This is a genomic window from Paenibacillus sophorae, assembly GCF_018966525.1.
GTDB lineage: Bacteria > Bacillota > Bacilli > Paenibacillales > Paenibacillaceae > Paenibacillus_AQ > Paenibacillus_AQ sophorae.
The window spans coordinates 3,046,651-3,104,321 of the sequence record NZ_CP076607.1 but is presented as its reverse complement, the minus strand read 5'-3'; the positions used below and the strand labels follow the sequence as shown (position 1 = coordinate 3,104,321).

The following is a 57,671-nucleotide window of genomic DNA, read 5'->3' as shown; positions in this document are numbered from 1 at the left end:
TTAATATTAATAAAGTTGATATTTTGGAGCGTGTTGCGCCATGGACACATTAGGAATCGAAGCTTTTCTTTCTATTGTAAGACACGGTAGTTTAACCGATGCCGCCAGCTCCTTATTTATATCCCAGTCCACCCTAAGTCACCGGTTAGCACAACTGGAACGGGAAGTCGGGATGAACTTAATCGACCGTGGAAGAGGACTCCGAACATTATCGTTAACTTCCAGCGGGCAGGAATTTTTAGTGCTGGCCAGAAGATGGGAGGCACTTGTTCAGGAGACCAACCAGATCCGTACCCGTACAAAACATTTGACACTTTCGATCGGAGCGGCAGATAGTATTCAAACTTACGTCCTCCCTGCCATTTACAAGGAACTAAGCAAATGTTCAAAACAAATCGAGATTCGCATTCGCACTCAGCAATCAACGGAACTATACCAATTGCTGGAGCGCGGTGAGATCGATATTGCTTTTGCTAATTTAGAACAGCCTATGCCAAATATGCTTGTTAAAAAGTTCCTTGCTGAACAAATGATTGTTATAAGTAAAGGAAAATTGCCGGTTGCAAACAACACCTTAATGGATCACGAGTTAGATACGTCAAATCAGCTGTTTTTTGAGTGGAACACATCATTCCGGGCATGGTATGACAGGTGGATTGGGGAAAGAGATTACCCGACTATCCGTTTAGATGCTGCTTCACTGATCGAAACATTCATGGACCGTCCTGAAAAATGGGCAATTGTTCCGATGTCTCTGGCACGCCGGTATGAAAAAACAGGCGAATTCTTTATGTATCATCTGGAATCCCCTCCGCCTGAACGGGTTTGCTATCAGATTCAACCGCGTAACCCTAGGTCGAGCGCTGTAGAAAGTCTGCGAATATTAGATTCGTGTATTCATGCTGTCATGCATTGAACATACGAAAGAGGGCGTCCCTAGCCATTACATGGCTTATGGGACGCCCCGTTTGTGGAAAGCTGCTGTTATTCCGCTCGCTGCTGCAGCAGCCCCAGAATGATGGTTACAGCCTCCGCTCTTGTAACACTTTGATTTGGAGCAAACCGGTTCTGACCGATTCCGTTCACAAGCCCCGCATCCTTAATCGCTGCGATATAAGGAACCGCCCATTTCGGAGCATCCTTGGCGTCCGCAAAAGTCAGCGCCGCTTTAGGATTCACTTCGACCCCGCCAGCACGGACAATCATCGCCGCCATTTCGGCTCTCGTGATGACCTGATCGGGACGGAAGGTGTTATCGTTATAGCCAGCAATAATACCCGCGTCCAAAGCTTGCGCGATAAAGGATTGCGACCAAGCCGGAATTTTGCCCGCATCTTTGAAGCCCAGTGACTTCCCAGTATCCGGATGTTTCACAGCACGCATCAGGAGAGTAATAAACTCTGCCCGGTTGACCGTTTGGTTCGGACGGAAGGTCCCGTCCGCATATCCTTTGGCAAATCCAAGCTCTACGGCCTTGTTGATTGCAACTGCTGCCCAGTGCCCGTCAATATCCTTCAGTGTTACCGCTGGTTTGGTTGGCGCCGGCGTTGTTGGTGCCGTTGGTGCCGTCGGCGTAGTTGGTGTTGTTGGTGCCGTCGGTGTTGTTGGCGCGGTCGGTTTCGTTCCTCCACCTTCAGTATTGTTGGGGGTGTCAACGTTATTACCGGAATTGGAAATTTTTTGAATACCAAACTGGTCAACCAGATACGGCGCAGCTTTATCCACATTCTGGTCAATTTCATACGTAAATGCCGTCAGCTTGCCGCTATCAATCGTTATGCCGACGAAGTTCTGTACCTGACTGCGTTTTGGACGGGTGGCGTCGCTTGGGTCCGGGCCGTATTTCGCCGCATGATTTTCTTCCGCACGCTCGAACAGATCGTAATACTTATCTCCAAGCTCTGGTTTCTGGTTCTTGTAATAGACCTTCGGTCCCGCTGTCGCCGGGATCAGATAGATCGTGCCATCCGGGTTTACCGTGTATTCCACCGATTTGCCGTTCTGCGATTCGATGAATTTCGAGGTTGCGGCAGCGGTGTTATCGCTCTTAATCGGCTTGGTGCGGGCGTAAATATGGTCATGCCCCTGAAGGACAAAATCAATGTCCAGCTCTGCCATCAGCGGGGCGATCTTCGTCCGCACTCCGTTTGGTCCCATGATGTCGCTGTCGGTCGCATGGTTCGATGTCGTGTACGGTCCCTTGTGAATGTTCACAATAATCCACTGGGCGCCCGCCGCTTTGGCTGCTTTCACATCACTTTTCAGCCACTCTACCTGGGCATTGGAGAAATCCGCATACTCCTCCGAGTTCTCATTCGAGTTCAGCACCACAAAATGCGCGTTGCTGTAATCATAGGAGTAATACGCTCCGGTTTCTGTAGCCGAGCCTGCGACCGGTTTGATGTCAAAATGCTCAAAGAACGCATAGTTCTCGTCTTCATGGTTGCCCGCAGCCGGCACAATCGTTGTATTCAGCAGGCTTGGCCGGGAGTGGCCCAGCAGCCAGTTCCACTGTTCTTCCTTGATTCCGTTATCGACAATGTCGCCGTTATGGACCACAAAGTCAGCATCCGGAACCGTCGCCAACGCTTTGGACAACGTTTCGGAGGAAAGGATCGCTTCATCCTCGCTCTTCGCCTGCGTATCAGCTAGGTCGATGAACGTGAAGGCTCCGCCTGCAGGCGCCGTCTTGAACGTTCCCGCTTCACTCCACACATTCAGCGCGGCGTCCCCCACGCGGAAATAATAAGCGGTGTCTGCCTTGAGGCCGGTTGCTTCCGCTTTGTGCACATTTTCCAGAGGAGAGTTTGTAGATACCTGGGTTATTCCCTTGAACGTAAGGCCGGTGTCAAACTCCGCTCTTCCATAGGTCGCTTCAATAACCTGTACAGTGCTGTCTTGAGAAGCCTTTGGTGTATACCACGTGAACCCCTTGGAGGTCTTGGGGTCGCCATTGAACGTAACCGTCACCTTGCTGACGGATACCGCAGCATCCGAAGACTCCGCTGCCAATACAGGTCCTGCCAAATTCAAAGACCCCACCGCCAACAGAAAAGTCAGCAGCATAGCTGTTATGTACTTTACTAATCTCATCCTAATCTCCTTCTATAATCTTATTTTCGTCACTGGGGACAATAGGATAATTTTAGCAATTAAGCGTAAATAGAATGTTAGATCGGTATATTGATTGTGTAAATCTTGGAAAATGCACAAAAAAAGAGCCCACAGCATTAATTGCTGTGGGCTGGTTGTTTATGGATGGGGGAATTATGATGGATCACGAAAGCTGCCAAATGAAAGACTGAAAATCCTTATTTTTATTAGAATTATGTCTCATAAAAAATGATAAGAGAGTACGGATTTGTTCAACAGCATCCATATTGGCTCATAGAAATCGACAAATCCTCTAACAGGCAAATTGGCTTGTATACGTATTATTCACGATAATACAGTAGTATTTCCGCCAATGTATATTTTTAAGAGTATGGTTCCTTACTTACTATTGCATAAATATACAGCTGAACCGGGAACAAGGGTGCTTGTTATCCGTTGCGCTAACAAGAACCTTACTTTTCTATACGGGATTTCTTACGATTTTCTTGCGAACGGGGCAGCTCTATGGAAAAGCATATTTGATTGTCAGAGCTTGATGCCGAAATGCGGCCATGATGCAATTCAACAATTTGTTTTGCAATCGCTAGGCCGAGTCCGGCACCTCCATACTGTGTTGATCGTGAGGAATCTAATCGATAAAATTGTTCGAAAATGCGCCCAAGTTTTTCAGGCGGAATGGTATACCCGCTATTCATAAAATAAAGCTTCACCGTGGAATCCGATAAATTAGCATGAATTTGAATTTCACTATGATCAAAGCTATAGTAAACAGCATTGCGTAATAAGTTATCAAATACGCGTTGCATTTTATCTACGTCACACGTCAATTCAATTTCGCTTGGTAAATCTAAACGATACGTGAGATTTTTGCCTGAAAGCAGGGGATGGAACTCAAAAAGCATTTGTTCGAGCATTCGGTTTAAGTGAACGGTGCTATAATTTAGCGAAACATGCGCCAAATTGAATCGCGTAATATCAAAAAATTCGTTAATTAATTCATCTAAACGTTCAGCATTTTTCAATGTTACCTGGATATAGCGATCATGCATTTCATGAGAGATTTGTTTTTCATCGCGTAACAGAGTTAAGTAGCCAATGATGGAGGAAATAGGCGTCTTTAAATCATGCGCTAGATACACCACTAAATCATTTTTTCGTTGTTCAGCTTGCCGCGCAATGTTATCTTTTTCTTTTATGCTTGATTTTATTTGATTGATTTGATCTTCTGCCTCTTTTAAAACAGAGGGTAAGACGATTTTTTGTGTATCTGGATTGTCAATCGATTCTAACCTAGCGGCAAGCGAAGATAAATAAGAAATAAGTTGCTTCCATTGAATACATACGATGAGAAAGGGGCTTGCAGCGAATGCAATGAAACCCAATTTGAATAAGTTGTAATTTGAGAAAGGTAGGTATGGATAAAACCAAATGAAGAAAAGCGCGGCACCAAAAATTAATGTGAAACTGATTAATAACGATATTAGAAATCGCTGAAGCATTCGCTTTGTTATGCGTTTTTTTATCTGTTTTTCATTCAATTTTGTAACCAACTCCCCATACAGTTTTGATGAATCTTGGCTTTCGTACAGGCTCTTTTAGCTTCTCACGCAGTCTTGCAATATGTGCCATCACCGTATTATTGTTGTCTAAAAACTTTTCGCCCCAAATTTCTTCGAAAAGTTGTTCAGACGATACAACTTTTCCTTGGTACTCGCATAAATGCCACAAAATCGAGAACTCCATTGGTGTTAATGTCAATTCTTCACCATATAGGGTACAAGTATGGGTTTCTTTATTGATCACAAGCCCTCGAATATCATACTCTGCACGTTCTTTTACTGAAGCCTGGCTTTTCTCGTTATATCTTTTATACCTGCGTAATTGAGTTTTTACTCTCGCCATCACTTCCAAAGGGTTGAACGGCTTTGTAATATAATCGTCTGCACCGATTGTAAGTCCTGTTATTTTATCCGTATCTTCTACCTTGGCTGTAAGCATAATGATCGGATAAAAAAATTGTTCGCGAATTTTGCTGCATAGCTTGAATCCGTCAATATCAGGCAGCATAACATCAAGAATGGCCAAATCGAATTCCATCTGTTCAATTTTCTTCAATGCTTCTGTCCCACTATGAAATTTATAAACAACATAACCGTCATTTTTCAAATATACTTCCAATAAATCTGCGATGTCTTTTTCATCTTCTACGATTAAAATGTTTACATCCACTTGCTATTTCACATTCTTCCATCTTGTATTTGAAAATGGATATTCACTTTTGATTACCCCTTTCTTGTTTATTATATGCCAAGGGATTCGCCGTTGCACGAATGAATGAATTCCCTCTAGTAAACGAAAATGAGCTATTCCTTTAGGAGTTTGGGTGAACCATCCAGTCCGTAAACTTCATCATAGGCGTCGAAGATCTTTCGGGCCACTGGCGCAGCGCTTGAACCATAACCGCCTTCAGGTATGACGACAGCGACGGCAAGTTTCGGTTTTTCACGGGGGGCGAAAGCAATGAAAACACCATTCTCTAGCCTTTTTCTTTGACCGTCCACGTAGATATCTTGCTCCGATGTACCTGTTTTTCGTGCAAAATCAAATTTGAAATCGTCAAACGCTCGAAGTCCCTGCGTGTTCATACCGGCTATCACTTCCTCCCAATATTGCTCGGAAAATACTACTGTATTTAATACCTCGCGCTTGTATTGCTTAATGACTTGGCCATTTTGATCTTCGATCTTGCTGACAAGCTGCGGCTTGATGCGCTCACCTCGATTCGCTAGGGTGCTTGCATATTGCGCCAATTGAAGGGTTGTATATTTCCCCGACTGACCGAATGATGCATACGCCATAGCTGCCAAATAACTTCCTGCCTGTTCAATATTATTATATTCGACGGTTCCAACGTGCTCATAGGGCAACCCGGATTGAGTCGAAACGCCTAAACCGAAATCCTTCATATATTTGTCCCAAATTTCAATGGATTGGGATCCATACTTGGCATAGAGCTTTTCCCCGATCCAATCGACCATAAAAGCGTTAGAGGAATGCTCAATTGCTTGTCTGGCATTTATCTCTCCAAACGCTCTTCCCCCGGCGTTCCGAACTCTTGAATTATCCTTTCCAAAAAAAGCAGCCCCCTGGTCGTTGTAATGATCGTTAGGACCAAACAATTTCTCATTGAGCCCAATTAATACGGTTAACGGCTTGACCGTAGATCCCAGCAACACCAGTGATTCTAATCTGTTACCGGATCGGCCGGAGGAATAAGGTGATATGGTTCCGTTCCTGTAGTGATTCAATACGGTGCTCCAATCATCGGAACCGTGTTCCCATACATTAGGATCATAGTCAGGTATGCTGGCCATAGCTACGACGTTGCCTGTATCCACTTCGAGGGCTACTGCATAGCCCGTCTGGGCGCTCGGATGTAATTTTCCCGAAACGGGATGGGTACGAAGCCATTGTAATTGATCGACAATGGCCTGTTGCGCAGCTACCTGAATATCCTTATGGATAGTCGTATGAACATTGTAGCCTTTCTCGGGGGATATCATCGTCGGCACGCCGTCAACCATGTTTCGCGGATTAACCGGAATCCTCATGTAGCCGTTCTTTCCACGCAGCATTTCCTGAAACATCATCTCCAATCCGTCTACCCCAACCTTCTCCCGCTCCGTATACATAAGCCCCGGGTCCTTCAGAGTCTTGTTCTTTGCATCCAACTCTTTATATTTATTGATTTCCTTCGTTCCTCGAAACTCCTGCAAATAGCCGATCGTCTGGACTGCAACTTTATCAGGGTTGTATTGCCGCCCACTTTCTTCTACGACTTCAATGCCAGGGTATTTACTTTTATGCTCCATAAAATAAGCAACTTCTCTAGCTGTAAGATTTGCTTTTATTCGACGTGGTGCATAACCAGGCTGCATTTTATAATCAAGATCCATCGATTTCATCACGTCTTCGATCGTCAGTTTGTCTGCTGTAGTTTCAATATATTGATTTAATACTTTGACGATTTCCGTCGCTAGCTTTTCAACCTCCACCCGATTCTTCTTTCCTATATCAGATGAACTGTAGTCCTTGAGGAGCGTAATATACAATGCTTGCGTTGACGTGGAATAAGCAAGTCGTGTTCCCGAAGCATCGATAATGCTGCCCCTGACCGGCTCAAGCGGGTAATTTTTGACCTGTCCGATCGTTTCCAAATCTTTCAGGCCAGGTCCTTCTACGAGTTGAAGAATGGCCAGACGTATAATGATGGTACAAAATAAGAGGAATGTGCCAAAATAAAATACATTTACTCTCAAGTTCATGGTGTCCTTGTTTTTTATTCGAGTTCGTCTTATTCCTTTCAACCTTCGATTCATATCCTTTCAAATACTGCAAGATTCTTTCTTATTTTTTCGGTTTCGCTTATCTCTCCTGGCTCCAATTCTTGCGATAACAATCGCAACAAGGGCTGACAACAGTGTGACGGAAACAAAATGCGAGACGCTGTTCGATAGAAGCAGCCATCTTAAGTCGGTTACCTTGCCGACACCGCGCACGAGCACGATAATTAGCGGATGGACAATATACATCCACGTGCTGATCTGACGCAAATCCCTATTGCTCTTTCCGAGCAGCGATATGAGCCATTGGAACAGGTAATAGGCGGCAGGAACCAAAAAGATATACATGCTGTCATGTCTTGGCCATGCATGATGTTCTAGCAGCACCCCCTCCGCAAGCATCAAGCCCAGGAAGACCGCAAAGCAAACCGCGCTTACTCGCACCGAGTGAAGAGATCCTGGCCGAATCCCAAGACTTGCGCCTAATGCAAGGAATATCGGTGAGAAAAATAGACCATTTCTCGTATAATCAAATATCGTGAACATCTGCGAATAGATGGCATGTAGAGTAGGGCTCATTATGGTTATTCCGAAATAGCTGTCACCGAGCAGGCCGATCATATACAGCAAGCCGGTGATGGCCAGCAGAAGCGGAAACGGAACCTTCTTATATAAATAAACCGTCAAATAAATACCTAGGAACAGTGCGGGGAAATACCACAAATGATATAAGGTGCCGTCGAACAGAACATCTTTCACAAGACCGAGCCAACCGAACGCTTTAAAATACCCCGCGTACAGGTTGACTGGAAGATAAATCAAAATCGACAGAAGGTAAAGCAATCCTATCCGGTACGCATAACCATGCACCATTTTCCAACTCGGTCCGCTTGATTCAGACGACTTCCGAAAGAGGAAGAAGCCCGAGGCCATAAAAAAGAATGGCACTGCAAGTCGTGCGAGTATGCCGGTGAGAAGAAAATCACCATATACGGTGTAAGTTGATAATGGACGTGTATGGATAGCAATGACTAGAATTGCCGCAATGATTCTGAAATGATCGATTGCACCGTAGTTGTTTCTAGTTGTCATCATATCCACTGTCCGTCAAAGTCGTTGTTATGCCGGATGTTCATGTTCACCATAACTCTAGTCCTCCGCATCAGCGAGCTCTAGCAGCTTGTCAAGAATGTTCGCATAAGTCATGCCGCTAGCTTGGAGCATGTTGGGATAACGAGAGCTCGATGTGAAACCCGGTATCGTGTTGACCTCGTTGAAAACAATCCTTCCGTCAGTGGCCAGGAACATATCTACTCGCGCAAATCCTTTGCAACCAAGTATTTTATAAATAGACAGTGCGGTTTCTTTAACCTTGCTTGCCGTATCCTCATCAATGCGGGCTGGCAAGTGAATCTTCGAACTTTTCAAGGAATACTTTTCGGAATAATCAAAAAAATGTCCGTTTAGTTCAATCTCGTCAACTACACCGATCATGGGATCAGAATTGCCCAGGACGGCACATCCCACTTCGAAACCGTCGATGTTTTGTTCAATGACAACTTTGTTGTCGTGTGTAAAGGCGTGCTCTATACCTGAGGCCAACTCCTTCATGTTGTGAACCTTCGTAATACCGAGTGAAGAACCTGACCTAGCCGGCTTAACGAAGAGCGGGAACCCCAGCAATTGTGCTGCTGACAGGACCTCTTCCATTCTTTCTCTCTTATCTACCGTAAGGGAACGCGCAGTATCGATGCCTTCGGCCTTCACAAGCTTATGAGCCAGCTCTTTGTCCATGCATAACGCGGAGGACAACATATCACATCCCACAAACGGTATGCCCGAAAGTTCCAATAAACCTTGTAAAGTTCCATCCTCTCCGTATTTGCCGTGGAGCACCGGAAATACGACATCAATCGGCGTCACATGATATTCTGTATGAACAAGCTCAATGAGTCCCTTTACCTCTCTGCTCGGCGAGAAAAAGGATGGCGTACAGCCTAAATGAGTATGCCAGTAGTCATTACGAATATCCTCGATATTCCCCCTATATCTAAGCCAAGTGCCCTCCCGTGTAATTCCAATTAATACAAGATCATACTTTTCGGTATTCAAGTTTTCGATTACTGAAGCTGCTGAGCTTAAAGATACGTCATACTCACTGGAACAACCGCCAAACAATACCGCAATTGTCTTCTTGTCCATTGTATAAGCCTCCTGAAGATATTAGATTTCTAGATTTTTGGAGATAACCGTAACAATGAATCCTTCACGATTTGTTCCGGATACGCTGTAAGAATCGCATTTTATGATCGGGATATTGGTAGATGTCTCTCCATTGGCCTGAACGTAATAAATCTTGGTTGTCATGTTCTCTTCTTTTATAGTTAGCTGCTCCCCAGAATACCGGTATAGCTGAACAAAATCGATGTACTCCTCCAAACAAAGATTGTTTTCCTCCATAATCCTGGAATGAGGGTACCCTACATATCTAAAGTGCCACGGCTCATGAGAAATGCGGGTAATCGATTCTTTTTCTCGCTTATATCGGAGGATAAATCCATATTGTGCGGCATGCACCCTAAAGGACCTATAAATGCCCGTATCTGGGAAGGAAGGCGCAATAAAATCGATTTTTGATTTCAATCTACCGACGTCGATCGCGAGTCCCGTTTGATGCTCACTGTGGTCAGGCAAAGCTACATATTTAGATGTATATTCGGAGCCTCGTTCAATAAAAGAATCTTTATAGATTTGTGATTGATCTTCTTTCGTTCGATATGCGCTGACTGCGATAATTTTATCAATCCCCCCGCAAGCTTCAAGAAGAGAATGAAATCGATCAAGGCAATACTTCTCCAAAAGCATCCCTTTGCTTAATTGCTTTATTGAAGGCAAGATGTCCAAAGACGCTAATTGATTTGTATGTACTGGCCTTCTGATAGGGTTTTGGTAGTTTATTAATACTAAATGCCCTTTGAATATTTCTTCATTACTTGCACGGATTTCAAAATGCTGTTGTTCTGCTTCGGATGGCTTCATGCTGACTCTCCCCACTCTTTCTGTAAATCCTGACCACTCTGTCCGTGATGGAACTCGTTATTTCTTGCGATACGCTGCCGATATGGTTGGCCAATTTATAAGTTAAGATTTTCTGTTCTCCCGAGCAACCAATCAAAGTAACCTTTGAGCCCTCTGGAAAATACTTAGGAAGTTTCACCATCAATTGATCCATGGAGATTTTGCCTACAATTTCTGCGCGGCATCCATCCACTAGCACTTCCGTATTTTGCATTCTTTGCGTCCAGCCATCGGCGTAGCCGATTGGCACGGTTCCTATCCATTGATCCGTTTTTGTTTGATAAGCATTGTTATAGCCTACATATTCCCCTTTTTTCAGTCTTTTCGTTTGCATTAACCTACTGTGCAAACTGAATGCCGGCTTTAATTTTATGTTGGTTACTTGCATTTCAGGATAAAATCCATAGATGGCAGCTCCGATACGAACCATATCCATGGACAATTCAGGGAATCGAAGTGCTGCTACGCTTCCTGCACAGTGATAATGGTTGATGGGAATGGGCAACATGTTGCTCCATTCTTTCATTTCCTGAAAACGTTGGATTTGAAGCTCAAGATAACTGCTGTCTGCCTCACCTGCCGTGGCGAAATGCGTATAAAACCCATCTACCACGATATCCGGTGCTGCCAGCCAGGGAACGATTTCTTGCCACTCTTCCATCGTGCGTATTCCGATGCGCCCTAGTCCAGTATCCATTTTTACATGAACATATAGTTTATACAGGGCATTGACAGGCTTGTGTGCTCGCATCTCCTGAAACCACGACGCTCGAGTGACGGTAAGCATCAGATCATATTCTAGAGCCAGAGATGTGAGCTCGGGACGAATCGGAGTTAAAATAAGAATCGGTTGTTTCAAACCAGCATTCCTTAGTCGGATAGCTTCTTCAATAAAGGCAACCCCTAAATAATCTGCCCCTGCCTGAACGGCCTCTTTAGCCGTTTCGATATCTCCGTGGCCGTAAGCATTTGCTTTAACAACTGCCATCAGTTTGGTAGAACCAGGCAGAAATTGGCGGATCTCCATTACATTCTCGCGGATTTTCGTTAGATCTATCTCCGCCCAAGTGTCACGGTACATTAGAAGGATCTCCTCGCATCAACACTTATCGAGAAAACGTCATGTTCAATCGGTTTTCCGAAATATATTGTGAATAACATTCTTTTCATCGTATGCCTCCTGAGGTCGTGATTTTAGGATATTGATTCGTTTTAAGCTTTCAACGTAAAACAAAGCCACGTATCAAACGTCAATAACGCCTATATGCTCGGTAGTTTCATCTTACCGAGCACATAGGCGTTATTTATTCGTTGCTTATCACAAGATCCTAACTTTTCTATACGGAATTTCTTACGATTTTCTTACCGACGCTGCAACTTATAGTAATTCTCTATAGGTATATATAGTATCCATAAAAAGGTGAATTAATATGAACTCGATAGTGTTTCTTCTGCCAGTGAGATGAGTGGCGATCACCCAGCCTACTATTTTTTGTTTCAGTCAATCCTGAAATAACTTTATTTCACCATCTGATGGTGCCGCATCAGCGGCATGAATGTCTAAGACTTTAATTTCTAATAATACCGCATCCTTATTAACTTGAATAAGCCTGTAGCCGTTAAACGTTGCGGCTACAGGCTTATTTGTCTTATGAGTAAAGAGACTATCGATTTTTATGCATAAATATTCATAATCTTGCATATCATTACAATTCTCAATATATGACGAAATATTATCACTTAGTGCGCAAAAATTCTCACCTTTTATGAAAAATCATCTAAAAACCGTAATAAAACAAGAAATCTTGTTCCTTTATAAGTGAGAATAACAAATGCTGATCCTTGGCATCTTTGAATTTTTTCAATTTAATTGAGAAAAAGCACAATTTGAAAAGATACAATATTTTTGTATATTATACACTGCAAACTAATCCTCTAGGCATTAAAATGACTCTGATCAAGCCTAAGAGCTTTCAGCACCAAATGGGCATGGACTTCACTGTATATAACAGAGGGAGATTCCTTCAGTACGGAAACGCAGGTGAAATCACCTGTCGACGAGACAATGATGAATTCAATACAAAAATACTCTACGGGCAGACAAAGAACTTTGTCTAACCGAGGCGGTTTATACCTAAATCAGTCACAATCTAATGCCGGCCAAGCGATCAACGAAAGAGATATTGATCACATGCCTAGAGTGATATTTGTCCATTTATGGGAACACGGTCCGTGTTACATAAATTATTGGAACCTTATGTCTATACATACCGAGCTTTTGATTTCCGCTTTTAAAGCCATCATATTTATATAGTTTAACATATCAAATTATTGGAATCCTGGAGGGTTCCTTCTTTTCTTGTCGAACTATAACAAAAAATATCGTAGTTGATATTTTTTTTTGGGGAGATATATGTATCAACAATTGAAATTAAAACTACGTCCATAGCAACTCGACGCTTTAGAAGTTGTTGAGAAATATATTAGAAGTCAATCGAAAGATCAAGCACTTATTAGAATGTCTACGAGTACAGGAAAGACGGCTATTATTACGGCCACATCGTGTGGTTTGCGCCAAATAAAAACCACCTTAATTGTTACCTCTTCCGGCTAGACCCTTAAATCCGGAGTCATGCCCTACAATTAACAAGCGTTCGTAAATCAACTCTTTATTTAGAAGTATTACAATGTAGTGCGGCTTCAATAAAATTCTGAACAAATACGCCAGCACTTACAATTACAAACTTATCTTCAGCTAAATGAACTCCAACTTGCCTTAGTAAATAAAGCAAGTGATCCTTCATACTTAACAGAGAACCCATAAGACTACACTTCTCCTATCAATGAAAGACTCAATTCGTTAGACAACACGGAGTCCTCTCAAATATTTTATGCTAAATGTATTCTCTATTGAATTACTTATTCCCTTTATTTGTAACTAAACTACCCAATTACTAAGTAAAAGAAAATGGAGCAACTGCCGCGGCATGCTGCTCCACTCTTGTATCCCGTTTGCAAAACGGCATAACGGATTTTATGCAGGTCAACAAATGTGCAAGGTCTGTTACTGCATTGGGCCGTGCGCCAAATAGTCATGCCCATTTGCTCGGTCGGCATGAAGAGACCGAAAGTCTAGGCGATTTTGATCAGCAGATACGGCGTTACCACGCTATGTAAGCGCCATGACCGCAGATGCTGCGGTAGGATACCGATATTTTCATATCCTGCCGAATTTTTCATTTGATTCTTGAGACCAAATGTCGAGACTACTTTACATTCTTAAAAGTGAGGAAACCTTCCCCGACTTGGACTAAAGGATCAATTGGTGAAAAAACGCACCTTTCAAATAGCTAGGCTAAATCAAGAACATGCTGGTGTATTATCTGGAAAGAATCCTCAACGTATATGAACGTTTTCTGTTCGATTAAGCCTTTGTTTTCCCGCTGCCGGAGATCAACGGCATCCAAGAGTAATCTCTCGGCCAATACGAAACATTTCCTCGGAGCAGCTAATCCAGGTTTCAAAACTCGTTGGAAACAATGAACTTGTTGTGTCCGTATAGCTGACCGCATGCTGCATCAATGTCCGTTCCGAATTGAGTTCGCACAGTGACTTTGATTCCCTTTGACTTTAAGATACTGACAAACTTTTGAACTCGATCTTTGTCTGATTGATGAAAGCTTTCAGGCGTCACGTCGGTTGAATTGTAGGGGATCAAATTGACGTGATATAAGTGTTCCCAAGGACCTCTGTGCTTTAACAAAGCAGCGATGGCTTCCGCATGCTCATTTGAATCGTTTTCTCCTCGAAGTAATATATACGCAATATATACTTTTCTACCTGTATCACGAATATGCTGATCCAACTTGTTTAACACATCATTAAGCGGAAATCGATTGTTAATGGGCATTAGCTCGCTCCGCTGTTCGTCGAACGGAGAGTGCAGTGAAAAGGTTAGGTTAACCTGTGGAAATTCCTTTGTCAGACGATCGATACCCGGCAAAATTCCGATGGTGGAAACTGTAATTCTTCGATGCCCCAAGCTAAAGGTTCGTGGATCTGTTAGAATCATAAGCGTGTCGAAGATATTAGGATTGGCTAGCGCCTCCCCCATGCCCATAAACGAAACACTATCCAAGGCTTGACCATTTAAATGAAAGTATAACAATTGATCGGTAATTTCATCAGCGGTTAGATTTCGTTTCAGTCCGATTGTACCTGTAGCACAGAAGCGGCAACCATATCCGCATCCGCACTGGCTGGAAATGCAGTATGATTTCCAGCCGCGCTCATAGCTTAGTTGAACTGCTTCTATGTGTTCACCGCCCTCAATGGAAAGAAGCACTTTATTCACTTGTCTGGATGTCTTTTGCATGACAGGAGTTAAGTTCAAAACGTGTTCGCCAAGGTTCTTAATTAATTCGTTTCTTATACCCTTGGGTAGTATGGTCATTCTGTCATATTCACCAATTCTTTGCTTGAAGATCGCATCCGCAATTTGTTGGAACCGATACGCGGGTTGTTTCAATTCTGTCAATATGTGTTGAATCATTTCGTATTTCGAAGTTGATTTCATGTTTTTTCTCCTCTTGAGCCGGAGAAAATACCTTAAGTACCCTTCATTGGTGCTTAAAATCTACATTAACCAACTAAATTAAAACCCACGATGCTTGCAGCTCAAGTCGCTACGTGCATCTATCGATAGATGGATAATGCTCCGGCATCCGTTTAGTTTGATCGTGAACCGTACCAACGGACAATGAACGGTTCACATGAACATTTACAACTTCAAACATTTATTTCAACCTCCTAATATAAAATAAGCGTAAAGTTATATTACAGTTCGACGATTTTGGTGGCGATATTTTTACAAAATTCACTATCGTGCTCTACAAAAAGTATTGTCGGAGAATGTTCCAGCAATAGTTCTTCAATCTGCATACGGGAAATGACGTCAATAAAGTTTAACGGTTCGTCCCATATATGGAGATGTGCCTTCTCGCATAAGCTCTTTGCGATCAGTACCTTCTTCTTCTGTCCGCCGCTGAATGAAGACATGTCTTTTTCAAATTGTATGCGCGAAAAATCGAGTTTCCTTAAAATCGCTTTGAACAAGCTCTCATCGATCTCGTTCTGGCTCGCATAATCTGATAAGTTGCCCTGCAGATGTGAGGTATCTTGTGATACGTATGAAATTTTTAATTGACTACCTTTGCGAAATGTTCCCGTAAAAGGGATCTCCTCGCCAAGAATTAGCTTGAGAATACTTGATTTTCCCGAACCGTTTGAACCCGCAAGTGTAACGCGTTCTCCTTGTTCAACGGTAAAGGTTACGTCGTTGCATACTGTGTGTTCTCCGTAATGGATAGAAACATGCTCTAATTCCACCATTTGCTTTTTGTTATAAGCAAGTTGAGTGATTTTCAGACTTTCCGAGCTTTCGATATTTTTCAGGAGTTTGGAACTCTCCTCAATCGCGGATTGTTGTCTCTGTTCAATCGATTTGGAACGTTTCATCATTTTGGCGGCCTTGTGTCCGATAAATCCTTTATCGACTTTCGAACCGGAATTGCGAGTGCCGTTTTTTGTTTTCTCTACTTCGTGCGACCAGTTACTCGTTCTACTTGAGGCTTCGGATAGCCGTTTAATGTCTTTTCGCAGCTTGTCGTTCTCGGCTAGTTCATAGTTATCCTGCCTTTGTTTATTCTCCCACCAGTCCGAGAAATTACCTTTCTGGACCTCAATATGAGTTTTGTTTATCGAAAGAATGTGGTCCACGCAATTATCTAGAAATGCGCGATCGTGTGAAACCAAAATAAATCCATTCTTGGTTTTTAGATAATCGCTGACCAGCTTCCGTGCGTGAATGTCCAAATGATTAGTTGGTTCGTCGATAAGCAGGAAACTGTTTTCCTTCAAAAACAAGGTTGCAAGTAATACTTTCGTTTGCTCCCCGTTTGACATGGTTTCAAACGGCCGATACAACACATCCTCTGACACCTTCAGCAACGAAAGCTCGCGTACGATCTGCCAATGCTCATAGTCGGGATAAATTTCGTCGATAACGTCCAGGGTATTAAATTCCTTGTGTTCAACATGGAAGGGGAAGTATTCAAAGCTGACATTTGCTGAAATGGTTCCGCTGTAATCGTATTTACCAAGCAGCAGGTTCAGAAATGTTGTTTTGCCTCGACCGTTCCTTCCAGTAAAACCTAATTTCCAATCCATATTAATTTGAAAGCTAACGTTTTCGAAGATGTTGTCGTAGCTACCGTCATAAGCAAAAGTCAGGTTGGTCACATTGATTAAAGACATTGGCAAAATCCTCCATAAAAAAATAAAGAGCTACAAGAAAGTTACCTTTCTTGTAGCTCAAATAAACAAATACTAAAATCTAACCCAATTAATGGATTAGATATTGTTATTTTATTTGAGTGAAGAGAATAAGTAACTTTCTTGCTTAACAAAAAATAAAACAGTTTTTGTTTTATCATTCGTAAATAGGCAAGAAATATTACATTATTCTCATCATCTCCCCTAGATTAATTACTAGCATTGTAGCACAACCAATTTCACATTTCAACTTTGTATCAATCAAGAAATCCACTTGGTAAAGATGCTCCATGTTGTTCCGTCACTCGATACCAAAATTTGATCCCGCGTACGGTCATCCGAGCCGGTTGAACTTTTTGAAAAAATAAAGTTTTAACAGATGCTCATTTTCCTTCTAATCTCAAAAACTAGTCTCGAAGATCTTGACAACACAAGTGGATGGCGTCACACAACTTCTTTTGGAATTCTTGCCGCGATGATAAACGATGCTTCCAAGTCAATGCACATGTACATAGCATGTCGGTAATGGTCGCAGCGCGCGTCTCCGCGTCTTTTGTATTTTTCCCAGATGACTCCAGAATGACTTGTTCGAGTTTCTTTTGAAATGATGAACTGCTGTTTTCAACAGCGTCGCCGAGAACGCGCTCACATTGGGCCGCAAGATCGGACGCTTCAGGATGAAGGAATCCTACGTGACGGCCAAACCACTCGTCTAAAGATTGAAACAGTTTTTCTTCCAGCGTTAAGCGGTCATCCTCAAGTATCTGATCGGCGGCATGCAAACCGTCGTCCAACGCTTTTTGAATGGAAGCGCTAAAGATCTCATCTTTATTTTTAAAATGAAGATAAATCCCCTGACGTGTGATGCCCGCGGCTTTCGAGATATCCTCAATGGATGTTTTTTTATAGCCGTACCGAGCAAAAATATTCAGAGCTGTCTCAAGAACGTACGCCAGTCTTGCCGATTCTTTTTTATCCATATACTCAGGTTAACGAACAGGTCAACAAATGTCAAGTATGTTAAATTTCATACTTTACATTTCGGACTAAATGTGTCAATATCGTAAATGTAAGTTCGAAAATAAAATTTTGGAGGGATAAAGCATGAAATACTATACTAAGACGGACGTCACCTTCGACAGTGCCGGCGTGAAGATCGCCGGCCACCTCTACACACCCGACGGAGAGGTCAGCGGGCCGCGCCCTGCGATCGTCGTCGGCCATCCCGGCACCGGCGTCAAGGAGCAGGCTGCGGGCCTCTACGCAAAGCGCCTGGCCGAGCGGGGTTTCGTCACTCTTACCTTCGACGCCGCCTATCAGGGCGAAAGCGGAGGAGAGCCGCGCGGATTGGAGGACCCAGCCCACCGGGTCGAGGACTTCAAGGCTGCCGTCTCGTTCCTCAGTGTGCACAACGAGGTCGACCCGGACCGCATCGGTGCACTGGGCATCTGTGCCTCTGGCGGCTATGTGATCCCCGCCACTGTGACAGACCACCGCATCAAGGCCGTCGCTACCGTCAGCGCCGCCGACATCAGCCGTCAATTCCGTAACGGCAGCGATGGCAAGCAGGACCCCGCCATCATCCAGGGCATGCTCGACGCCGCAGCGGCGGCCCGCACCTCCGAAGCCCGCGGCGAAGGCGTCGGCACATTCCCAATTTTCCCGGAGACCGAGGACCAGGCCCGCGCCTTCGGCCAGCACGCCTTCGAGGGTTGGGAATATTACTGCACCGACCGCGCACAGCACCCGTGCGCGGCTAAGGTCTTTACCTGGAACAGTATAGACCGCATCGCATATTTCGACGCGTTCCGGTTCATCGACCTGATCGCGCCTCGCCCGCTGCTCATGATCGTTGGAACTCAAGCCGTCACTTCATGGATGACGACCGAAGCGTTTGCGAACGCGCAAGAGCCCAAGGAACTGTTTTGGATTGACGGTGCTACCCATGTCGCCCTTTACGACAAGGACGAGTACGTGGCTCCTGCGGTTTTGAAGCTCGCGGAGTTCTTCCTTACGAATCTGACCGCCCCTGGCTCGGCTTGAGGCGCCATCGGCTGGCCCGATTGCTAGATCTCCAGGCCTTGCTTCCGGCCGAAGCTCCATTCAATGCCGCCACCATCCTTGGCAACGCCAGTACAATCTCGCCAGCCCCGTATTAAATCAGACCGATACGGGTAACCGAAAAAAGCGGAGTCACGAAAGTTCATTCATCTGCGACCGGCTTGTAAAGGTGAAGCATTTGTGATTGGATTTAACTATTAGCGTAGCGATAAACACCAAGGACATATGTATCAAACATCTTATTTTATGAAGATCTAAAAAGGAGCTGCGCGGCTGGCAGCTCCTTAGTCGTTCATGGCACTTATTCATAAAATTGGGTGTTTTGTTCAGTTGTATCTTTCATACCTCAGGAAATCATTAGTATCTTGAGTCTTGCAAAAATCTTGTCATGTAACACAGTGTAGGATTGTGTTACATCAATAAGCTTTCTTAGAACCTTTGTCGAAGTGAACAAAAGTAAAAGGACATCGACGTTTTCCAGCGAATTGGATGGTTACCACAACAGCACCAAATCCAGGAAAAGGAGATGTACCAATTCCAATGGTAGGATCATCTTCCTGCTGGTCGACGATACGTCCTGCAAAAAGCGGGTCACGACTCGCCAGATGGAAGGGCTCGATTTTCACTTTGCTCACGACGAAGGCAAGGGAGTATGGTCTCACTGTGTTGTGACGACGCATCTGGTATGCGGTGATCAATCGTTTGCTTGGGATTTCCGCCCCTATTTTCGGGAGCAGTACTGCCAGGAACACAACTTGAATTTCAAGAGCAAGAATGATCTTGCCTTGGAAATGATCTCAGCATTTCCGGCGACTGCGAACGAAACTGTCTACGTTCTGATGGATAGCTGGTACACAAGTCAGAAGATGCTTGATGCCTGTAACTCGCGCGGCTTTCATGTCATTGCCGACGTAAAAACGAACCGAAAAATCAGCCCTGCCGGTGTCCGAATATCGATGTCCGACTTCGCTGCGCAATATATCCAAAATAGCGACCTCCGCTCCGTAACCGTGGGGAAACTGAGAATGCACGCGTGTTGCTTTCATGGGAAGAAACGTTCGACGCAAAACGAGTACCTTTTGTGTGCTTTGCACGGATCCTAGCCTGGATTTCGTGACCATCCTACGCTACTACCGTCCACGTTGGCACATCGAAACAGGCTATCGCTACTTCAAAGAGCTTCTAGGTTTTGATCAGTACCAGTTACTATCCTTCCACGGGATTCGTCGCTATTGGGCGATCCAATTTCTCACCCAGAACCTTAAGAGTTATGCCTCGATTTTCGCAACACTCAAGTGAATTATTCATAATGAATAAGGAAAGAGTCAGGCATAAAGTAAAGTTACCTGACTCTTTCCTTTTTGGATGAGAGCCAAAGATACCCTTCTGATCATTTTTCTTCAGTGTATCAACATGAAATTTATGCGCGAACTTCCCTTGCTGATGGTATCCGAGCGTGTTATATCGGCCTTGTATCAAGAATCTGTCAAACCTTGTTTTCGAGCAGGTTGGCTTGATGGAACAAAGCAGAAAAACGTCACAACAAGAGCTAATGTAATAAATATCACTGATCCCAATATGGACTCCGATACACCATGAGCAAATTGCATCTTTGAAGGTTGATCCGTACGGATAGCTACATTAAATACGGTTATGAGAACAGCCAAACCTAACGAGGAACCGCTTTGATGCGCGACATTAATTAGACCCGAAGCTGCACCCGAATCGTGAGGATCCACTTCTGAGAGCCCCAAAACGGTGAGTGGTTGGAAAACCATTCCGGCGCCAATGCCCATGATCGTCAAAAGGATGAACATTTGCGGAAAGAACTGAGCTTGCACGGAGACAATTCGGCTCATCCAAAGTGTACCAATGATTGCGAATAGCAAACCGGTCATCAGGACTTTTATATTTCCAAAACGGTGAACCAACCCATGCATCAGGTACATCATCCCGAACTGGGCGCCTGTAAATGGCAGGAAGGCTAAACCTGCTTCAAGCGAGCTGCAACCGAGGACGTTTTGCAAATATTGAGGGATAAAGAAAAAGAGTGAAAAATTCCCGCATACCATTAGGAACCTTCCAAGATAAGCCCCGGACCGCTGGCGGCTCGCAAACAATCGGAGTGGGATGATCGGCTCAGTCACCCGAGCTTCAATAAGAACGAATGCCGCTAACAAAACAATCCCGGCTGCAAGCGAAATCCATGTTTCGGGTTTCCCCCAACCTTGATCCGCAGCATGAACAAAGCCGAATACCAACGCAGTCATGCCCATTACGGAGACAATCGCACCCCAAAGGTCAAAACGTCCGGTCCTCGTACTTGTTTTCTGTATAAACCTCAGTACCAAATACAGCAAAGCAATCCCAATGGGTAGATTGATAAACATCCCGACGCGCCAAGAAATAAAATCGGTGAAGAATCCGCCAAGAATGAGACCGATACTGCCCCCTGCAGCCGAAACCGCGCTGTACATCGCGATCGCTCTAGAACGTTCCTGGGCCTCTACAAAAGTTGCTGACAGCAATGCTAGCGCAGCAGGTGTTGCCAACGCAGCCGCAAAGCCTTGGAATGCACGGGAAACAAGCAAAAATTCAGCTGTCGGCGCCATGCCGGCCAGCAGAGAGGTAAGCGAAAATAATCCAATGCCTATACCAAGAATTCTTCTGCGCCCTAGAAGATCTCCTGCCCGGGCACCAAGCAACAAGAAACCTCCAAATGCCAAAATATAGCTGTTTTGAACCCAGGTCAAGCTGGTTGTCGACATATGAAGTGAACGACCGATTTGAGGCATTGCCGTCACCATAATGGAGGCGTCAAGCACAACGATAAGCTGACATGCGATAATAATGGTTAAGATGATCCATTTTGACTGATGCATAAACATGTTCCTTTCCTTTTTAGAAGATAACGTTCTGAAAAATATTATGGATGGAATCGGCGGAAGGAAGTAGACCGTTCCTGCTTAAAAATTGCCTAAAGCTGCAAGTCGATGTTTTATTACATAGTTCCTTTGCTTTTCAATCTTTTTCAATGCCTATATAATTTAGATAAGGATGGGAGGGATGGAATAAATGCCAGAACAAAGACTGGATAACCGCACTATAAATGGAAAGAGTGTTTCTATTCATAAGAAAGCGCTGGATCAACTCATTGCCATGACGGATCGGATTCCCCTGGCAGATGGACGGACGCCAACCAGAGTTCCGTTTCTTTCCATTATCAAAAGCAGTCGCGATACACTGCGAAGCCAAGGTGTTTTGACTCCTTCCTTTTGTCTGACCCTTCAAGGGACTAAGAAGCTTTACCTTGGGCAAAATATCTTTCAATACTCCGCGGGTGATTATTTGGCATCGCTGATCGATATGCCGGCTTCCGCCCAAGTCATCGGAGCAACGGAAGAATCGCCTTATCTTGCATTGCGTATCGATTTTACGACGCAAGAAATCGCTTCTGTGGTCATGGAGGCAGAAATCGTCACAGAGCCAAATGAGAAAGATCTGGGTGCAGGAACCTTCATCGGAAAATCGGATGCCGAGCTGCTTGATATATTTTCCCGGTTACTGAAGCTAATCGATAAGCCTAAAGAAGTTCGATTTCTGTCCGAACTGATCAAAAGGGAAATGATTTTCAACTTACTGTCAGGTGATTTTGGACACTTATTTTTCCAAAAGGCGCTCTTTGATCAAAGAGCGGAAGGAGTCGGTAAGGCGATCCAATGGATCAAAGAAAATTACGCACGTTGTTTTACCGTTGAGGAACTTGCAAAATCCTGCAACATGAGCAACTCCGGACTGCACCATAAATTCAAAGCGATTACAACAATGGGGCCTTTGCAGTATCAGAAGCAGCTTCGCCTTCAGGAGGCCAGGCGCCTGATGTTGAGCGGTCCCATAGGAGCAACGACGGCCGCATTGACAGTAGGGTATGAAAGTCCGTCGCAATTCAACCGGGAATACCGAAGGCTTTTTGGTCTACCTCCTCTGCAAGATATTAAAGCAATGCGAAAATCTTCTTGCGCTTGGGGATTCGAGGATGGTTAATGATGGATGTCATTTCGAAGGAAATGGGCTCGGGGCAATATAAATTTTTCTAACGTTTAATATCTTGCTCCATATATTTTGTAATGTCAGAATAGTTTATATCTAGGAATAAGGGGTAAGCATTTGAAAAAGTTCTTTTTAAATTTTTAAATGCTTTATTGTCTGTAAGAGGAGCCTTCCCTTCCCGCAAGTCTCTAACAGCACGCTTCTTTTCGAAAAACCGGAATACTCTGCGAAACTCTGTCGGTACACCATTGTCATCTTCAATGCCCATGGTGGAGCTATCGTATATGTATAGCGAATAAAAATGCCCATTTTTCAGTTCTGCATATTTCTGGTTAATAAGTTCCGAATCCGGCCTTACTCCACCACCAGCAATGATTTCGTAAACGGAAAAAGCTCGAAAGAAGAACCACCCTCCAAAAAAACAAATAGAAATATGGCAAGTGCAATAGAACCAATTCGGAAATTGGCTTTTTTATTTGGGTGTTTTTCTCCATCAATCTTTCCCGCCCAAGTAAAAAGGATCATACTGATCGCTACTGATGAAATAGTACCAAAGATTAAGACCCAACATATTGAATCTCGCATAAAATCTAGCATACGAAGGGGTATATTTTTGGGGGACTATATTGTTGTTTATGATTGGTTCCAAGATTATTCTTACTTCCGAAAGTTTTCTTTGGAAAAATGCGTATGAGTTTGAAGGTGATATGCAAAGCAAAGTTATGAAGTGTCTTCTATTCGTTCCTGCTTGGGGTATGTCTATTCTGGCTATCCCCTTTAAGATTTTCGGTAAATTTTTCAAAAAATAAGACTCAAAAGCCCCCATTGGGGGCTTTCCTATTAATCCTGCAAAACCAAATTTTTAATGTCCCTTACTGGTGATTACTCTAGACAATAAACATTAATAATGTTCCTTACCGATAAACGCTGTTCTCCCTTTTTCGTTTCTACAAATGGAATGTCATTTAAGGGATCAAATTTAACAATATTCCCCTCGACCGTTTTCATTCGATTGTCAACGTGATAGGTAAGACTGACAGTCCACGAACCCTCCATTGCTCGGGATAATTCTTGTATATTTATTCACTTTAATGCGTAAAGATATTTTTCTCACCTATAATGAAATAAATTTCTCATTATAAATAGAATATTTCTCATTTAAAATGAAAAATCACAACAATCACATTACATGAAAGGCATTCTTCAGCTTACCCGCACCGGCTGTACCCGCAATTTCCGCATGTCTTACAGCCCTCGATGTTGATCAGCGAGGCGGTGCCGCAGGATGGGCACAGGTCGCGGGAAGCCGCTGACGAGTGGCTGTGCCCGTGTCCGCCGTGGCCGTGGTCGGCCTCAGCGGCCGGGGCTGCCGCAGCGCCCCCGGCCTGAAGCTCCGCGTTCAGCGCGCCTTCGAAATCCTCCAGCGCGAGCGTTGCCGCGATTGGCGCGGGAACGTGCTCTTCGTGTGCGCTTTGCTGCACATGAGTCTCCAGCGCCTTCGCTACCGCGTCGGCGATCGACTCGACGCGGTTCGCGCCGAACCCGATGGCGCCGGAGCCGCCGATGCCTTTGAGGTGCTTGATCAGCAGCTCAACCTTCTCGCCGTGGTCCCCGTAGCGGAGGAACAAGGAGCAGACGCGGCCGAGTGCTTCCGCCATCGCGAACACGTCGGAGCCAGCCTTGCCGACATTAAGGAAGATTTCGGCCGGGGTGCCGTCCAGATCGTTGATGGTAATGTACGCCATACCGAACGGCGTGTTAATCTTGTATGTCGCACCGCGCAGCACCTGCGGGCGTTTCTTGTACTGCTTGTCGACAACCTTGCCGTTTGAAGCCGAACCGGAATCAGCGGATGCACTGGTGACCGGAGCCGCTTGTGTAGCGGCAGCCTGGGCTGCACTAACCGGTGCGGCTTCTGCCGCTTCGGCAATTGGAGCCGCCGTCTCCTTCAGCGGAGCGTCTTTCTTGTCATCCTTCTTCTCCGTCTGCAATACCTGTACATCCCGGCTGCCGTCGCGGTAGATCGTTACGCCCTTGCAGCCGAGGTCGAAGGCCAGTTCGTACAGTTCCTTCGTTTCTTCCACCGTAAAGTCGTTCGGGCAGTTCGCCGTCTTGGAAATGGAGCTGTCCACCCAGCGCTGAATGGAAGCCTGCACACGGATGTGATCCTTCGCGGACAGGTCCATCGAGGTCACGAAATAGTCCGGCAGCTCTTCGCCCGGATGAGCCTCAAGATATTCCTCTGCAATCGGCACGAACTGCTCGTCGAAGCCGAGACGGCTTTGACGGAAATATTTGAAGGCAAAGTACGGCTCGATGCCGGTCGATGTGCCGACCATCGTGCCTGTGCTGCCTGTCGGCGCTTGGGTAATGACCGTTACATTACGCATGCCCTGCTTGGCGATGGCCTCGCAGACTTCGGGATACACCTCTCTCATATTTTTCATAAAGCCGCTCAGCAGGTATTTCTCGGCGTCGAACGCCTGAAAAGAACCTTTTTCCGACGCGATCTCGGAAGAGGCCAGGTATGCTTCGCGGGCCATAAAGCCGTACAGCTTGTCCAGGAACGCCAGCGAATCCGGGCTGCCGTAGCGAACGTTCAGCTTAATCATCAGCTCGGCCAGACCCATCGTTCCGAGGCCTACGCGGCGCTCCTTTTTCTGATTGGCTTCATTTTCCGGGAAATGATAAGGCGTCTTGTCAATGACATTGTCCAGGAAGCGCACCGAGTAACGTGTTGTTGTCGCCAGTTCGTCCCAGGCCACATCATGCTTCTCCTCGTCATAGAACTTGGAGAGGTTGATTGCCGACAGGTTGCAGACGCCCCAGCCGGGCAGACCCTGCTCACCGCAAGGATTCGTGCAAATGATCGGGTTGAAGTACCAGCTGTTGGACATCTGGTTGTAGTACTCCATGAAGACAACACCCGGCTCAGCCGATTTCCATGCGGACTCGATGATGGTATGCCAGATATCCCGCGCTTTTACAGTACGGTAATGATTGACCTTGCGGCCGGCAGCCTTCCATTTATCGAGGTCGCCGTCCCAGACTTCATTGTAATCGGGCTCCGTCGTGTCCGGGAATACGAGATCCCAGTCGAGATCTTCTTTGACCGCCTTCATAAAGCCGTTGCTGACGCATACCGACAGGTTGGCGTTCGTCACTTGACCCATCGTCTGCTTGACGGTAATGAAATCGGCCACGTCCGGATGCCAGTCGTTGATCATCAGCATCAGCGCGCCGCGGCGGCTTCCGCCCTGCTCGATCAATCCTGTGGTATAGCTGAACAGTCCGCCCCAGGATACCGCCCCGCTGGAAGAACCGTTAACGCCCTTGACGACTGCGCGGCGCGGACGCAGCGATGACAGATTGATGCCGACGCCGCCGCCGCGGGCCATAATCTCCGTCATTTCGGACAAGGTTTCCATAATGCCGCCCCGGCTGTCTTTTGGCGAAGGCACGACATAGCAGTTGAACAGCGTCAGCTCGTCGCTTGCCCCGGCTCCGGCTGCAATCCGGCCTCCCGGAACGAGCTTCCAGTCGTCCAGAATACTGCGGAATTTATCCGTCCATTCGCGCTGCAGCTCCGGCGTCTTCTCCACGGAAGCCATGGCTCCGGCCAGACGGTCCCACATCTCTTCCGGTGTTTTTTCTATATTAAGCGTCAACTTCTCCACATCGGACTTTACCAGCTCGCCGCTGCGAGTCTTGACCGTTACGATCCGGCCGCTGCGCTCTACGATTTCCCCGACTTCCTTGGTAGGAAATTTCGGGTCGTCTTTTGTCAGAACAAGCACCACGTCTCCCACCTTGGCATTATTGGTGTCGGCGTCCTTCCAGGCATAGCGGTCCAAAAAGATTTTCTCGCTAAGTCCCTCCAGCTTCTGCTTGCGCTCCACAGTACTCAATATAAACAACCTCCCGAAATTATGATTACTACTTCGATCTCTGTGTAGGCGGGTCTTCTCCGATTAAAACGGCTTTCACCGCATTTGTCACAATATATTGTGTGAATTAGCCTTTAAACTATACCATATATTGTGGAAAGAGTCTTTTGCGAAATATCGCGGCCCACGCTGAAAAATCACGGCAACAGCCCGTATTTTCTCTTTGTTTCTCCTGTTTTTAGAGACTGGCTCCAAAAATAGCAGTTATGAATTCTCTCTTTTACGCGCATACTACTTATACATTTCACTATGTAAACGCAAACTTTAGGCCCGCAGGAGGAGACAGCTCTCATGACTCACGCACCCCGCAACAACCTGGAGCAAGAACAAGGTCAGGATATCGTTCTTCCCGTGCCTATCTCCTTCGAACGTGAATGGCTGAAAGACCTGGAATCCCGATTGGACAAAGGCGGTCCCTGGGGCGACTGGAGGCTGTCACGGCTGGCGATGGAAGGCGAGGCTTCCGGCCTGGTGGAAAGCTTCGAGGAGCTGCAGTGCATGAAGCACCTGGCAACGCTGTCTCCTCTGCCCCATCAGCTCGATACGGCGCGCAAGGTGCTGTTCGAAATGTCGGGACGCGCGATTCTGGCGGACGAGGTCGGCCTAGGCAAGACGATCGAAGCGGGCCTCGTGCTGAAAGAATATCTTGTGCGCGGACTTGTCTCCAAAGTGCTGATTCTCGTCCCGGCTTCGCTCGTGCTCCAGTGGGTCCGGGAGCTGAATACGAAGTTCGGCATTTCGGCCGTGGCGCAAAAGAAGGCGTACTCCTGGGACAACGATATCGTCGTCGCATCCATGGATACGGCCAAGCGAGATCCCCACAAGGAGCTCCTAATCTCCAGAGAATACGACATGCTCATTATCGATGAAGCCCATAAGCTGAAGAACAAGAAGACGACCAACTACCAATTCGTTCAGGAGCTCCGTAAAAAATACTGCCTGCTTCTCACCGCGACCCCGGTGCAGAACGACCTCGGCGAGCTGTTCAATCTCATAACGCTGCTGAAGCCGGGCCAGCTCGGGAACCAGGGCGATTTTGCGGCGAATTTCGTCGTCGACAAGCGCGTGGCCAAGAACGAAGACCAACTCCGGGGCGAGCTGTCCAAAGTGATGATCCGCAACCGGAGAGGCGAAGGACCGGTCACTTTTACGAAGCGGAAGGTCAGCAATGTACCCCTCACACTTTCACCCGAAGAACAAACATTATATGACGGGGTCACCGCTTTTGTCAAAGATCAGTATCAGGAATCGGGCGGGAATTTAAACAGCATGCTGTCACTCGTCACCTTGCAGCGGGAGGTGTGCAGCAGCCGGGACGCGGTGTTCGTGACGCTTGTCAATCTGACGAAAAAGCTGCCCGAGGACTCGCCCCGCCGGGAAAGGATGATCGAGCTCCTCCAGCAGATCCGGACGGTAAAAGCGAACACGAAGGCGGAGAAAACCATTTCCCTCATTAAAGAAATGAACGAAAAAGTAATCGTATTCACCGAATACCGGGCGACCCAGGAGTACTTGCTTCAGTACTTTCGCGATCACGGCATCCATTCCGTTCCTTATTCCGGCGGCATGAACCGCGGCAAAAAAGACTGGATGATGGACCTGTTCCGCGGACGCGCCCAGGTGATGATTGCCACCGAAGCCGGAGGCGAGGGCATTAATCTGCAGTTCTGCCACCACATGATCAATTTCGATCTTCCCTGGAACCCGATGCGGGTCGAGCAGCGGATCGGCCGGGTGCACCGTCTGGGCCAGCAGAACGATGTCATCATCCACAACCTCTCCACCACCGGTACGATCGAGGAGCATATCCTGCATCTGCTGCATGAAAAAATCAATCTGTTCGAGACCGTAATCGGCGGGCTGGACACGATTTTGGAAAAGTTCGAGAAAAAGGAGTCGCTGGAAAAAAGTCTGTATAAAATCATGCTGGAGGCCGAAAGCGATGAAGAAATCCGCAGCAAAGTAGGGCAGCTTGGCCAGACCCTGGCCGATCTGAAGGATGGAGTCCTCAGTGAAAGCGAGGCCGCGCCATGACAATGACCGCCCAGCAGGTGCAACAGCATGTAATGGACTATCTGGAAGCGACGGAGTGCCAGATCATTGAAAAATCGCCGGTTCATGTCACCGTAAAGCTCTCCCCCCGCGCCGATCAAATGTTAACTGACAGGCCCTACTACTGGGGGTTCGTCGAGCGAACCGGCGCGGAGCCGCAAACGCTGTCCTTTACCTTCGTGTTTGACCCGGAAAAATATGACGCGGCGACCGCCCCGGCGCCAAGAGGCCCCTCCGGGTTAATTGCAGCGGGGGGGAACAGCGCGGCAGGCGGCTCCGGCGCGCCGGTAAGTCCGCCGTCTTGGAGCGGAGGATCGCCAGTAGGCCAGGGACCGAACAGCGCGAGAAGCCCTGGCGCCGGCCCGCCCGGAGGAAATCCCGGACCGGGCGCCGGGAGCAATCCGGGGGCGAACGCCGGAGGCGCCGCTAGCGCACCAATCGGCAGTGCCGGGAACGCGGCTGCGAACAACGGGCCGAACGATGGCATCCTTGCCCGCTACTTCGGGGTAACGCCGGTGCTCCCGCGTCTAGGACCCGGACTGATCCGCCGCGAGGACATTACTTTCGGCAGCAGACGGCTGCGCCAGATTTGGTCCGCGGCGCAGACCGAGGGGAAATGTCTGCATCTGTTTGAAGCTCCGGGAAACCTTCAGCGGATGACCCTTTTCTCTGCCGCCTACGAGCCATGGCTCGCCGCCTGCTTCAAGGTAGAGCTTAGCTGCGATTTGAAACGGGAGGAGCTGCATTTCATCGGCGTGTCGCTGCTTACCGGAAAAGTCATGGAGAACTTCGGCTCTATTCTGGACCCGCTTGAGCTGACTCCCCGCCTGCCGGAGAATGTCCACATTCAGCCTTATGAAATCTCCCTGTCTTCGGGAGCCGGCTTGCTCGAGCGCCATATTCTCTCAAGGCTTTCCGGCCAGGATTACAGCTGGGCCGAGGCTGCGCGGCGGCGTCTGCAAGGAGAGCTTGAGATTATAGACGCTTATTATGAAGAGCTTCTGAAGGAACCTGACGAAGAAAAGCGGCTTGCTACCCAAGAACAGCACGCCAGCCGCCGCAAAGAAACCATTTGGCAGTATGAACCCGGCATTTCCGTATCGCCGGTCGTCTACGGCCTGTTTCACCTCCGCAAGCAGTAGGAAGCGACCCGGCTCGCTAAAAGCGGCCAAAAAAACCGAAATCCGCCTTGAGTGAGCCCGACAGCTTGCAACAACCTTTTCAGCGCTTGTCCACTACAATGAAGGATAGTAGATACGGACAAAATCCGGCAGCTCCGGCGGCCAATAAAGGACAGGTGAACAAACGCAAATGAACCCGAGCAACAGAAGAAAGCGAATCGTCCCAGCGATGCGTGTGTGCTTTCTCTTCACTCTTGCATTGATCTTGGCAGCGGCCGTTACCGGATTTCCCTTCGGGCCTCCCGCTGCGGATGCTCCTGCCGCCCAATCCTTAAGACTGACGGACACTGCGGCTGCCGAAGCTGCCGGATCGGCCGATTCAGCCCTATCGCCGCTGCCCAAACGGCAGGATATTGCCATTCCGGACTCCCTGAAGACTTTTGTTCATGAAGCAGTCGACAAGCTCTCGGATGAAGCCCCCTTTAAGGAATGGAAAACGGCGAAACCATCGATTCATCCGCTGGGACCCGGAACTCACGGGTGGCTCGTCAACCTCATCAGCGGCGATAAGCGGATCGGATATATGATCATTACCGCCTCGGATAACGGCGGATACACACTCAGCGAATATGGGGCGGATACCGAAGGACTTCCCTACTCCGTCACCGAGCTGCGCCTGTTCTTGGCGCAGCAGGGCCTTATCCATTCTTTATTTGAAATCATTGAACCGGTTCCGCTTTATGCGCCGCTTCTGCCCTACTGGAAAGTTACGGTGAACGGGCAGACACTTTATGTCAACGCCATCGTTCCGGAGATCCTTCCTTGGGACGACAGCAAAGCTGAAGCGGTCGCCAGAAGCGCTCAAGCAGCCGGACGCTACGGCTTGACGGCATCCGGCTTATTGTCCGAAATCACAGCCGGGCCGATGTTCCAAACGGGACACACCGGAAATCCGTACGATAATCTGCTGTGGCTGACATCTCCAAAGCTTGCTCCACTGGAGGCCCACGAATTCGTACAGCTGCTTCAGCTGCAGCCGGGTCTTGTGTTCCGGTCAAATGCCGGAGCCAACGACATCCTGGGCGCCCCGCTCATGATTACGGGCTATCAGTTGTGGACAAGTTCCGCAGCATCCGGCGGCGAGACGGTCGCTTATGCCGCTTCAGGTATTGGCGGACGACGGTTTCTACCGCTTGACGCCCTTCAGCAAAGCGGCAAATTCCAGGTCTATGTCTCTGGCGATGGAGAAGCGGCACGCTAGATTTTTGGCAAACCAACTGCATGGATGAAAGCAATACAGCCCCATACTCCGCTTTTACCGGAAAATGGGGCTTTTTCATGGATATTGCAACAATATCTTTAAAGCAAACGTTGTATTAGTTACAGAACGACAGTAAATGATTGGGGGGTCCTAATGAAAAGATTTTCAAATATAACTCTTATCATTGGGCTGGTGCTGCTCATCCTTTCAGGATGCGGCAAAAATATCACAGGTGATGAAAAAACAGCCGAAAAATACGTAACGGCACAAGGTTATAACATCACTTCCAGCAAAGGTGAAGTTTACAGCTACACTTTGGACAAAGGCAAACTTTTCGGAAGTACGGAATCAGTGCCCTATCAACAGGCGTGGGGCGTTCAGAAGGCAGAACCCGATACGTATTTTGGAAAACAGATCATAATATATCAATTTACAGTTTCTAATCATCCGCTGGAAAAGATCTACCAGGCTAAGAGCAATCTTTATATCATGCTTTGTGAAGGCAAGGTTGTTGGCGGTTATTCTTTTCCTGATGTCGATGGATTGGCAGGGGCAGTTTACTCATTGAACGGTAAAACATTGGAAGAAGTAACTGGACTCAGTTATCAAGAATGGCGCGATAAATGGAAAAAGAAATACGGCAATTGATCCCAAGATAGTGGCTTGATAGAACAAAAATGGCGTGTCAAATGGGTTTCCCCTTTGCGCGCCATTTTACATATCATTCTTTCTACCCTTTGTCCCTAACCTTCCGGCTGCTTCGCCACATTGACAAGCCGAGCGGCAGCATTCCGAACCATTTCTGGCTCCACGGCTGTCTGCCTGCTCGGTGCCGGCTGCGGCTGTCGTGAGGGCTTTCCATGTAGACGACCACTTTTTCAGTAATGTATTTGACCAGATCTTCACCGTCCGAGGCCACTGCACTCACCTCCTCCTGTAATCCTCTCCTTAATGGTTAGTTTGCCCGTTTATCTCCGCCCTAAACGGGCCTCAGCCGCATAATTCTGCCTTTTGAAGCACAATCTAACCAAAAAAGAACAGGCCCTGAAGCAAGGATTATTGACCGCTTCCGGATTCAAGATTACACAGGGAGGTTTATCTCTTGATTCTGACTAACCAATGGAGAGCTCTAGCAAGAGGGGTGTTTGTCCTGGTCATTACGGGAACGCTGCTGGCGGGGAATGCCCATCCATCTTTCGCCTTACCGGACGAGCGGCATGAACAACCTCAAACACTGATTGGGCACGGTCACCGCATCGTACTGATCGACGCCGGTCACGGGGGCATTGACGGCGGCACGTCGCATGGGGACATCCTGGAAAAAGATTTGACGCTCGCCATTTCCCGCAAGCTGTTCCTGCTGCTGAGAGCGGACGGCTTTGACGCCGTCCTGAACCGGTTCGGCGATTATGCGCCCAGCGAGGAGAATAGGTGGCTTCAAAGCCGCTCCCGCCATATGCGCGATCTCGCCCAGCGCAAGGAGCTTGCCGAAACGCTGCCCGCCGCTGTCGTCGTCAGTGTTCATATTAACTGGGCGCCCTCTCCGTCGAAGCACGGACCGATTGTGCTGTACCGTCAGGAAGGCCGAAGCTTCATGCTGGCCAAAGCGATTCAGGATCAGCTAAATGTACTTTATGGAGTCAAATTAGATTCCCATCCTGGGAAGCCGTTCTATCTGCTCAACAAAATAACCGCCCCCACGGTTATCGTGGAGGCGGGCTTTATAAGCAGCCCGGTCGACCGGGCCATGCTGACGACTTCGAAAGGCCAGGAGAAAATCGCTGAAGCGGTATCAAACGGCATTGCCGCCTATCTTATGGAAATGTGAGCCGGGAACTCCACTTCCACTCCTTCTTGACCAGATCGGAAATTCCGACGAACTGTACACGGTTCTTTAAATCATTGATGCCGCCGCGGATTCCTGCGGCGGTCTCTTTGCCCTGAATTCCGACATGACCGATCGTTACGCAGTAATTATGGTCCACTGCCCACTTCTCTGCCCGTTGCAATTGACGGGTTACATGACCGGCTGAATGGGTATCGTCCAGAAAGACATGATTCTCCACCCGGGGCAGGCCCATTTGCTCGGCCACTAGGCCGACTACCGAACGATAGTTGGTATGACTGTCTACAAAGAACAGGCCTCTTTCCTTGCAAACGGACAATACGGCGCGCATAACCCGCTCGTCTCCCGTAACTTTGGAGCCCATATGATTATTGATACCGATCGCGTAAGGCACATTATCCACCGCCGCCTCGACGCGCTTGCGGATTTCCTGATCGCTTAAGCTGGACAGAACCGCTCCCGGACCGAGCCATTCCGGCTTGCCATTACGGGGCTCCATCGGCAAATGCACCAGAACGTCAAAGCCCCGCTCATGAGCCCGCCGGGCATCCGCCTCTGAGGTGGACAGAAACGGCATCACCGCGACGGTGAGCTTGATCGGCAGAGCGAACATTTCCTCCGTCCCCCGCATACCGTTTCCGAAGTCGTCGATAATTACGGCTATACGCGGATGGACGGTGGTGGCTGTCTGTGCGGACGGCTCCAGAGTATTCGTTGTTAACTGGCCGGGCAGGATCTGTCCATCATTTAGTGCTGCATGCCCGTACCCACCGCCAATTGCAAGGCCAATCGCCATAACCAGGAGTGCGACAGCCATTGTACCGGCCGAATACGGATGGCGTAAACGTTTCTTCCTCATAAACTTCATCTCCCTTGCCAACATAGGTTTTGGTTTCATTGTTTGATGGCAGAGTGAAATTTATGTGGCGCAGGCGGCAGTCAACAATTGACAGCTTATGATGATAAGGTGGAAATTTTCATGGAAAGATGGCCAACCATTCAGATTGTTTCGCTCATACATCTTGAAATATCTAGATAAGTAGATATAATAAGCAACATGGATACTAAATTGATTTTTAAGGCGCTTTCAAACGAGACCCGCGTGCAAATTTTAGATTGGCTGAAGAGCCCGGATGTACATTTTGGTCCTCAAATCTACTTGCCATCGGATGCCGACTTCAAAGGAGGGATATGTGTAGGAAGCATTCAAGAGAAGACAGGACTTGCGCAATCCGTGATCTCCAGCTATTTAACGCTAATGAAAAATGCAGGACTTTTGGAATCCAGACGTTTTGGTCAGTGGACTTACTACCGCAGGAATGAAGAAAACATCGGTAAATTTACCGACTATATTAAAAACCATTTATAGGCAGCCCCATTGGAATTTTGGGCTGTCTGCTTATTGGTAATATATCTATATTTATAGATATGCATATATTAAGATTAAAGGCGGGATAGTATGAAACGCAACTATTCGTTCAGCTTGTCGAGAAACCCGGTCTTCCTCAAAGACCCTGGGTTTCTCTTTTTGTTTTAGGACGCGAAGAAGTGAAAATCGAGGGGGTTACCCCCGCTTTTCCAGGCGATCCAGGTGGATCGCCATCTTCTTCATGTTCTGTACGGCTGCTGTCATCAAGGCCTGTTCCTTGACGTTGGCCAGCCCGCGCAAACGGCAATAGCGAAACCCATGGAGCTCTTTGGCGTCCGCGAAGCTTCGCTCAATCGTTTCTTTTCGTTTGCGGTACAGCTGTTTGCCGTCCCGGCTCAGCCGGTTGTTCCGTACCCACTCCTTGCTGTCCTCCCAAACATGTCGGGTCACCACCTTGCGGTGGTTTCGGGAATGCGTACACTTTTCGAGCAGCGGACAGGCCTTGCAGTGCTCCGGATCAGAAGCATACTGCCGGTATCCTTTCCGGTCCGTTGTACGGTAGACCAGTTCGTGACTCGCCGGGCAGACGTACAGATTGCGCTCTGCGTTAAACGTAAACTTCCATTTCGGAAACAGTCCTTGCTTGGGATGAAATCTCCGGTGAGCAATCACCGCAAAAATTTTTCGACTTTTCAGACCTCTACAAATCGGTGTCGTCAAATAACCCGAATCCAGCGCTACAGCCTCGACTTTAAAACCAAACCGTTCTCTTTGCCGGTCCAAACGCGACAAATAAGGAACCGAATCATGGACATTTCCCGGCGTGACATGCACATCCGTAATCATATTGAATTTCATATCCACCGTGCGGTGGTCCAAGTAAAAGAAGCCTTCCGGTTTGCCGTCCCGAATCATATACCCGCTGTCTGGGTCAGTCTTGCTCACTTTAATTTCCTTTTCCTCGGTCACTTCCTCTCTCGGTTTTAGCGCTTTTTTCCGTTTTCCTTCCGGTCTTCCGCCACGGCGGCATTGAGTTCACCGATATAATCTTTCGTGTTTTGCAGTACTTGCTGCTTAGTGTACTGGTGTTTATTCGCGTTCGCCTTGATGTGAGTCGAGTCGGTAATTAGGACGCGGCCGCCCACCATCCGGTGCGAGATGGCCTGCAAAACAATCTCATCAAAAATATCCTGAAAAATGCTCGTATCCTTAAACCGGGTTCGCCGGTTCCAACTAATGGTCGTGTGGTCCGGCACTTTGTCGGTCAGTCCGAGTCCCAAAAACCAACGGTACGCCAGATTAGTCTGAATCTCCCGTTCCAATTGACGTTCGGAACGAATGCCGTAGAAATAACCGAGAAAAATCATCTTGAACAGTACTACCGGATCAATCGCCGGCCGCCCGTTATCCGCGCAGTACAGAGGACGGACCTTTTCATCAATAAAAGAGAAATCGATATGTTGATCCACTTTGCGGAGCAGATGATCCTGAGGCACCAAATCTTCGATAGAAACGAATTCGTAAGATTGTTGTTTTTCCCGGTTAGATCGCAGCATAAAGAACACCATCCGTTCTAAAATATGTGTTACCTATATTATACAACATTAACGCGGTGTCGTGTGAAATTATCAGAACTTAAAAATAGCTGTCGAGACTTTCTCGACAGCCTGAACTATTCGTTATTTTTCATTACAGTTGGGGTATTCGGCATCATTAATACGGAGCTTGGAATCGTCGGAGTTTTACCAATGGTCATGAATAAGTACCATGTATCTGCTGTATCTGCCGGTATGCTTGTCAGTTCATTTGCGTTCATTATTGCTATATTTGGTCCTTGGATGACATTACTCCTATCCAGACCGAATCAAAAAAGAGTGTTGATGGGGATCATGGCATTATTTGCGGGTTCTAATTTTGTTTCCTCATTTGCGCCCAGCTTTGAGATTCTTTTGTTGTTCCGTATACTCCCCGCTTTCTTCCATCCGGTTTATTTTTCGATTGCTTTTGCAATGGCCGGGGCATTATCTCAAAAAGAAGAAGCAGCTAAAGCAAGTGCAAAAGTATTTCTAGGAGTCAGCATAGGCATGGTTCTGGGAATTCCGCTTAACTCTTATATCGCGAATCAATTATCACTAAGTACTTCTTTTTTATTCTCCGCGATTGTAAACGGGATCGCTTGTATTGGGATTGGTATTATGGTTCCCTCTCCATCTGCAAAGATTAACCATCTTTCTTTCGGCAACCAGCTCGGCATATTGCGAAAACCCTCGCTATTGTTGAATATGGCTGCAAACTGCTTTATCTTCTCCTCCATGTTTTCTGTATACAGTTATTTCTCCGAGTATTTGACGCAAAGATTCGAGATGAACGGGGCATTTATCAGCCTGATGCTTGTAGTTTTTGGAATCAGCGGTGTTCTGGGCAATTGGTATGCGGGAAAGCTGCTCACTTTTCAAATGGTAAAAACGGTCTTGTTTTATCCTGTAGCGTTAGGCTTCTGCTACCTGCTTCTTTATTTTGTATCAAGCTCCGTTATTCCCGTCATTGCAGCTATTCTTCTCTGGGGAGCAGTTCACACCAGCGGACTGATAGTCAGTCAAATCTGGCTGACATCCGAAGCACAAGAGGCGCCCGAATTTGCAAACAGTTTATATGTCTCTTTTTCTAATTTGGGAGTTACGTTGGGAACAGCCGTGGGAGGCTGGTTTATTTCCGATTTGGGTATAAACGAAATCATTCGGAGCGGTTTGGTTTTTGCTGCTTTGGCACTTATATGCATCACTGTTAAGATTGTTTGGTTCAGGGAAACCCCTCGCCATACAATTGACCCAAAACATTAATAAACTGCTTTGCCGCCGGTGTCACTACAACAAATGAGAAACCGAAGAAAGCGTGAACTTGGATATAATTCCAACCCCCAGATTTTTCCGAACCATATGGATTAGATGTGGGAGGACCGGAGCAGAAACAGACGGCTTCCCTTGGCTGCCTCCTCCAAGGTATTCACGATTGCCGGTGCATATCCGATTTGACATATTGTTTTAAACTGGATGCTGGTCCATAATATTCTTTATCGTTGACGTTTGGGAGGAGGATAAACTTTGAGTAAATACGAATTTAATCAATTGGGTGCAGAAGGCTTGCAAGCAGAAGTTGATGAAGTCATTGATCGTACACTTTCCGAAAAACGGTTGGTTGGGACGGTAGTTAAAATAGCTTTAGACGGTAAACTCAGTTATAGCCGCGCCGCCGGATTGGCAGACCGCGAGAGGAACCTGCCCATGCGTGAAGATGCATTGTTTCGGCTTGCGTCGGTAACCAAGCTTGTCGTCTCGGTCGCTGCTATGGTGCTCGTCTCCAAGGGTAAACTCGATCTTGATATGCCTATTGATACTTGGCTTCCCTACTTCAAACCACGGCTGGCCGACGGCTCTCTGGCTCAAATCACTCTGCGCCAGCTGATGAGCCATACGGCCGGTCTTAGCTATGGCTTTCTGGAACCGGAGGACGGCCCTTACCACCAGGCCGGCGTCTCCGACGGAATGGACCGTTCCAACCTTTCACTCGAAGAAAATTTACGGCGGCTGGCTTCTGTACCGTTGCTCTTCGCCCCCGGAACCGCTTGGAACTATTCGCTGGCTGCAGATGTGCTCGGTGCGATTGTAGCAAGCGCACACGGCAGACCGCTCCCCGAAGCGGTCAGTTCTCTGGTGACGGAACCGCTCGGCTTAACGGACACGGCGTTCAATGTCGTTGACCCGGCACGTCTTGCTGCAAATTATGCCGATGATATACCCGAGCCGCGCCGTATGCGGGAGCCTGATACTGTAGGCAAATTAGAAGGAGTAGCTGGCACTTTACTCGATCCTAGCCGGGCCTTCGATCCCCTTGCATTTCCATCGGGCGGCGCGGGAATGATCGGTACCGCGGACGATATCCTGCATCTTCTTGAAACTCTGCGAACAGGCGGCAATCCGCTGCTTACGCCAGCATTAATTGAGGAGATGGGACGCAGCCAGACATCCGGTTTGACGCTCCCTGACTCGCCGGGCTTCGGATTCAGCCTCGGGTTCGCCGTGCTGACAGATCCCGCTGCCGCCGCGACGCCGCAATCTCCGGGAACGTGGCGCTGGGGCGGAGTATATGGCCATTCCTGGTTCGTAGACCCTAGCCGGAAGCTTAGCGTTGCAGCATTTACGAATACCACGCTGGAAGGGATGTCCGGCCAGTTTACAATAGATCTCCGTAATGCCATTTACGAAGGCTTAAAATGATCTCCTTTGCTCTTTTATCCAAAATAGGCATCCGAACATGACATTCTCTCCTAACCGGAATACGATATTCTATCTATTTCGAAAGGAGTGAGTGTCATGAGCATATTTAGAGCTTTTTTATCTGGCAGAGAAGAGGTCCCTCCAGTCCGGACACAAGCTTTCGGAACCGCTACGTTCAGACTTAGCCGCGACGGCAAAAGATTGTCGTTCGTTCTTGTCGTAAGAAACATTTCTCGGGTTACTCAAGCCCATATCCACTTGGGCAGAAGAGGCCAGAACGGCCCTATTGTCGCATTCTTGTTCGGTCCAAGCAAGTTTGGCATCTCTGTAAGAAGAGGGGTTGTACGCGGAACCCTTACTGCAGCGGACTTAGTCGGACCTCTGCGCGGGATGACAATAAGATCCTTGGTCAAAGAAATTAAACGCGGCAATACTTATGTGAATGTCCACACGATACAATTTCCGGACGGAGAAATCCGCGGACAAATCAAAAAAGTATAGTCATAATCCGGACGAACACCAAATAGAAATGCCTAACAGCAGCCGATATTCGGGTAATGATGAACGAAAAAGCCTCCTTTACCAGGGGGCTTTTTCCATTTTTCTATACAAGTAACACTTTCCGGAATGGGCGAATATCCTAAGGCTGTAAAGGAGGGATAGGCAAATGATTAATCCAAATCCAACATATCCTAATCAAAGCAAGGCGGCTTACCCAATGGGAGAAATGGGAGGCGATGTAAAAACATTATGTCAAAGGTACATGAATTACCATGTTATTGCCCAGACGAGAGACGGGTCACAGTTTGATGGAATTATCGATGGTATGGACGACGATGGCGTCACGATGTTGATTCCTGAAGAGATTGATGCCGCAGAACGGGAAAATGACAATACTTACAGAGCGTTTGGCTATGGTCAAAGGAGATTTCGCAGATTCCGCCGACGCCGGTTCCCATTTTTCTTTTTTGCATTTCCATTTTTCACACCTTATCCATATTACTATCCACCTTATCCTTACTATCCTGGGTATGGGTATGGTGGAGGATATTAAGAAGTTACCTCTCCGGCCTGATTATGAGTAATATTTTGAAAAAAAATCGGGCACTCCCACATCTGTTGAGACGTTGGGAGTGTCCGTTTTTTCGGATTACGGAATATAGGGCCCTAGGGCTATTTCGGTGATTGCCTTATGCAAAAAAAGATGTTTGATCGGCTATCCCTGCTGCACAGGCGAGCAAACGGCATGCTCAAGCCTCTTCAGGGCCTCCTCCACAGTCGAACGCTGGCAGCCGATATTGATCCGGACAAATCCGTCTCCTTCATTGCCAAAAGTATATCCCTGATTGAACCAGAGCTTTGCCTCATGCAGCAAAAATTTTTCCAATTCCTGATTACCGATACCGAGCGAACGGCAGTCCAGCCACAGGAAATAGGTCCCTTCCGGATTGTACACCTTCAGCTGCGGCAGCCTGGCTTCAATAAATTCTAACGCATACTGCCGGTTTCCATCTATGTAGGACATCAGCTGATCCAGCCATTCCTCCCCATGTCGGTATGCCGCTTCACAGGCCGCTGCGCCGAATATGTTATGGCTCTTTTGCGCCACTTGCTCATTGACTTCATCATACCGCCGTCTCAGTTCATCATTCGGAATGATGATATTGGACGTGGACAGACCCGCCAAATTGAACGTTTTGCTTGGAGCCGTGCATATGACCGAATTCTGTGCAAATGCCTCCGAGATGGATGCAAACGGAACATGACGGTGCGGCTTGAACAGAAGATCGGAATGAATTTCGTCGGATATGACGATAACGCCATGCTTCAAGCACAGCTCGCCCATTGCCCGAAGCTCTTCTTCCGTGAACACCCTTCCCACAGGGTTATGCGGATTACATAGAATAAACAGCTTGACCCTGCCGCTCCCGACCTTGTCTGCAAAGTCGGCGAGATCGGGAACGTAGCGGCCCTCTTCCAGCTTCAGCGGATTAAGGACGGTCTCACAATTATTTTTACTGATGGCCCGATAGAAAGGGGGATAAACCGGAGGCTGGATGAGAATACCGTCTCCCGGTTTGACGAAGGCGCGTACGGCAGTGAACAAAGCATTGACCACGCCCGGACTGTGGGTAATCCACTTCTTATCCACCTTCCATCCGTGCCGCTTCAAATTCCAATCGATAATCGCATCATAATAGCCCTTGGAACGTGCCGTGTACCCGTATATGCCATGCTGCGCTCTATCCAGAATCGCAGCCTTAACCTCGGGAACGGTCTCAAAATCCATGTCGGCCACCCACATGGGCAGAGCATCCTCCACTCCTACGGATTCCTTGATATAGTTCCACTTGGCCGACAGGGTATTGTCCCTGTCAACCGGCCTGTCAAAGTCAAAGCGCGGCCGGGTCATACGGCCTGAGCCTGCCTTGAAGTGTTCTGCTCCTGCTCTGCGATGCGTTGTCCGGTTAGGTCGGTATTCAGGATGGCCTGCTCCAGAAGCTCCGCATTGACCTTGAAGGGAAGCGCGGCTGCCGCTTCTTCGTTAAGGGAAACACCGCCCGCTACCAGCGCCGCTTTGTCCCCGAAGCTGTCCTTAAATCCAAGCTCGCGCAAGGTTAGCGGCTGCCCGAGAGCATGCAGCAGGCGGGCGACGGTATCGATCTTGGTCTGGCTATACCCTTCCAGATACAGCTGCACGACCAGACCGAATGCTACCTTCTCGCCATGCAGCCGGATATGAGTCTCATGCTGCTTGGTCAGGCTGTTGTTAATGGCGTGCGCAATATAAGCCCGCGGTCTGCCGCTGCTCAAGCTGCCAGCCTGGCCTGCCAGAAAAATGATGGTATTGGTTACCTCGGTTATGGCATCCGTAACCTCCCCGCGGCCTGACGCCAGATAGGCGTCGATGGAGAGCTCCTCCAGAATATCAAGCGCCAGCTTGGAGGTCGCGAGTCCCGCTCTGGCGTGAATGCTGCTTGGTCCTTCTCCCACGTTGGGCGCCGCTTCATACCATTTGACGAGCGTGTCGGCAATCCCGGCCGCTATATAGCGGGGCGGCGCAGCCGCCAATATTGCCGTGTCGGACAATACCGCCTTCGGCGATCTCTCCAGTATGATTCCCCCGGTTTGGGTTCCTTGACGGGTATAGGTAACGGACAGGGCCGACCATGCGGCGCAGGTTGCCGCGATGGTTGGGACCGTCACAACCGGAAGGCTCAGCTTATCGCCCACTGCCTTAATGGTATCCAGAATTTTGCCGCCGCCAATCCCAATGAGAACATCGGATGCCGAAGCTTGCACCGCCTCCGCGAAAATATCGATATCTTCCAGGGTGCAGTAACCCTCATACACCTGAATCTCGTATACAACGCCGCTTTCGTCCAGACTTTTCAGTAATACTTCACCTGCGACGGACAACGCCGTCTTTCCCGCCAGTATCCAAGCCCGGTTGCCGATGGGGGCAATAATCTCTCCTCCTTTTGCGAGAATTCCCGGTTCGTTCCAGTACTTCTCCGGAGCCTTTGCCAAGATCATATTCATTCTCTCCCTTCAATCAATAAGTAAAGCCCTTAATGCGTTAGCCCTTTGAACTGCCGGCCGCCTCCGGGGCTTTCAGCACCTTATGCAGCGCCTCTATAAATATGCGGTTCTCTTCCATCGTTCCAATGCTGACTCTAAGCCACTCCTGCATGCCGTAAGCCGCGCCGGGACGAATGATCACGCCTTCCTTCAGCAGCTGCTGATACAGAGTTTCGCTATCCTGCCCGGTATGCACCATAATGAAGCTGGCTTCCGTTGGAATGTAGTCTAATCCCAGCTCTCCGAAGGCTTTGTAGAAATATTCCTTTCCCTGCCGGTTGTTCTCGTAAACTCTCTCCCGAAATCCGGCGTCCTTTAAGCCGGCCAAAGCAGAGGCTTGGGCAACAGCGTTCACATTAAAAATCTGGCGGCATCTGTTCATATAATCGGCTGTTTCCTCGCTTGCGGCGGCGTACCCGATGCGCAGAGAGGCCAGCCCGTAAATCTTGGAAAAGGTACGGAGAACGATAAGATTCGGATATTGCCCGATCCAATTGAGCGTATCCGGGTAGCCCTGCCCGCCGGTTACAAAATCACAGTAGGCCTCATCCATGGCGATCACAATCGAAGACGGAATATCCTTCAAGAATCTGCTAAGCTGTCCTTCTGTAAAGATAGTGCCGGTGGGATTGTTGGGATTGCAGAGCCAGATGACCCTGGTTTTATCTGTTATTTCTCTCTTTATGGCGTCCAGATCGACGTGGTGCGCTATCAACGGCACCTGTATGATCCTGCCTTCCTGCAGCTTGGTGACCGTACCGTACCAAGAGAAGGAAGGAGTCGGCATAATCGCCTCATCGCCCGGCCCGATGAACGTTTCCGCAACAAAGGCAATCAGCTCAAAGGAGCCTGCGCCGATAACGAACTGCTGCGGCCCAAGCCCGGTAAGCCGGGACAGTTCAGCCTTGAGCTCCGAGCTGCCTCCGTCCGGATAGCGGGAGGGGGATTGCAGTACAGCCGCCGCCGCTTCCGTAACACGGGGGGAGCAGCCCAGAGGATTCTCATTGGAAGCCAGCTTGATCACCTTGCGAAGCCCAAGCTCCTTCATTACCTCCTCCAGCCGCTTGCCGGGAATATAAGGATCAATGCTGTGAAGACCTTTCTTATACGGTAACGCTGAAGACATCAGCTTCAACCTCCTAAAATTAAAAATAAAGGAGACCCGATTAATGCTGAACATTAATCTGGCCTCCGGTTTTCCAGTTGGCAGCAAAATGAATATGTAATCACTATTTCACCAATATGTTTAGTATGCTTTATTCCCAAAAACAATATATCACCGCGTATTGATCATTTCAAGAGTCTGTCCATCCATAATTTAGTCGAAATAGTGAAAAAGACTGCAGCAAATGAATAATTCACATTTACTGCAGTCCGTTAATCATTCTATATAAATTTACCGGGAATTATATAGCCAAGGCCGTCTTGTAAGCAAGATTTATACCTTCCAAAGCTTTGCCGACAACAGAAGCATCGCCAATCACTTTAACGCTGTACTTATCTCCAAGCTCGGAAGCCAATGCGTTATTGGATCTAGATCCTATCGCCAACACGACCAAAGAAGCAGGCAGAGATTGTTGTCCTTCTTCCGTTTCAATGATCACACTGGTATCCGTGATTTCCAGAACCTTTGAATTTACATAAGTGGTCACTTCATTATGCTTTAAGGATTTCATTAAGAACTCTTTGGAGGCAGGCTCCATGTCGGCTGCAATTTCCGGACGCATCTCAACGATGGAGGTTTTCCGATTGTGAACCGCAATATGTTCTGCCGTTTCCGCTCCTACAAGCCCGCCGCCAATGACAACCACATGATCCACCAGATCTACTTTTCCGAGCAATACATCATTGGCCGTATATACATGAGATTTGTCTGCGCCTGGAATTCCAGGAATGATTGGAGTGGCTCCCGAAGCGAGTATGATTTCATCCGGGCTTACTTGTTCTACGAATTCTTTCGTTACCTCTGTATTTAACACGACTTTGACCCCTGACCGGTCAAGCTCGCCCTTTTGCCATACAGTAAAGGTGTTCAGGAGCTCTTTGCCGGGAGGGATTGCAGCAAGCAGCCACTGTCCGCCAAGCTTATCGCTCTTATCATACAAGGTTACATCATGACCGCGTCTTGCGGCGATAATGGCCGCTTCCATACCGACGGGTCCGCCCCCGATGACCATCACTTTCTTTTTAACTTCAGCTTCTTGAAGCTCATATTCACTTTCCTTGCCCGTCAACGGGTTAACCAAGCAGGACACAGGGTTTTGCTGTGCGATTCTCCACTGACAGCCTTGTCTGCAGCCGATGCAGAAAATGATTTCATCCAGCCGTCCTTCCTTCACCTTGTTCGGGAATTGAGGATCTGCGGTGGAAGCCCGGCCCATGGCCACAAAATCCGCCTTGCCTTCCTTTAGAATCGACTCCGCTACATGCGGGTAGATAATTTTGTTTACTGCGAATACCGGAATATTGACTACTTTTCTAATTTCTTTGGCGTAGTCGGAGAAAACGGCCGTTCTGATCGCTGTAGGCGCAGAGACGATCGATCCGCTCTTATAAACACCGGCAGAAGCATGAATGGCCGCAACGCCATTTTCCTCCAGCACCTGACTGATCACTTTCGTATCTTCGATCGTCAGTCCGCCTTCCACCATCTCGTCGGCAGAAATCCGGTAAATCATCGGGAACTCATTGCCAACCAATTTCTTGGCTCTTGCAATGATTTCAAGCGGGAACCGCAGCCGATTCATCAGGTTTCCGCCATAGGCGTCGGTTCGTTTATTGGAAAAAGGAGAAACGAACTGGTTGATTAAGTATCCGTGCGCGCCGTGAAGCTCGATGGCATCATAGCCCACTTCTTTACATCTTCTGATGGCCTGCGCGAATTTCTCGACCATCTCCTTAACTTCCTCCGTGGTCATTTCAACAGGAGTTTCAGACTGCGTCGGATCTTGAATCGCCGAAGGGGCTATCGGCCGCATTCCCATGATTGTACTGCTGGCTTCTCTGCCGGCATGATAGATTTGGACCGCTATTTTAGCTCCTGCTTTATGAATCCGTTCAACCAATTCCTTATGCTCTTCCATGAGTTCATCCGACCATAACCCGGCGATATTCTTGAAACCGGCGCCACGGGGTTCAACCGCGTTATCCTCGGTAATGATGAGGCCCCAGCCGCCTTTGGCTTTTTCCTCATAGTATCTGATATACCGTTCAGTCAGTCTGCCGTCTTCTGTGGCATATTCAGACAGCATCGGAGGGACAACCAGCCGGTTCTTGATTTCCAGATTGCCTATTTTGCCCGGTTCAAAAATTTTCGTAAACATGATGAAGCATCTCCTTAATTTTTAATTGTGAAAATTTGCACTTACTAAATTTCAAAATAACAACTAATCAAGCAGATTAGTTGTTATTACTCAAAACGATCTTCCCCCGCGTCCGCCCTGTCTGGCTTATAAGGTGGGCTTTTCTGACTCCGTCAACGGTCAGCGGAAGGACTTCGGTTACAACCGGTTTTATCTTTTTCGCTTCAACAAGCTCGCGGATATGGTTCATATTTCTTCCGTCCGGACGAGTAAATACGAACTTAACCGTCAACTGGCGTTCCTCTTCCACTGCATCTATATAATCGGGACGTACGGCATCCCGCCCGCTAATAATTGTAGCCACCACTGCATTTTTCTTCATAAATTTCAGAGCATTCCCATAAGATGAGCCTCCGAGCGTATCCAGCAAAAAATCAAACTCTGTAGTTGTATTCAAGCCGCCCAGGTCATAAGCGAGAACTTCATCCGCGCCCAAATCACGTACGAATTCCATGTTCTTCGAGCTTGTTGTCGCCGCCACATAGGCGCCGCGTGCTTTAGCGACTTGAATGGCCATCGAACCGATCCCGCCGCTTCCCGCTAAAATGAGCACCTTATCCCCCGGCTGAACATTCCCTGCTTCTACAAGAGCCTGCCATACCGTGAGCCCTACCAAGGGGAGCGAAGCCGCTTCAGCATAGGTTAGTCCTTGAGGCATCGGTGCGACCAGGCTTGCAGGTATCACGATTTCATCTGCGTAGGTTCCCTGTTTTTCCATTTCCGGTCTAAAAAAGACATCGTCTCCCACTTTAAAATCCTTCACATTGGAGCCGGCAGCCGCCACCTTACCTGACGCATCCCAGCCTAAAATAAGGGGAAGCTGGTACGGAAAGTCTTCTCTCAGAAGCCCTTCCCGCACTTTCCAGTCAACGGGGTTCACCCCGCTTGCCTTTATAGAGATCAAAAGGTCCTCAGGCCCTAACGGTTCTGTGGGTACAACTACTGTCTTTAGTTTCTGTTCATCGCCGTATTGCTCAATACCAATTCCGATCATCACACAGTCCCCTTTTGCTATTGCCGGTCTACTTCTTCTTAAAAATCAAAATTGTCCGGATCCGGACCAACCCGATGATTTTGATTCAGACTGTCAATTTGCTTCATATCTTCCCCAGTTAATTCGAAATCAAAAATGTTAGCATTTTCAACGATCCGATGTTCTTTTGTAGATTTAGGAATCGTGATAACGCCGTTCTGGAGGTCCCAGCGCAGAATGACTTGAGCAATGGACTTATTGTATTTATCCGCAATTTCTTTGAGTTCCGGATTATCCAGGAGTTGACCCTGCATGAGCGGAGACCAGGCTTCAAATTGAATGCCTTGCTGTATGCAATATTGCTGCAATTCTTTTTGGGTTAAACGCGGATGGTATTCGACTTGATTCACCATGGGTTTAATTTCGGCGTCAACCATTAGCTCTTCAAGATGATGAATTTGGAAGTTGCTTACGCCAATCGCTTTTACACGGCCTTCTTTATAAATGGTTTCCAGCGCTCTCCAGGCTTCTTTAAACTTTCCTTCTTTCGGCCAGTGAATCAGGTACAAATCCAGGTAATCCAGATCCAGCTTTTTAAGGCTCGTTTCATAGGCTGCCAGCGTAGATTCATACCCCAAATCGGCATTCCATACTTTGGATGTCACAAACAGTTCTTCTCGGCCAATGCCGGCTTCCTCAAGCCCTTGGCGAATTCCCCGTCCAACACCCTCTTCATTTCCATAGATAGCTGCCGTATCGATGCTGCGGTATCCATGTTTGATCGCCACTTTTACCGCATTTTCTAGCTCGGGACCTTCCTCCACTTTAAATACACCTAAACCAAACCATGGCATACTCACACCATTATGCAAAGTAGTTGTGTCTTGTAAATTGTTCGCCATTGATTCTTTCCTCCATCCTCATTTATTTGAGTTGAAATCTGAGGCGGCGCCTCATTTAGGGGACCGGATGTTCATTCCGATCTTCGCCCCGCTGCAGGCTCATTATAAATCCAATAGAACGTTAAGAATAGTACGTACTTTTTAGTACCGCAGGCACTTATAAGTACCTATAAAACTTTCCATGCATGCCGTTAAATCAAAAAAAAGCGGACTGCATAAAAATGCACAGTCCACTTTGAGCCCATTATTTATTGAATAAGTACGTTTAAATTTATTTGGAAGATAATAGGATTGGGGCTTCAGCCGTTTGTTCCATATGCTTCTCCCCCCATGCACACATGGTATCCAAAATTGGTTTTAGAGACCATCCGTAATCGGTTAATGAGTAAACCACCTTCGGAGGGATTTGCTCGTAAATACTTCGTTTCACAACTCCGTCCTCTTCCAGCTCACGCAACTGTTGGGTAAGCATTTTTTGCGTAATGCCGGGCATTAATCTCTTTAATTCGCTGGTTCGCTTCTCCCCTTTATCTAAATGACATAAGATGACGACCTTCCATTTGCCTCCGATAACCTCAAGAGTAGCTTCAACCGGAATATTAAACACTTCAGTTCACCTCCTTGAACACAGTAGGGCACTTTTTAGTGCCTACATTACTTTAAAGTACGTACTTATCATAAGGGTCGTACAGATATACAATAACGCCATGCAATAAATATTTCAATGCATGGAATTTCGATTCGATGCAAATAAGCTAAGTGGAGGAAATTCATATGAGCAACATTGCACAATCCGTGTCTCAGACAAAAGAGACGCAAAAATCAGGAAACTGGGCGCTTCTTGCTCTTGCTATCAGCGCTTTCGGTATCGGAACAACCGAGTTTGTTCCAGTAGGTCTGCTGGCAGGGATCGCTGGCGACTTGAACATCGGCATTACTCTGGCCGGCCTTCTTATTTCAGGTTATGCCATTGGGGTTGCTGTAGGAGCCCCTATCCTCACTGCGCTCACCAATCGTATGAGCCGCAAGTCTTTGCTCATGTGGCTGATGGTGATCTTCATCATCGGCAACGCAACCGCCGCGCTCTCATCGTCATTTGGACTGCTGCTAATTGCGCGTTTCGTTACTGCATTCTCTCATGGTGTCTTTTTCTCTATTGCATCGACGATTGCAGTCCAGTTAGTATCTCCGGAAAAAAAAGCTAGCGCCATCGCCCTTGTATTCACCGGTCTTACGATTGCCATTGTTACAGGTGTTCCACTCGGGACATTCATCGGTCAAGCTTTCGGATGGAGAGCGACATTCTGGAGCGTTGCCTTGTTGGGTGTTATAGCGATCATTTCCAGCGCCATACTTATTCCGCGTAATTTGAAGCAATCTCCTCCCGCTAAATTCTCGGATATGTTCCGACTGATCACGAACGGCCGGCTGCTTCTGGGCTTCCTGATCACTGCGCTCGGTTATGGAGGAACGTTCGTCGCTTTCACTTTCTTAAACCCGCTCCTGCACGATGTTACCGGATTCAGCCAAGGCGCTATCAACATTATCCTGATCGCCTATGGTATTGCTGTGGCATTCGGCAACTCTATCGGCGGAAAATGGGCCAACAAAAACCCGATCCGCGCACTGCTTATGATGTTTATTTTACAAGCCGCGGTTCTCATTCTGTTAACGTTCCTCATTCCCTTTAAAACGGTTGGTCTGATTGGAATCATTTTGATGGGATTGTTCGCATTTATGAATGTACCTGGTCTCCAACTGTATGTTGTCCAACTGGCTGAAAAGTATGTTCCATCAGCGGTAGACGTCGCTTCGGCACTAAACATTGCAGCTTTCAACATCGGCATTGCCATTGGCGCTTTTGTCGGCGGAGTCGTTGTCGATTCTATGGGACTAGTGCATACGCCATGGATCGGAGCTCTAATGGTTGTCATTGCGGTTATACTCACTGCGATTGCTGCCAAGCTTGAGCGGAAATGATCGGGGGGAGCGCATATGTTTGATTCTCATCAGAGTTATCAAAGGATGTACCAAGAAGGAGAGTTAACGCTTGGTCTCCACATCCCGCTGGAGAATTATCGAATGAAGGCGCCGACGATGGCGCATCAGGTTGAGCTTTCGCAAGCTGCTGAAAACTACGGCTTCACTGCACTTTGGCTCCGGGACGTTATCTTGAAAGATCCGAATTTTCTGGACCCGGCTGTCGGCCAAATTTATGACATATTGATTTACGGCACACATCTTCTCAGTCAGACCAAACAAATCGCTCTCGGGACTTCCGCGCTTGTACTGCCTCTTCGCCATCCGCTTCGGCTGGCGAAGGAGGTGGCTACCATAGAAGCGCTGTTTCCCCAGCGGCTAATTATGGGGATTTCCTCCGGAGACCGGCAAGCAGACTTCCGCGGACTTGGAGTAGATCACCCAAGCCGGGGCACTCAGTTCCGGGAGGCTTTCTCCTATCTTCAAAAAGTGCTGTATGAGGATTATCCATCGATTCATTCCAGCAGCTATGGCCGTATGGAACGAACCACACTTGTTCCGAAACCAGGTCACAAGATTCCTACCATCGTTACCGGCTTTGCACAGCAAGACATGGACTGGCTCGGTCAAAATGGCGACGGCTGGATGTATTACCCTCAAGCACCGGCACGGCAGCGGGAAGTCATAGCGGCATGGCGCGATTCCGCTGACCGCCAAGGGAATGAAGCCTTCCGTCCGTTCTCTATGCCCATGCATCTTGATTTGGCGGAAAACCCGGATGAAAGGGAAACACCAATCCGGCTTGGATATCGCGTAGGCCGGAACAGACTGGTCGAATTACTTGAGATCTACCGTTCCATTGGCGTGAATCATCTGTTTTTCGCCCTGTTTGACAGCGACCGTCCTGCTGATGAAGTTATTCAAGAGCTGGGTGAATACGTGCTGCCTAATTTCCCACCGCATTTGTTCAAGGGTTAACATATAGAAGGGTTGCTGCTTCAAGCAATAAAATTGCTTTGCAACAACCCTTCCGCTATAAATATTCTTAATTAAATGGGTTGAGGTTCCCTTGCCGGTTCAACTAAACGCTTTGCTTCCTGTACCGCCTTAAAAGCGTTGACCTTGCCATAACCGAACCATTGGCTGTGGCCATTTACATCATATTTGCCCCGTGTATTTCCTTCCAAATCGGGCTGCTCATCTACAATTTTATCAGCCGTACGCTGCAATATTTCCTTTACTTCGTTCGCTGTCAAATTTGGATTAGCACTCAGTACTAAAGCCGAGATACCTGCAACGAGAGGTGTAGCACTCGATGTACCTCCAAACCGTCCGGTAAAAATGCCTGCATCGAATCCACCATTTTCATTGTCCGTTGTCCAAATCCCAAGTCCCGGAGCATATCTGTTTAATCGTGAATCAAAATTATTACTTGGAGCACACACGCTAATTTCTTTTCCCCAATTGCTATACTCTGCGTGGCGATTAACGCTGGTCGAAGCAGCAACTGCTATCACATTCGGATGAACTGCATTCCCGTTTAAAATCTCCCCGCGTGTTTCACGTGCTCTACCTTCATAATCCCTCCACCGGAAAACTTGATTAGGATTGGGATCATTAATGGGTGCATTGAAGTTTGCAGCAGCAAAGCAAATGACACATCCCTTGCCCCTAGGACCACCTGAAACGGAAATCCGGGTGAACGTATCTTCTACGATTGCAGGCAATGGCGCATACGCAGGAGCTGGTCCCCAACTGCATGAAATGACATCTGCATGTCTAGCTGTTTCTTCAAAAATTTCTTTGAATTTTCTGTCGTCCATAATCAGATTAAAATTAATCCGAATCGGCATTAATGAACATCCCGGAGCAACTCCAACGACGCCCTGGCCGTTCTCCTCGGCAACGGCTACGCCGGCACAAGGTGTGCCATGATAATCCTCTCCTTCCGGGTAAGGCCATTGATCATTGTCCGAGTAATCCTTTGGAAAAACGATTTTCCCTTCTCCCTGAAAGTCAGGATGGGAAAGATCGAATCCATCATCTATAACCGCAACAACAATACCTCTATTCCCTTTCGTAATGTCCCAGGCGTTTGGGGCAAAAACACTAGCTTGTCTGTCAACAAAGAGACCTGCCGTCGGGTTCAAGTGCCACTGTTTTGGAAAAAGATTGTCCGTAGGAATGTACATGGGTTGAAAGCGATTAATCATGTTTGGTTCAGCATATTCGATCTCAGGCTCTTCCATCAGACGATTGGACACCTTAATGGGATTTTCTTTACTGTCCGATGTGACTCCTACAAGATAGGTTAAAGAAGGCTGGTCATAGGCTTGTATCAATTTCAATTTGTACTTCTCCAACAGTTGTTCAATTTTGGTTTCAGGTGTACCTGCTTTAAATGAAAGGTTGATCTGGTCGGTTAAATAATATATCGTGCCATCGCTGCCTTTGGGTCGATAGGCGTGATGAACCACCAAATTCGTATTTTGGGAACGCATGATGGACATGAGTTGTTCCCGCTCCGTTGAAGAAGTCTTGACTTTATATATGTTTGGGGTTAACGAGCTCAATTCATGAACACCGGTTAAATCCGACAATTTCTCAATCATATTGGGGTCAGGTGAAATAACTGTAAATCGATCCTCTTCTTTAACTAAATCAATTTTCTTTCTTCCGCGCCAAACATAATTTCCAACGTTGGTTTCTTCTTGAAGCCTATTCATGATGTCCTCCTTTAAAAAATTTCTTCAACATTACTTTGCACTGGAGGATTGTAAACTATCCATTATTACTCAAGTGAAATGGAGACACAAGTTGATTAAGCATGGATTTGTTCAAAAAAATCTCTTCCGCCTAGGTCGTGAGCAAGATCTTGAAAACAAAAAAAGGATTATAAAACTGCTACAAGAGCAATTTTATAATCCTGATGTTTTTAGGAATGCGGTCGAGAGGACTCGAACCTCCACGGGGGGTTAGCCCACACGGACCTGAATCTTGTATGCGATTCGGAACCAAGCGGAATATAAGTCAATGGAACGGAATTAAAAAACCGTCAAAAGCCTTGTGAAATCAGGGTTTTTGGCGGTTTTTTCGTTCAAATCCAAGCGCCGCAAGGGCTCTCGGCAATGCCGTAAAATGCGGCCGATTTTGGACGTTTGAGAGAACTTGGAGAGAACAACGACCAAACCAGCCCACTCCCTGCCATTGACAAATTAACGAAGCGACCGCTTCGGGGAGGGTTAATATGAGACACGCAACGACGATTACCGTCGCTAATCAAAAAGGCGGCACCGGCAAGACGACCACCGCCTACAATTTGGCTTACGCCTTATCCAATGAAGAAAAAAAGGTTCTTCTGGTAGATTTCGACCCGCAAGGTAATCTGACCTTATGTTTCGGCATCGAGCAGCCCGACAAGTTGGACGTCAGCATGTTCAACATCATGAACGCAGTCATGGGAGATGAGCCTCTGCCCTCCCCTGATCAATATCTTCATTCCCAAGGGAACATTGACCTCATCCCGAGCAACATTGAATTGTCGGTTGCTGAAATGAACCTTCGGGATGAGATGGGCGGCGAAAAGACGTTGGCCGCGCTGCTGGAGCCGATGAAAATGCAATACGATTTCATCATCATCGACACAAACCCGTCACTCGGCTTGCTGACGATCAACGCGCTTGCAGCCAGCGACAGCGTCTTGATTCCCGTCAATCCGCAGCTCTGGTCGGCAACAGGACTTACGCAACTGTTAAACATTATCGTCAAGGTAAAAAAGCGGATCAACCCCCGCATTTCCATTGAAGGCATCCTGATGACAATGTGTGATGTTCGAACCAACTTGTACAAAGAGGCTTTCCGTCTGATTGAGGATTATTACGGTGATCGCATTCGTATTTTTGAAACGCAAATTCCCTTGTCCGTCAAAGTTGGTGAAGCTAACTTTTACAGCCAAAGCATCATGGAGTTTCATCCGAAATCCAAAGTTGCTGGCGCCTATCAAGGTTTGGCAAAGGAGTTGATAAACCATGGCGGGTAAGCGCCCTGTTCCCAAACTTGCCAGCATCGACGAATTGCTGTTGCTTTCGGAACAATCTTCAGAGCCTTCCGATCCCTCTGTGCAGTCGAGAGGAATCCAATCTATTCCTATAAATAAAATCAGAATGTATAAAAATCATCCATTCCGGCTCTACGAAGACGAAAGACTGACAGACATGGCAGACAGCATCCAGGCAAACGGCGTTCTGGTACCAGTTATTGTTCGCAACATCGATGTGGATGAAAACGGCTGTGAGTTTGAAATGTTGGCTGGCCACAACCGGATGAATGCCGCCCAAATGGCTGGTCTCGATCACCTTCCCTGCATCGTCAAAGATTATCTTTCGGATGAAGAAGCGCTTATGTATGTGGTCGAGACCAATGTGTTGCAGCGCTCCTTCTCGGATATGCTCCCGTCTGAAAAAGCGAAGGTGCTATCTCTGCGATACTCCGACATGTTCTCGCAAGGGAAGCGCAGCGATATTATCGCCGAACTCAAAAAGCTGGAAAACCCGCAATCCGACGAGGAAGATTCAACTTGTGCCCTAATAGGGCACAAGTTGAAAAGTAGGGATATCGTAGCCGCTGAATACGGTTTATCCAGAAATTCGGTTGCCCGTTTGTTACGAATCGACCATTTAATTATTGAGTTAAAACGACGCGTGGACGATGCCGAAATTGGCATTTACCCTGCGGTCGATCTCTCCTACCTTTCCGAAACCGAACAACGGCTCGTCGATGGCATCCTTTTTGACCAAGGCTATAAAGTAGACATGAAAAAATCCAAGCTGCTCCGAGATTACTCCGGCAGGCTCACCCATGAACAGGTTGAACGGATTTTATCTGGAGAGGCCACTCGCAAACCGCGGAGCAAAACACCAGCTCCTTTCAAGCTTAAGCATAAGGTATATGCCAAATATTTCTCGCCGCAAAGCAAAGCTTCGGAAATAGAAGAGACTATCGACAAAGCGTTGGAAATGTATTTTACCCATCAACGTCAACAACAACAATCAAAAAAAACCGAGGAGGATGACCATGCATACGAAGTTTAAAGACCTTGAACATCATCAATTTTACGAAGGCATGATTCGCATGACCCACAGCCAGACGGATACTTACCGCCAAGCCTTGTTTTATTTACTTGGCTTGACGGAGCAAACCCGTTCTCACGTTCGTGACCTGTACGATTTCGATGAAAACAGCATTTGCCTGGAAGGACTTTATAAAGGCTGGCAAACGAGCTCCACCGTCAAATTAACCCGTCTGGCATTCAATTTGTACAACGGATACTCCGGGGACGAAGAGCGGGATGCCTCCCGAAACTACAGCCCGTACTTTATGTTTGATACCGGCCTGTTACCTTACTTTTTTGAAGCCGTCAAATTGCATTATCCTGAATTTGCACAGGTTCGCTCTCATGATTTTGTACAACTTCCGTTCGGCGCGATGAAAAATCATGAGGAATACGATTTAGAGCATTGATTGTATTTCGAAAGGCAAGTCATCCAAGAAAGGAGTACCATCATGCGTCGAGTCGAACGGCTGCGAAGCCTGTATGAGTCAACCATCACAGACTTGACCCAAAGCGGAGAAGCTTGGACCGATTTCCTGACCTTCGCCGCTCCCATCTATAAGTACTCATTCGACAATATGTTGCTCATTTACAGCCAAAACCCGGAGGCCACCATGCTGGCCCCCCTGCCCGTTTGGAACAAGGTTGGCCGTTATGTGAAGAAAGGTGAAAAAAGTATTGCCGTCTGTGATTTTGGTCAAGACAACCTTGTTCTTAACCACCTGTTCGACATTACGCAAACAACGGGCAAAGTGCCGCCTGGACCTTGGAATCTGGAACAAATCGATCTTACGGAATTGGCCGTACGGCTCTCCTCTTACGAAATAAGCAATATCGCCGTATGGATATCTAACATGGCCAAGGACGCCATGACTTCTTCGATGGACGGAGTAATGCAAGACTGGACCTTGGATGTACAGGATCATTTTTTCGATAGGCTTCCTCCAGCGGGCTTTGAACAGCACATGCAGGACATCGTTCAGGATAGCGTTGTGTATTTTGTTCATCGGCGGTGCAAATTGCCGGAACCAGAACAAATGGATTTCTCGACCATTGTCCATTTCGATTCGTTACCTCTTGTTGCCCGATTAGGACATCAAGTAACCACGATAGCCCGCGACATCCTGCAAGACATCGCCCGCCACGCAAAAATTCTTAATAACGAAAGGAGACTCTCACATGAACAGCAGCAAGCCGAACTTGAATTATTACGAGATCGACGGCCTTCTGTATCCCGACCTGCAGATCTCGAATCAGGCAGAAGCCGACCAGCAGACGCTGGGCAAGTATGGCCGGATGGCGCTGAATTTCCTCCGCAATCACCACCCGCAGCGCTTCCTGATTCTCAAGATGCAAGGCAATCTGATGGAAAAAATGCTTCAAGTGGAACAGGAAGCTCACGCGAAGATGGAAGTATTGACCAAACAGCTTCTGAGACTCCATCCCATGCCACAGACGGAAGACATCCTGGAGCGGACACGCCACCTCAATCAGATCAAATCAACCGCCGAAGAACTGGTCCTGAACGACATCATACTGAAACCGCGATAACAACATTCTCTTCCGATTCGGAGCCGCCCACCAGCGGTTCTTTTTTTCTGCCCAAAAAGGAAGATAGCCAACAAGAAAAGATTTCAGCCGATCACATGTTGGAACTCCTGCTGCAAAGTAGCAAAAGCGGATCAACGGCCAAAGAACGTATCTATACGTTCATAACGGAACACTACCCTGTTAAAGCGGCCAATCTTGTCCCTCTACTCAAATCTCTATATGGCATTGGTGGCGCCAGAGGCGAATTCGGGAATGGATTGCACGGTTACGACCACGACAGCAAAGGAATGCGCCTGGAATGGGCCGACGCTGACGGCTCTCATGAAACGACATTCACCTGGAATAAAGTCGCTGCGGCTATCCTGCAATTGATTCAGGAGGGACGATACGACGAACGCTTCCCTCCTTTCCCACCGGCCGAACCGGAGTGGACGCTGTTCGATTACGCTGCCCAAATCGAACATGAAGCGTCTGAGACTACAACGCAGGACATCGATTCTGACTTTGTTTCAAACCAGCAAGACTCAATCAATAGCGTTCCCGATGACATACCCTCTTCATCGTTTCCAATTGAAACCGTCAATTTTCGCTTTAACCCGGAAAGCTCCCCGTATCCTACCGGTCCAAAAGGTAAATTCAGACATAATGTCGATGCTATTCGGCTGCTGAAACAATTGGAGACGGAGAATCGTCTTGCGACTCCAGATGAGCAACAGGTTTTAGCAGGTTACGTGGGCTGGGGCGGACTGGCCAATGCCTTCAACCCTACGGCTACCGGTTGGGAATCCGAGTACCACGAGTTAAAACAATTGTTGGACGCAACGGAATACGCCGCGGCACGAAACTCGACCATTACCGCCTTTTATACTGAACAAGTTGTTATTCAGGCCATTCACGATGCCTTGCTCCGCTTTGGCTTGACCGACGGAGCTAATCGTAAACTTCTGGAGCCTTCCATGGGAACCGGTAATTTCTTTTCTGTTTTGCCTCCAGCATGGGAGACCGCCGAATTGCACGGTGTGGAATTGGACAGTATAACTGGCCGGATTGCTCACCAACTGTACCCTAATGCGAACATCCGTCTGCAAGGATTTGAAACAGTGGATTTTGGGGATACCCGGTTTGACGCCATTTTTAGCAACATCCCTTTTCACAACGTACGCATCTTTGATCAGCGGTATACGAGAAGCTACTTGATTCACGATTATTTCTTTATCCGAGCACTGGACTTGCTAAAACCTGGCGGTATTCTGGCTTTCATTGTCAGTAAAGGGACGATGGATAAACAGGATTCTAGTGTACGTGAGCTGTTGGCACAAAAAGCCGAACTGATCGGCGCCGTCCGTTTGCCCAATACGACCT

General features: G+C 47.5%; 49 protein-coding genes (1 of these 49 running past the window's edge). 20 read left to right on the top strand and 29 right to left on the bottom strand.

Annotated features, from left to right (window positions below; all coding sequences use genetic code 11):
* The first annotated feature begins 40 nt into the window (after positions 1 to 40).
* Positions 41 to 916: a LysR family transcriptional regulator gene (locus KP014_RS14570; protein ID WP_036588905.1), complete on the top strand. Its 876-nt coding sequence runs from the start codon at positions 41 to 43 to the stop codon at positions 914 to 916.
* A gap of 68 nt (positions 917 to 984) precedes the next feature.
* Here the strand turns inward: KP014_RS14570 and KP014_RS14565 are convergent, their stop codons facing one another.
* From KP014_RS14565 to KP014_RS14505, 13 genes are all read right to left on the bottom strand, one after another.
* The gene (locus tag KP014_RS14565; RefSeq protein ID WP_090834698.1) at positions 985 to 3,093 is read right to left on the bottom strand and encodes an S-layer homology domain-containing protein; all 2,109 of its coding nucleotides are present in this window, start codon (positions 3,091 to 3,093) and stop codon (positions 985 to 987) included.
* 473 nt (positions 3,094 to 3,566) lie between these two features.
* Positions 3,567 to 4,652, bottom strand: a complete 1,086-nt coding sequence (locus KP014_RS14560; protein WP_051499365.1) for a sensor histidine kinase — start codon at positions 4,650 to 4,652, stop codon at positions 3,567 to 3,569.
* The gene (vanR, locus tag KP014_RS14555; protein WP_036588900.1) at positions 4,645 to 5,343 is read right to left on the bottom strand and encodes a VanR-ABDEGLN family response regulator transcription factor; all 699 of its coding nucleotides are present in this window, start codon (positions 5,341 to 5,343) and stop codon (positions 4,645 to 4,647) included. Before vanR ends, KP014_RS14560 begins: the two co-directional genes overlap by 8 nt.
* Positions 5,344 to 5,477: 134 nt before the next feature.
* The gene (locus KP014_RS14550; RefSeq protein ID WP_343222990.1) at positions 5,478 to 7,439 is read right to left on the bottom strand and encodes a peptidoglycan D,D-transpeptidase FtsI family protein; all 1,962 of its coding nucleotides are present in this window, start codon (positions 7,437 to 7,439) and stop codon (positions 5,478 to 5,480) included.
* Positions 7,440 to 7,499: 60 nt separating this feature from the next.
* Entirely contained in the window at positions 7,500 to 8,552 is a 1,053-nt protein-coding gene (locus KP014_RS14545) for an acyltransferase family protein (RefSeq protein WP_090834701.1), read from the bottom strand.
* Between the two features lie 54 nt (positions 8,553 to 8,606).
* Positions 8,607 to 9,659, bottom strand: coding sequence for a D-alanine--D-serine ligase VanG (gene vanG, locus KP014_RS14540; protein WP_036588895.1), 1,053 nt, complete (start codon positions 9,657 to 9,659; stop codon positions 8,607 to 8,609).
* Between the two features lie 21 nt (positions 9,660 to 9,680).
* Positions 9,681 to 10,496 carry a D-alanyl-D-alanine carboxypeptidase family protein gene (locus tag KP014_RS14535; RefSeq protein ID WP_063619430.1) on the bottom strand — a complete coding sequence of 272 codons (816 nt, stop codon included), beginning with the start codon at positions 10,494 to 10,496 and terminating at the stop codon, positions 9,681 to 9,683.
* Positions 10,462 to 11,616, bottom strand: coding sequence for an alanine racemase (gene alr, locus KP014_RS14530; protein WP_036588892.1), 1,155 nt, complete (start codon positions 11,614 to 11,616; stop codon positions 10,462 to 10,464). Before alr ends, KP014_RS14535 begins: the two co-directional genes overlap by 35 nt.
* Before the next feature lie 420 nt (positions 11,617 to 12,036).
* The gene (locus tag KP014_RS14525; RefSeq protein WP_036588890.1) at positions 12,037 to 12,237 is read right to left on the bottom strand and encodes a hypothetical protein; all 201 of its coding nucleotides are present in this window, start codon (positions 12,235 to 12,237) and stop codon (positions 12,037 to 12,039) included.
* A gap of 967 nt (positions 12,238 to 13,204) precedes the next feature.
* Positions 13,205 to 13,357, bottom strand: coding sequence for a hypothetical protein (locus KP014_RS14520; RefSeq protein WP_175491961.1), 153 nt, complete (start codon positions 13,355 to 13,357; stop codon positions 13,205 to 13,207).
* A 698-nt stretch (positions 13,358 to 14,055) separates the two neighbouring features.
* A complete protein-coding gene (locus tag KP014_RS14515; RefSeq protein ID WP_036588885.1) occupies positions 14,056 to 15,111 on the bottom strand; it encodes a Cfr family 23S rRNA (adenine(2503)-C(8))-methyltransferase in 1,056 nt (351 codons plus the stop codon).
* A gap of 260 nt (positions 15,112 to 15,371) precedes the next feature.
* Positions 15,372 to 16,850 (bottom strand): Lsa family ABC-F type ribosomal protection protein, encoded by a 1,479-nt coding sequence (locus tag KP014_RS14510; protein ID WP_036588883.1) that lies wholly within the window; start codon positions 16,848 to 16,850, stop codon positions 15,372 to 15,374.
* Positions 16,851 to 17,275: 425 nt separating this feature from the next.
* Complete coding sequence (locus KP014_RS14505) at positions 17,276 to 17,848, bottom strand: TetR/AcrR family transcriptional regulator (RefSeq protein ID WP_036588880.1); 573 nt, start codon at positions 17,846 to 17,848, stop codon at positions 17,276 to 17,278.
* Between the two features lie 124 nt (positions 17,849 to 17,972).
* Between KP014_RS14505 and KP014_RS14500 the strand changes: the two genes are divergently transcribed.
* The gene (locus tag KP014_RS14500) at positions 17,973 to 18,911 is read left to right on the top strand and encodes an alpha/beta hydrolase (RefSeq protein WP_090834704.1); all 939 of its coding nucleotides are present in this window, start codon (positions 17,973 to 17,975) and stop codon (positions 18,909 to 18,911) included.
* A 434-nt stretch (positions 18,912 to 19,345) separates the two neighbouring features.
* Here the strand turns inward: KP014_RS14500 and KP014_RS28790 are convergent, their stop codons facing one another.
* Entirely contained in the window at positions 19,346 to 19,609 is a 264-nt protein-coding gene (locus KP014_RS28790; protein ID WP_246590799.1) for a hypothetical protein, read from the bottom strand.
* Between KP014_RS28790 and KP014_RS14495 the strand changes: the two genes are divergently transcribed.
* Positions 19,490 to 20,032: a transposase gene (locus tag KP014_RS14495; RefSeq protein WP_343223123.1), complete on the top strand. Its 543-nt coding sequence runs from the start codon at positions 19,490 to 19,492 to the stop codon at positions 20,030 to 20,032. The two genes, KP014_RS28790 and KP014_RS14495, sit on opposite strands and share 120 nt — an antisense overlap.
* Positions 20,033 to 20,404: 372 nt before the next feature.
* Here the strand turns inward: KP014_RS14495 and KP014_RS14485 are convergent, their stop codons facing one another.
* Positions 20,405 to 21,817 carry an MFS transporter gene (locus tag KP014_RS14485; RefSeq protein ID WP_246590499.1) on the bottom strand — a complete coding sequence of 471 codons (1,413 nt, stop codon included), beginning with the start codon at positions 21,815 to 21,817 and terminating at the stop codon, positions 20,405 to 20,407.
* Between the two features lie 187 nt (positions 21,818 to 22,004).
* On the opposite strand from KP014_RS14485, the gene KP014_RS14480 reads away from it, so the two are divergent.
* Entirely contained in the window at positions 22,005 to 22,973 is a 969-nt protein-coding gene (locus KP014_RS14480) for an AraC family transcriptional regulator (protein ID WP_036601914.1), read from the top strand.
* A 49-nt stretch (positions 22,974 to 23,022) separates the two neighbouring features.
* On the opposite strand, the gene KP014_RS14475 is transcribed toward KP014_RS14480, so the two are convergent.
* The 3 genes from KP014_RS14475 to KP014_RS14465 form a co-directional block, all read right to left on the bottom strand.
* A complete protein-coding gene (locus tag KP014_RS14475) occupies positions 23,023 to 23,247 on the bottom strand; it encodes a hypothetical protein (RefSeq protein WP_036601912.1) in 225 nt (74 codons plus the stop codon).
* Between the two features lie 614 nt (positions 23,248 to 23,861).
* Positions 23,862 to 24,056, bottom strand: coding sequence for a YolD-like family protein (locus KP014_RS29370; protein ID WP_425517284.1), 195 nt, complete (start codon positions 24,054 to 24,056; stop codon positions 23,862 to 23,864).
* Positions 24,057 to 24,187: 131 nt separating this feature from the next.
* Entirely contained in the window at positions 24,188 to 26,887 is a 2,700-nt protein-coding gene (locus tag KP014_RS14465) for an adenosylcobalamin-dependent ribonucleoside-diphosphate reductase (RefSeq protein WP_090834710.1), read from the bottom strand.
* A gap of 330 nt (positions 26,888 to 27,217) precedes the next feature.
* Between KP014_RS14465 and KP014_RS14460 the strand changes: the two genes are divergently transcribed.
* The 4 genes from KP014_RS14460 (at position 27,218) to KP014_RS14445 (ending at position 32,008) form a co-directional block, all read left to right on the top strand.
* Positions 27,218 to 28,960: a DEAD/DEAH box helicase gene (locus KP014_RS14460; protein WP_051499235.1), complete on the top strand. Its 1,743-nt coding sequence runs from the start codon at positions 27,218 to 27,220 to the stop codon at positions 28,958 to 28,960.
* On the top strand, positions 28,957 to 30,120 hold the full coding sequence (locus tag KP014_RS14455) for a YqhG family protein (protein ID WP_036587510.1): 1,164 nt from the start codon (positions 28,957 to 28,959) through the stop codon (positions 30,118 to 30,120). Before KP014_RS14460 ends, KP014_RS14455 begins: the two co-directional genes overlap by 4 nt.
* 169 nt (positions 30,121 to 30,289) lie before the next feature.
* Positions 30,290 to 31,360 (top strand): hypothetical protein, encoded by a 1,071-nt coding sequence (locus KP014_RS14450; RefSeq protein WP_090834712.1) that lies wholly within the window; start codon positions 30,290 to 30,292, stop codon positions 31,358 to 31,360.
* A 153-nt stretch (positions 31,361 to 31,513) separates the two neighbouring features.
* Positions 31,514 to 32,008, top strand: a complete 495-nt coding sequence (locus tag KP014_RS14445) for a hypothetical protein (RefSeq protein WP_036598187.1) — start codon at positions 31,514 to 31,516, stop codon at positions 32,006 to 32,008.
* Positions 32,009 to 32,090: 82 nt separating this feature from the next.
* Here the strand turns inward: KP014_RS14445 and KP014_RS14440 are convergent, their stop codons facing one another.
* On the bottom strand, positions 32,091 to 32,279 hold the full coding sequence (locus tag KP014_RS14440; protein ID WP_036598186.1) for a YqzE family protein: 189 nt from the start codon (positions 32,277 to 32,279) through the stop codon (positions 32,091 to 32,093).
* Between the two features lie 183 nt (positions 32,280 to 32,462).
* Between KP014_RS14440 and KP014_RS14435 the strand changes: the two genes are divergently transcribed.
* Positions 32,463 to 33,188 carry an N-acetylmuramoyl-L-alanine amidase gene (locus tag KP014_RS14435; protein ID WP_090834714.1) on the top strand — a complete coding sequence of 242 codons (726 nt, stop codon included), beginning with the start codon at positions 32,463 to 32,465 and terminating at the stop codon, positions 33,186 to 33,188.
* Here the strand turns inward: KP014_RS14435 and KP014_RS14430 are convergent.
* Entirely contained in the window at positions 33,175 to 34,065 is an 891-nt protein-coding gene (locus KP014_RS14430; RefSeq protein WP_246590498.1) for a divergent polysaccharide deacetylase family protein, read from the bottom strand. The two genes, KP014_RS14435 and KP014_RS14430, sit on opposite strands and share 14 nt — an antisense overlap.
* Before the next feature lie 198 nt (positions 34,066 to 34,263).
* Here KP014_RS14430 and KP014_RS14425 point away from each other — a divergent pair, with 198 nt between their 5' ends.
* Complete coding sequence (locus KP014_RS14425; protein WP_025694933.1) at positions 34,264 to 34,575, top strand: ArsR/SmtB family transcription factor; 312 nt, start codon at positions 34,264 to 34,266, stop codon at positions 34,573 to 34,575.
* A gap of 195 nt (positions 34,576 to 34,770) precedes the next feature.
* On the opposite strand, the gene KP014_RS14420 is transcribed toward KP014_RS14425, so the two are convergent.
* Positions 34,771 to 36,131 (bottom strand): IS1182 family transposase gene (locus KP014_RS14420; protein WP_216700361.1). Its coding sequence is split into 2 segments (ribosomal slippage): positions 34,771 to 35,564 and positions 35,564 to 36,131, totalling 1,362 coding nucleotides; the frame shifts between segments, so codons are not numbered across the junction.
* Positions 36,132 to 36,194: 63 nt separating this feature from the next.
* Here KP014_RS14420 and KP014_RS14415 point away from each other — a divergent pair.
* The 4 genes from KP014_RS14415 to KP014_RS14400 all read left to right on the top strand — a co-directional run bounded on the left by KP014_RS14415 (position 36,195) and on the right by KP014_RS14400 (position 39,903).
* A complete protein-coding gene (locus KP014_RS14415; RefSeq protein ID WP_246590497.1) occupies positions 36,195 to 37,415 on the top strand; it encodes an MFS transporter in 1,221 nt (406 codons plus the stop codon).
* Positions 37,416 to 37,676: 261 nt separating this feature from the next.
* Complete coding sequence (locus KP014_RS14410) at positions 37,677 to 38,849, top strand: serine hydrolase domain-containing protein (RefSeq protein WP_051500320.1); 1,173 nt, start codon at positions 37,677 to 37,679, stop codon at positions 38,847 to 38,849.
* A gap of 96 nt (positions 38,850 to 38,945) precedes the next feature.
* Positions 38,946 to 39,350 carry a CHRD domain-containing protein gene (locus KP014_RS14405; RefSeq protein ID WP_036598393.1) on the top strand — a complete coding sequence of 135 codons (405 nt, stop codon included), beginning with the start codon at positions 38,946 to 38,948 and terminating at the stop codon, positions 39,348 to 39,350.
* Between the two features lie 166 nt (positions 39,351 to 39,516).
* The gene (locus KP014_RS14400; RefSeq protein ID WP_051500321.1) at positions 39,517 to 39,903 is read left to right on the top strand and encodes a hypothetical protein; all 387 of its coding nucleotides are present in this window, start codon (positions 39,517 to 39,519) and stop codon (positions 39,901 to 39,903) included.
* A 162-nt stretch (positions 39,904 to 40,065) separates the two neighbouring features.
* Here the strand turns inward: KP014_RS14400 and KP014_RS14395 are convergent, their stop codons facing one another.
* From KP014_RS14395 to KP014_RS14365, 7 genes are all read right to left on the bottom strand, one after another.
* Positions 40,066 to 41,262: a MalY/PatB family protein gene (locus tag KP014_RS14395; RefSeq protein WP_036598395.1), complete on the bottom strand. Its 1,197-nt coding sequence runs from the start codon at positions 41,260 to 41,262 to the stop codon at positions 40,066 to 40,068.
* Entirely contained in the window at positions 41,259 to 42,386 is a 1,128-nt protein-coding gene (locus KP014_RS14390) for an iron-containing alcohol dehydrogenase family protein (RefSeq protein ID WP_175491945.1), read from the bottom strand. Before KP014_RS14390 ends, KP014_RS14395 begins: the two co-directional genes overlap by 4 nt.
* A gap of 43 nt (positions 42,387 to 42,429) precedes the next feature.
* Positions 42,430 to 43,557, bottom strand: coding sequence for a histidinol-phosphate transaminase (gene hisC, locus KP014_RS14385; protein WP_036592959.1), 1,128 nt, complete (start codon positions 43,555 to 43,557; stop codon positions 42,430 to 42,432).
* 280 nt (positions 43,558 to 43,837) lie between these two features.
* The gene (locus tag KP014_RS14380; RefSeq protein WP_036592960.1) at positions 43,838 to 45,754 is read right to left on the bottom strand and encodes an oxidoreductase; all 1,917 of its coding nucleotides are present in this window, start codon (positions 45,752 to 45,754) and stop codon (positions 43,838 to 43,840) included.
* Positions 45,755 to 45,830: 76 nt separating this feature from the next.
* Entirely contained in the window at positions 45,831 to 46,787 is a 957-nt protein-coding gene (locus KP014_RS14375) for an NADP-dependent oxidoreductase (protein WP_036592961.1), read from the bottom strand.
* A 38-nt stretch (positions 46,788 to 46,825) separates the two neighbouring features.
* Complete coding sequence (locus tag KP014_RS14370; RefSeq protein ID WP_036592962.1) at positions 46,826 to 47,668, bottom strand: aldo/keto reductase; 843 nt, start codon at positions 47,666 to 47,668, stop codon at positions 46,826 to 46,828.
* 271 nt (positions 47,669 to 47,939) lie between these two features.
* A complete protein-coding gene (locus tag KP014_RS14365) occupies positions 47,940 to 48,275 on the bottom strand; it encodes a winged helix-turn-helix transcriptional regulator (RefSeq protein ID WP_036592963.1) in 336 nt (111 codons plus the stop codon).
* A 167-nt stretch (positions 48,276 to 48,442) separates the two neighbouring features.
* Between KP014_RS14365 and KP014_RS14360 the strand changes: the two genes are divergently transcribed.
* Together KP014_RS14360 and KP014_RS14355 are read left to right on the top strand one after the other, a co-directional pair.
* Positions 48,443 to 49,648: an MFS transporter gene (locus KP014_RS14360; RefSeq protein ID WP_036592965.1), complete on the top strand. Its 1,206-nt coding sequence runs from the start codon at positions 48,443 to 48,445 to the stop codon at positions 49,646 to 49,648.
* Between the two features lie 15 nt (positions 49,649 to 49,663).
* Positions 49,664 to 50,626, top strand: a complete 963-nt coding sequence (locus KP014_RS14355; RefSeq protein WP_090834589.1) for a TIGR03571 family LLM class oxidoreductase — start codon at positions 49,664 to 49,666, stop codon at positions 50,624 to 50,626.
* 71 nt (positions 50,627 to 50,697) lie between these two features.
* Here KP014_RS14355 and KP014_RS14350 read toward each other — a convergent pair whose 3' ends face one another.
* Complete coding sequence (locus KP014_RS14350; protein ID WP_051500531.1) at positions 50,698 to 52,374, bottom strand: S8 family peptidase; 1,677 nt, start codon at positions 52,372 to 52,374, stop codon at positions 50,698 to 50,700.
* 521 nt (positions 52,375 to 52,895) lie between these two features.
* Between KP014_RS14350 and KP014_RS14345 the strand changes: the two genes are divergently transcribed.
* The 4 genes in view from KP014_RS14345 to KP014_RS29240 are tightly spaced (at most 42 nt apart) and all read left to right on the top strand, a layout consistent with a single transcriptional unit that may run on beyond the window.
* A complete protein-coding gene (locus tag KP014_RS14345; RefSeq protein ID WP_036602308.1) occupies positions 52,896 to 53,687 on the top strand; it encodes a ParA family protein in 792 nt (263 codons plus the stop codon).
* Positions 53,677 to 54,738 carry a ParB N-terminal domain-containing protein gene (locus KP014_RS14340; RefSeq protein WP_036602309.1) on the top strand — a complete coding sequence of 354 codons (1,062 nt, stop codon included), beginning with the start codon at positions 53,677 to 53,679 and terminating at the stop codon, positions 54,736 to 54,738. The genes KP014_RS14345 and KP014_RS14340 overlap by 11 nt, the downstream gene beginning before the upstream one ends.
* On the top strand, positions 54,722 to 55,168 hold the full coding sequence (locus tag KP014_RS14335; RefSeq protein WP_036602310.1) for a DUF6075 family protein: 447 nt from the start codon (positions 54,722 to 54,724) through the stop codon (positions 55,166 to 55,168). The genes KP014_RS14340 and KP014_RS14335 overlap by 17 nt, the downstream gene beginning before the upstream one ends.
* Before the next feature lie 42 nt (positions 55,169 to 55,210).
* A protein-coding gene (locus KP014_RS29240) for an SNF2-related protein (RefSeq protein WP_425517225.1) crosses the window boundary here: on the top strand, positions 55,211 to 57,671 show its 5' end (the start). Its footprint extends 4,067 nt past the window's final position; the window shows 2,461 of its 6,528 coding nt (coding positions 1-2,461); it begins with the start codon at positions 55,211 to 55,213; the stop codon falls past the right edge of the window.

Excerpts from the sequence above, each read along its gene's own strand:
- KP014_RS14570 (WP_036588905.1), top strand. The coding sequence starts at position 41 with ATGGACACATTAGGAATCGAAGCTTTTCTTTCTATTGTAAGACACGGT.
- KP014_RS14565 (WP_090834698.1), bottom strand. The coding sequence starts at position 3,093 with ATGAGATTAGTAAAGTACATAACAGCTATGCTGCTGACTTTTCTGTTG.
- KP014_RS14550 (WP_343222990.1), bottom strand. The coding sequence starts at position 7,439 with ATGAACTTGAGAGTAAATGTATTTTATTTTGGCACATTCCTCTTATTT.
- KP014_RS14545 (WP_090834701.1), bottom strand. The coding sequence starts at position 8,552 with ATGATGACAACTAGAAACAACTACGGTGCAATCGATCATTTCAGAATC.
- vanG (WP_036588895.1), bottom strand. The coding sequence starts at position 9,659 with ATGGACAAGAAGACAATTGCGGTATTGTTTGGCGGTTGTTCCAGTGAG.
- KP014_RS14535 (WP_063619430.1), bottom strand. The coding sequence starts at position 10,496 with ATGAAGCCATCCGAAGCAGAACAACAGCATTTTGAAATCCGTGCAAGT.
- alr (WP_036588892.1), bottom strand. The coding sequence starts at position 11,616 with ATGTACCGTGACACTTGGGCGGAGATAGATCTAACGAAAATCCGCGAG.
- KP014_RS14525 (WP_036588890.1), bottom strand. The coding sequence starts at position 12,237 with ATGCAAGATTATGAATATTTATGCATAAAAATCGATAGTCTCTTTACT.
- KP014_RS14520 (WP_175491961.1), bottom strand. The coding sequence starts at position 13,357 with ATGGGTTCTCTGTTAAGTATGAAGGATCACTTGCTTTATTTACTAAGG.
- KP014_RS14515 (WP_036588885.1), bottom strand. The coding sequence starts at position 15,111 with ATGAAATCAACTTCGAAATACGAAATGATTCAACACATATTGACAGAA.
- KP014_RS14510 (WP_036588883.1), bottom strand. The coding sequence starts at position 16,850 with ATGTCTTTAATCAATGTGACCAACCTGACTTTTGCTTATGACGGTAGC.
- KP014_RS14505 (WP_036588880.1), bottom strand. The coding sequence starts at position 17,848 with ATGGATAAAAAAGAATCGGCAAGACTGGCGTACGTTCTTGAGACAGCT.
- KP014_RS14500 (WP_090834704.1), top strand. The coding sequence starts at position 17,973 with ATGAAATACTATACTAAGACGGACGTCACCTTCGACAGTGCCGGCGTG.
- KP014_RS28790 (WP_246590799.1), bottom strand. The coding sequence starts at position 19,609 with ATGCGTCGTCACAACACAGTGAGACCATACTCCCTTGCCTTCGTCGTG.
- KP014_RS14485 (WP_246590499.1), bottom strand. The coding sequence starts at position 21,817 with ATGTTTATGCATCAGTCAAAATGGATCATCTTAACCATTATTATCGCA.
- KP014_RS14480 (WP_036601914.1), top strand. The coding sequence starts at position 22,005 with ATGCCAGAACAAAGACTGGATAACCGCACTATAAATGGAAAGAGTGTT.
- KP014_RS14475 (WP_036601912.1), bottom strand. The coding sequence starts at position 23,247 with ATGGGCATTGAAGATGACAATGGTGTACCGACAGAGTTTCGCAGAGTA.
- KP014_RS14460 (WP_051499235.1), top strand. The coding sequence starts at position 27,218 with ATGACTCACGCACCCCGCAACAACCTGGAGCAAGAACAAGGTCAGGAT.
- KP014_RS14455 (WP_036587510.1), top strand. The coding sequence starts at position 28,957 with ATGACAATGACCGCCCAGCAGGTGCAACAGCATGTAATGGACTATCTG.
- KP014_RS14450 (WP_090834712.1), top strand. The coding sequence starts at position 30,290 with ATGAACCCGAGCAACAGAAGAAAGCGAATCGTCCCAGCGATGCGTGTG.
- KP014_RS14445 (WP_036598187.1), top strand. The coding sequence starts at position 31,514 with ATGAAAAGATTTTCAAATATAACTCTTATCATTGGGCTGGTGCTGCTC.
- KP014_RS14430 (WP_246590498.1), bottom strand. The coding sequence starts at position 34,065 with ATGAGGAAGAAACGTTTACGCCATCCGTATTCGGCCGGTACAATGGCT.
- KP014_RS14425 (WP_025694933.1), top strand. The coding sequence starts at position 34,264 with ATGGATACTAAATTGATTTTTAAGGCGCTTTCAAACGAGACCCGCGTG.
- KP014_RS14405 (WP_036598393.1), top strand. The coding sequence starts at position 38,946 with ATGAGCATATTTAGAGCTTTTTTATCTGGCAGAGAAGAGGTCCCTCCA.
- KP014_RS14400 (WP_051500321.1), top strand. The coding sequence starts at position 39,517 with ATGATTAATCCAAATCCAACATATCCTAATCAAAGCAAGGCGGCTTAC.
- KP014_RS14395 (WP_036598395.1), bottom strand. The coding sequence starts at position 41,262 with ATGACCCGGCCGCGCTTTGACTTTGACAGGCCGGTTGACAGGGACAAT.
- KP014_RS14390 (WP_175491945.1), bottom strand. The coding sequence starts at position 42,386 with ATGATCTTGGCAAAGGCTCCGGAGAAGTACTGGAACGAACCGGGAATT.
- hisC (WP_036592959.1), bottom strand. The coding sequence starts at position 43,557 with ATGTCTTCAGCGTTACCGTATAAGAAAGGTCTTCACAGCATTGATCCT.
- KP014_RS14380 (WP_036592960.1), bottom strand. The coding sequence starts at position 45,754 with ATGTTTACGAAAATTTTTGAACCGGGCAAAATAGGCAATCTGGAAATC.
- KP014_RS14375 (WP_036592961.1), bottom strand. The coding sequence starts at position 46,787 with ATGATCGGAATTGGTATTGAGCAATACGGCGATGAACAGAAACTAAAG.
- KP014_RS14370 (WP_036592962.1), bottom strand. The coding sequence starts at position 47,668 with ATGGCGAACAATTTACAAGACACAACTACTTTGCATAATGGTGTGAGT.
- KP014_RS14360 (WP_036592965.1), top strand. The coding sequence starts at position 48,443 with ATGAGCAACATTGCACAATCCGTGTCTCAGACAAAAGAGACGCAAAAA.
- KP014_RS14355 (WP_090834589.1), top strand. The coding sequence starts at position 49,664 with ATGTTTGATTCTCATCAGAGTTATCAAAGGATGTACCAAGAAGGAGAG.
- KP014_RS14350 (WP_051500531.1), bottom strand. The coding sequence starts at position 52,374 with ATGAATAGGCTTCAAGAAGAAACCAACGTTGGAAATTATGTTTGGCGC.
- KP014_RS14345 (WP_036602308.1), top strand. The coding sequence starts at position 52,896 with ATGAGACACGCAACGACGATTACCGTCGCTAATCAAAAAGGCGGCACC.
- KP014_RS14340 (WP_036602309.1), top strand. The coding sequence starts at position 53,677 with ATGGCGGGTAAGCGCCCTGTTCCCAAACTTGCCAGCATCGACGAATTG.
- KP014_RS14335 (WP_036602310.1), top strand. The coding sequence starts at position 54,722 with ATGCATACGAAGTTTAAAGACCTTGAACATCATCAATTTTACGAAGGC.